The following is a 57671-nucleotide window of genomic DNA, read 5'->3' on the forward strand; positions in this document are numbered from 1 at the left end:
TTTGTCATTTGGCAGCCAAAGGGATTAAATATCGGCTGGTCCGCAAGTACCGGGGCGATTCTTGCATTAATTTTCGGCGTAGTGAGCTTCGCGGATGTCGGAACGGTAACCGGCATCGTGTGGAACGCAACCTTGGCGTTTGTAGCCATTATTTTAATCTCCCTGGTGCTCGATGAAATCGGTTTTTTTGAGTGGGCAGCCTTACATATGGCACGGCTGGCACGTGGTAACGGTCTACTCATGTTTGTATTTATCATCCTGCTTGGTTCTGCGGTCGCGGCCCTGTTTGCCAACGATGGAGCGGCCTTGATCATTACGCCGATTGTGCTCGCCATGGTTCGGGCGCTTAAATTTGATGACAAGATGATCCTGCCGTTTATTATGGCGAGTGGGTTTATCGCCGATACGGCTTCATTGCCGCTTGTCGTCAGCAACTTGGTCAACATCGTATCTGCCGATTATTTCAACATCGGTTTTGCGGAATACGCGAGCCGTATGATTGTGCCGAATTTCTTTTCCATCATTGCGAGCCTGATTGTGTTGTATTTGTATTTTCGGAAAAACATCCCGAACAGCTACGATCTCACTCAGTTAAAAAAGCCGAAGGAAGCCATTAAGGATATGAGGCTGTTTAAATTATCTTGGGTCATTTTAGGGGCTTTGCTCGTCGCCTATTTCGTTAGTGAATTTTTCACCATTCCCGTGTCCATTATTGCCGGTATAGCCGCAATAGCGTTTCTTTTCGCCGCGAGAAAAAGTCCTGCGATTCATACCTGGAAACTCGTAAAAGGCGCGCCCTGGGCAGTCGTGATTTTCTCCATCGGCATGTATGTGGTCGTTTATGGTTTGCGTAATGCCGGGCTTACGGATGCACTAGGCAGCGTGATTCAAGCAGTCGCAGACAAAGGACTGTTTGCTGCTACCCTAGGCATGGGCTTTATCGCAGCGATCCTGTCGTCCATTATGAATAACATGCCAACGGTCATGATTGATGCACTGGCCATTCAAGGTACACAAACCGAGGGATTCATTCGAGAGGCGCTCATCTATGCCAATGTGATTGGTTCGGATTTAGGTCCGAAAATTACGCCAATCGGGTCCCTTGCAACCCTGCTTTGGCTGCATGTGTTATCCACCAAAAATGTCAAAATCAGCTGGGGCTATTATTTTAAAGTCGGCATTCTGTTAACCATTCCCACGTTGTTCATTACCCTCACCGGTCTTTATGCATGGCTTTATGTTCTCCAAACGCTACAGGTGAATGTATGGCTATGTATCGCAGCGATTGTTGGTGTGCTTGTGGTGGTTGCGATGATTATTAAGACTTTTTTGGGAAGTAAACAAGCTAAACGAGGGCATCAAGGCGCTTAACTGTTTCACCATTCGAACTCATAAAGGAGATTGTTCACCATGGAGAAAAAACCTTTAGTTTACTTTTTGTGCACCGGAAATTCTTGCAGAAGTCAAATCGCGGAGGGCTTTTTAAAGGCTTTGGGAGGCGACAAATATGAAGTGAAAAGCGCAGGTCTTGAAGCGCATGGACTAAATCCGCGTGCGGTTCAAGTAATGAATGAAGCTGGCGTGGACATTAGCAAAAACACTTCCGATGTAATCGATCCGGATATTTTGAATCGTGCCGATTATGTCATTACCTTGTGCGGCCACGCCGACGAGCATTGCCCTGTGATTTCCAACAAGAACGTCACCAAATGGCATTGGGGGTTTGATGATCCGGCAAAGTCTACCGGAACGGAAGACGAAATCATGAATCAGTTCCGCACCGTTCGTGACTCGATTAAGAGCCGGATTGAGCAGTTCGTCAAAGAAGGGAAATGAGGTGGATTCCATGATCAAACGAATGCATGTCGCATTAAACTGTACGGATCTAAACAAGTCCCTTGACTTTTATCGTGCTTTTTTTGGAGCAGAGCCCAGTAAGATCAAAGATAATTACGCCAAATTTGAATTAGAAGATCCGGCGCTGCATTTTTCGCTCAATGTCCGGCCGTTCGAGCAAAAAGGCGTGCTGAATCACTTGGGATTCCAAGTGAATGACACCGAGGAAGTGCTGGCGATGGGGGAACGGCTTCGTCAAAGCGGGCTGCTGCTGATTGACGAGATGAATACTACATGCTGCTATGCGGTGCAGGATAAAGTTTGGGTGTATGACCCGGACGGCAACGCGTGGGAGATTTTCTACACCAAAGAAGATTCCGAATTTGAATCAGCCGGCGAAGCCAGGGATTTGTCATTGTGCTGCGCGCCGCCAGCGGCCCCGGTTCCGATTGAATTTGGATCATTTAAAAAAGGAGTGTAGTCCATGTCGTCTGAAAAAAACTACCATGCTTTGATCCCGGATAAAATTTTCATGGGCGCGGCAGCTGACGTTGAGTCGATGGTGAAAAATGAAGGCATCGACGTGATCGTGGATCTGCGCGGCGAAGCAACGGAATGCGCCTATCCAGCGGCTAATGCGAAATGGATTCAAATTCCGTTAGCGGATAATGCTGCTGTGCCGCAAGAAAAAGCCTTTGAGCAAGCGATCCGGGCCGTCACCGAAGCTTATCATCAAAACAAGAAGGTTGCGTTTCATTGTGGCGGAGGAAAGGGACGAACCGGTACGGTAGCAGCGGGTACCTTACTTGCTTTGGGATTAAGTTCTACGCTTGATGAAGCTGAGGCAAAAGCAAAGAGCATCCGGAACATCATTGATATTAAGCCATCACAGAAAGAATCTCTGAAAAAACTATATCCCGATAAATAAAAATATAAGGGGCTGTCCCATAAGCTTCTGGTTGGCCTATTTCCTTAGGTGCATTACGATGGCGGTAGCCGGGAGAACGTGGGCTTTTTTGGGGTTCGACCCCGTCAAAAAAACTGTTCTCCCACTGCCCCCAATGACCATGTTTGAGCTGGTTGAGGCTATGACCTCGCATCACAAGCGAAGCTATGGGTTTGGAACCATCGTGGGAGTGCCGGCGGACTATAATTCAGGAGGATGAAATGGAACCGGTTGTAGGTTTGGATGTATCGAAAGGGACAAGTATGATCCAAGCATTTCTTAAGCGTAATGAGGCCTATGGAAAATCGGAATCCATAAGGCACACAGAATTGGGATTTAGGCGACTTGGGGAAGTGCTGATCGAGCTCAGAGAACGTACGGAGAAGAACCGGTTGTCATTCTGGAGGCGACAGGCCATTATCACCGTGTCGTGGTGGCGTATTTGGCAACAAGCGGAATCAAACATATCATCGTCAATCCGCTTCTGTCCAAACGTGCGAAGAGCGCACAACTTCGAAAGGTGAAGACGGATGCGGCGGACGCTTGGCACTTGGCCGAGATGTATTACCGCGGCGATGTGCACCCGCATCGAAGCTGGAACGAGAATTATACGGAACTTCAGCATGTAACCCGACAGCACGAATTCGTCACCTCGCTTTATGTTCAGGCGAAGCTCAATATGCGGGCGCTGCTGGATCAGGTGTTTCCTGCCTATGAGGAAGTGTTCTACGATCTCTACTCAGTCACGGCTCTAAAGGCTTTGCAGGCTTGCTTGTCTGGTCAGACGCAAGAATTGGATGAACTCATCCGTCAGGTTGCCGGGAAGTCGCATTCCGAATCCTGGATAGGTACGAAAACAGAGCGGTTGGGTAAGATCCTGCAAGTGTGGTCAAGGGAGAAGAAGAGCGCCGCTCAAATTCAGATGCTGTCGAGTATGGTTTCGTTACTTCTCACCATGCGGGAACAGCTCCAAACGGTTGAAGAGCAGATGGATCGGCTAGCGGAATTACTGCCGGAAGTCGAACTCATAAAGAGTATTCCGGGGATAGGGAGATAAACTGGCAGCAGCCATAGTGTCGGAAATCGGAGACGCAAGCCAATTAGGAGATGCCAAGCAGCTTGTAGCATTTGCGGGGCTGGATCCTGGTGTATACAGCTCCGGACAATTTAGGGCCTCTAGCAACCGAATAATAAAGCGGGGCTCAAAACGCTTGCGTAGAGCCTTGTATATGGCAGCTCAATGCGGATTAAGGCGCGGCACGAACCCAAGGCTAAAGGCTTACTATGATAAGAAAAGACTAGAGGGCAAGCCCTACAAGATGACGGTGATTGCTTGCGCCAACAAGCTATTGCATCACATTTACGCCACCTTGAATAAGAACCAGCCCTACCACGCATAAACCATATTTAACCAAAAACCTCCACGCCAATGGAGGTTATTTGGCATGCTCAGAAAATTACATCAGCAATTCGATTCTAAGCCAAGATCTCAGAGCATGACAAACATTAGCTGGTTTTGCTGCTAGCTTGACAAATTTGTGAAATCAAGCGGTTTACGTTCCGATCTGCATTGAACCTTGGAGTGAGACGGTGTTGTGAACGGGGAGCATGGCAAATTATAGATTAAAGCAAAAGGCAACGATAATGATGCGGGTCTACTGATGTAATCATTAAGACTATTTTTCTTTGGTCTTGTTGTAGTCAAGGTTGAGATTATCCCGCATATCTTAGTCTTTTGGTTTACTGCTGGTTGAAGCATTCCAGCATAACTAAATAAATCATGGACACCGACTTGTAGGCATCCGATATTCTAACAAAATTAAGAATGGAAAGGTTTTTCACCGCACTTCAAACTCGCCTATATAGGAATAGTTGAATTCTTGCAACGCTTCCCTAATTGTTCTTAAGAGAGTCAGTTGCATTTACAAAAATTGTATATTTTCTTTAATACCATGCGCTTATGAACGATTATCAAAGTCTATGAACGTTCTGTGATTAATTTGTGTGAGACCGGTGAACAAAGAATGAATATGTTTTGACAAATGAATAAATAACTACTCAATATAGTTAAATTATTGTACCATCTTTTTTAAGCGGATCTAAGGTCATAATCCGTAAACTATGATTAGGAAGGTGGAATTCAGTAATTAAGAAAGGGATATGTTATGAACTCAAACTTCGCAGAGTGAATTCAACAAATAAGCCTTAATGTAATTGGGAAGGCCGGCGATCCATTGCTGAAGTTGAGTTTTGATTATTTTTTGGATTTCCTTGCTTGTCTTTTTTAGGGTATCTTCAAGAAGCTCGATTAATTGCTGTAAATCCAATTATCTAACTACAACCAAATCAAAGAAAGGGGAATCTGTATGAAAGTAAAATGGGCTTTATTTGTTTTCATTTTCACTATTATCACAGTGTTAACCGGTTGCGAAAAGCCGTTAACGGTCTTGGATCCTAAAGGGCCTCAAGCTCGAACGACAGCCGATGTCATTATGATATCGATTTGGACAATGGCGATTGTTGTCATTGTCGTTATCTTGCTTTACGTATTTATGATAATAAAATACCGTGCGTCTAAACAAAGAAAAGATTATGAACCTCCTCATATTGAAGGTAGTCTTAAACTTGAAATAATTTGGACGGCTATCCCGATTATAATCGTAGCTTTCCTATCAGTTGTTACGGTTAAATCGACATATGAAGTTGAGGCAATACCGAAAGGATACGAACAAAAACCATTAGTTATTTACGCTTCATCATCTAACTGGAAGTGGCATTTTAGTTATCCGGAAGAAAATATTGAAACTGTTAATTACCTGTTTATACCAACAAACCGACCAATTCAATTTAAACTTTATTCATATGGACCAATCTCCAGTTTCTGGATTCCTCAACTTGGAGGACAAAAATATGCGATGGCTGACATGGTTAACACGTTAAACTTGGCAGCTGATGTTCCAGGGGAATATATGGGTCGAAACGCAAACTTCACCGGTGAAGGTTTTGCTCAGCAAACGTTCAACGTTAAGGCAATGCCTCCAGAAGAATTCGATAAATGGGTAGATGAAATTAAAGCTACTGCTGAACCTCTTACTAAAGAAAAATTCTATGAATTATTAGAACCAGGTCACCTTGGACAGTCCACGTTCACTGGAACTCATTTAGGTTTCTCACCACCTCCAGAAGGTCATCATAACCAAGAATCATCTGACACTAAAGAAACTGACTCTGAGGAATCCGATGAATCTGACGAAGATTCACCCGAAAAAAATTCTGACCAAAGCAACATGAACAACATGAATCATTAAGATTTAACAATCGTTCGATAAAACAACTAGTTTTGCATTAAAGCAATATATTTCCTGAAAGGAGTCACAAAAGTATGGATTTCTTTGATCGATTTGCCGTACCTAATCCAGGTCCTACGATTTACGCATCGATGGTTGCCATTGCTCTTACTCTTATCGCGATAATCGTTGGATTAACCTATTTTAAAAAATGGGGCTATTTATGGCGTGAATGGTTAACGACAGTTGACCATAAACGTATCGGTATTATGTATCTGATATCTGCTTTGCTAATGCTATTCCGCGGCGGTGTAGATGCTATTATGATGCGTGCCCAAACTGCTGTGCCTGAAAACACGTTGCTAGGTGCACAGGAGTATAATGAAATTTTCACTACGCATGGGGTTGTTATGATTATATTTATGGCTATGGCATTCGTTATGGCCTTAATGAACTTCGTTGTTCCATTACAAATTGGAGCTCGTGACGTAGCGTTCCCACGTTTAAATGCACTAAGTTTTTGGTTTTACTTTTTCGGAGCGCTGTTGTTCAACATCTCTTTCGTAATTGGTGGATCTCCTGATGCAGGTTGGTCTTCTTATTTTCCACTTGCAGGTACTGAATTCAGTGAATCTGTAGGAACGAACTATTATATGTTTTCTCTTCAGATTTCAGGTCTTGGTACATTAATAACGGGTATTAACTTTATCACTACCATTCTTAAAATGAGAGCACCTGGTATGACATTAATGAAAATGCCAATGTTCACATGGTCTGCCTTAATCACTAACCTTATCATCGTTTTCGCTTTCCCTGTATTAACAGTGGCGCTTATAATGGGGACAATGGACCGACTATTTGCAACAAACTTCTTTACTTCGACTAATGGCGGGATGGACATGCTTTGGGCGAACTTGTTCTGGGTTTGGGGACATCCTGAAGTTTATATCTTAATCTTGCCGGCATTCGGTATTTATAGTGAAATTATCTCAACCTTTGCACGTCGTAACCTGTATGGCTATAAATCAATGGTAATCTCTATGGTGGCTATCTCTCTGCTTTCATTCTTAGTATGGGTTCACCATTTCTTTACAATGGGTCAGGGAGCACTAGTTAACAGTATCTTCTCGATTACAACTATGGCGATTGCTGTTCCGACCGGGATTAAGATCTTTAACTGGTTGTTCACGCTTAGAAAAGGTAAAATTGTTTTTACCGTTCCAATGCTTTATTCATTAGGTTTCATTCCGATTTTCACAATCGGTGGGGTGACCGGGGTTATGCTTGGAATGGCAAGCGCTGACTACCAATACCATAATACAATGTTCTTAGTAGCTCACTTCCACTTGGTAATTATTCCTGGTGTTGTATTCGCTATGCTTGCCGGTCTCACTTACTGGTGGCCAAAAATGTTCGGTTTCATGCTGAATGAAAGAATTGGGAAATGGGCGTTCTGGTTTATCTCAATCAGCGTTTGTGTAACATTCTTCCCAATGTTTATCTCTGGTTTAGATGGTCAAGCACGTCGTATGTACACGTACTCTGAATCAACTGGATTTGGTCTATGGAACATGATTTCTTTCATTGGAGCCATCGGGCTAGCGATCGGGTTTGCTCTAATTGTTTATAACGTTTACTACAGTATTCGTTACTCACCAAGAAATATTCATGCTGACCCATGGGATGCACGTTCTCTTGAATGGGCTACTCATAGTCCAGTACCAGAATACAATTTTGCAATTGTACCAACAGTTAATTCAACTGAAGCATTCTGGGATTCGAAGAAAAAGGGCTTTAAATTATTCAATGGTAAAATAGAGAAAATTCATATGCCAAATAACAGTGGCGTGCCGTTTATCATGGGTAGCATCTTCTTCGTATGGGGTTTTGCATTTGTATTCGGCATGTGGACTGTTGCAATCCTTACAACAATCGGTATCTTTGCTTGTATGGCCCACCGCTCATTTGAAAAAGATCACGGCCGTTACATCCCTGTTGAAGAAATTGAAGAGACAGAAAAAAAATTGCGAGGTGCTAACTAATGAAAATAGATCACTCGCTGCCACTTGAATATAGCACGGAACAAAATCGCTTAAATATCTTAGGATTCTGGATTTTTCTTGGAGCGGAAATTGCGCTTTTTGGAACGCTTTTCGCATCCTATTTCACATTAGTTGATCGGACTGGAAACGGTCCTACTGGAGCAGAGATTTTCGAAATTACCCCAGTACTAATTGAAACAATCTTGCTTTTAACAAGTAGTTTTACTATTGGTCTTGGTATTCACGCAATGCGTATCGGCAAGCAAAAAGCGATGATGACATTCTTTGCTATCACGCTACTTCTTGGTCTAGGATTCTTAGGAGTTGAAATTTATGATTTCGTTATGTATGTTCACGAAGGAGCAGGACTACAAACTAGTGCATTTACAGCTATCCTATTACTTACATTAGGAACGCATGGAGCGCACGTTACATTTGGTTTATTCTGGGGATTATTCATCATCCAACAAGTTAAAAAGCGCGGGTTGACTCCTGAAACAACCAATAAAGCATTCATCTTCTCTCTTTACTGGCATTTCCTGGACGTAGTTTGGATCTTCATCTTTAGTTTCGTCTACCTGAAAGGAATGATGTAAACATGAAAGAATTATTCCCGCGCAAACAAGTAGTGGGCTTTGTATTTTCACTGATCCTTACTGCAGTTGCTCTAACTGTTTACTTCTTTGACATGTCATTCACAGTAGGCTCGACGATTCTTCTTGTAACAGCATTCATACAGGCAGCCGTTCAGCTAGTTGTGTTTATGCACGCTGGTGAAACTAAGGATAAAAAATCAATCTATACGAGCATATATTATGGATTATTCATAGCTCTAGTTACCGTCTTCGGTACTTTACTAACATTGATCTGGGGATACTACTAATAATACGAATGTATCAAAGAGGGCGTCTATCCGGCGCTCTCTTTTTGTTCATGTAATGCGCAGCCACCATTTAATTTTATCTACTATTCCTCCTACACACATCTATATATGCAAATTACATATTCACTTTATTTTTTAATCTTTGTCACCATCTCTTCAGAAGCTACTAGAAACACCCCCATTAAAAAGATAAAAGCAGCGCCCATAACTGTACCGATACCAATGCCTGTTACTGAACTGTAATCGGTTACAAAAAAACCGTACAAGAAAATGACAATTCCAATTATTAGTACAGTACCACCTATATATTTCACAGCATTTAATATTTTTACATATGATTCCATTTCACTCATTCTCCTTTTTTGTATATTATTCATCAAGTTCACAAAATCGTCAAGTATTTCTGTCGTTTTTCTAAATTTTCCTGACATTCATATGAACATGAATGCGGAATGTGGATAACCTGAAGATAGCTATTTTAGTTCAGCACGAAATCGGCGAATTGTCTTGCTTGAGAAAATTAGACCGCTTTACAAAGATGGCGGTCGTCCTCCTATCGACCCAAGAGTCTGCTTTCGGATGCACTACCTTTACTTTACACGCCCGGAGATCTCCTCGTCTCGGGATCTGGTGATGCAACTAAAGGAGCCCAAAAACCAAGCATAGCGTAACTTTATCGGGGTCCCCAATATCAAAAAGGTGCCGGCTCACAGCTGCCTGAGCAACTTCCGAGCCAAAGTCAGTGCCGAATTGTTTTATGCCATTCTTTTCGATCTCATTGCCCAAGCGTTAAAACTGAAGGATTTTTTACTGCCGACGCTTACGGGCATCGATTCCAGGCCGATTTGGGCTAACGTCAACGGATACAAGCACAAACGCTGCTCTTGCCCGGATCAGAACAAGTGCGCTTGTGAGAAGACATACTCCGATCCGGATGCCACCTGCGGTGTGCAGCGAACGAAGGCGAACCAGAACAAGTTTTTCATTGGCTACCGGAAGCATTCTATCGTCTGTCCCAGCCCGAAAGGTCCAATTGTCTTGTTCTCTATCCTCCTCCCCAATGATACGGCGGACGTCAAAGTGATGCTGCCGCTCATTGAAATGATGAAGAAGATCGAAGGATTGAAGGTCGACTATCTGGTGGCGGATTTGGGTTATTTCGATGCCGACGATCAAAAGGAGGCGCTCCTGAAGCACGATGTGGCGGTCGTAACGGAAAACAAGAAAAACACCATCATTCCTGAACACTGCTCCCCCGAAGGAAAACCGGAATGCGAGCAAGGTCATGTCCTTATGTTCGACGGATTCGATAAAGATACATACACCGCCTGGTTTCGCGGAGACGATGAGAAATGCGCCGCCTGTCCGCTTCAAGGCCTTTGCGAGAAGCAGTTCGACTATTCCTTCACGGAACCCCCGGTTTTCCACGGCCCTGTACCACAGGGAAGCATGCTGCAAGAACACATGCTGAAATTCCGTAAGCAGGTGGAGTTGGCGTTTGCACAAGAGTCGAATCAGCTGACTTCCGTCATGAAGCATAAGAAGGTGCCGGTTCGTACAACCAAATGCGTCGAGAAATGGTTCATCCTGCGAGATGCGTTTCGGTTGATTGAGCGAATGATTGCGCATGTACGGGAGACGGTTCTACCACCGAATCATGTTGCAAACATGAAAAAGCTGCAAGAGATTCAAGTGGAGCAAATCTCGCTGCCGCTGGCAGGGTAAATCACCTCCAGAAGCAATTGAAAAAAAACTACGGCGGCATGAATAACTAACAGGATCTTCCTAACGGTTTGTCGAAGTAATTACGGTCAAAATTTCCAAAGGAGTTGACCCGCATTGCTTTCCAAAAACCGTCTGCGTCCACAACGGAGAATATACTTTAGACCTGAACATAAGAATTGTCCTCACTGCCAACAGAAATTACGTCGTTCACATACAGCATGGAATAAGAAAATCGCCACATTGAAAGAAGTCGTTCACGTTTGGAGCATGGCCTACCATTGCGAAAATCCAGATTGCCCGAAGCCAGGTGTATACTACAAATCGGCGGAAGCAGAAGCAATAAGCATGAAGCATTCTCCTTACGGCTTCGACGTTGTTTGCCTAGTTGGTGAACTTCGCTTCAAACGGCATATGACCCGCAAGGAGATTGCGGATGAATTGAACGCGAGAGGTGTTCAGACATCCGAACGGAGCGCACAAAATCTGTATGAACGGTATCAAACATTGCTTGCTGCTAGTCTTACTGAACATACGAAGAAAGTGCTGGCTGAAGTCACAGAACAAAACGGCGGTATTATCTTGTCTATGGATGGCGTCCAGCCAGAGAAAGGCAATGAGACACTTTATGTAATTCGTGAAGTATTCAGCGGTACTGTCTTAATAGCAAAAAACATGAAAAGTGGTTCATCTGCCGAGTTACAAACGCTCATCCAACCGATCATCGAGCAAGGCTATCCGATCGTCGGTATTGTTAGTGATGGACAGCAATCCATTCGTCTAGCGATGGAGACGCTTTTGCCCGATGTGCCTTATCAATATTGCCAGTACCATTATTTAAAAGACATCGCGAAACCGGTTGTTGATGTCGATCGAAAGTTAAAGACCGAGCTCAAGAAAAGCATGCGCGGCATTCGTGAAGTCGAGCGGAAAATCGAACAGTCGGATTCACAAGAAGCAAGCATCGCGAAGGGTTACGTTGCTGCCGTACGTGCATTGCTCTTGGAAGACGGAAATCCTCCATTAGATTTACCCGGTATGCGTATCTATGAACAGGCCCAAGCCATTCAAGCGTCCCTTCAAAAATGCTTGGATAAAAAAGGGGGCCACCCTACTTCAAAACGTTTTCAGAATATTTAGTAAAGTCGATTCCCTTCAGCAACAATACGAGAAAGTCGCTCGCTGGATGAAGCCAATCCGTCACATTGCAGAAATCCTTGAACCCAGCATGGATAAGACAAGCAAGACAGTTGAATGGGAAATGACAAAGCTGTTGGATTGGGTTCGGCTTTCCTATACCGAAGAGAATGATCTGGAAATGGTTAACAATCTCCTTAGTTACAGCAAGGGATTCTGGAAGGGACTCTTCACTTGCTACGATCATTATCATGTGCCAAGAACGAACAACGATCTGGAACGCTTCTTCCGAGCTACGAAGACACGACACCGTCGGATGACCGGGCTACGCAACTGGAACGAATACATCTTACGGAATGGTGAGATGGTTGTGCTCGTTGATGATGGACTTAAACAGGAAAACCTAATCGCCCGTTTAAGGATGGTCGACTACACAAGCTACAAGAAACAGAAAGAAAAATGGAATAACCGGTTGAGCGATAGTGTTATGCGCAAACGGTTTAAACGCGATCCACAAAATTATCTTAAAAATTTAGAAAACCAATGGCTCAAATAACATGTATGTTATTCATGCCGCCGTAGAAAAAAAAAGAAAATCACGGCACAAGGGATACGTCTGTCCAAAATTAAGGACTGAAATTGAATCGGTGCCGATGAAGATTAATCGATCCCATGGCACCCCTTTCATTTCCAATTTTGGAGTCTCTATTGGCTACTTATGCTGCTGTCTTCAAACTGAAATAGTGCTTTTTGAACAGCCTCTTAAGGGGAAATTTTATGGACAAATGGAAAAAACATCATTAAAGGAATATTGTGAAGATGATTTATACAAGTTTCAAGGTATTGTCATTAATATACTATCAAACGTAGTATTTAATAATGGATATATGTGTTATTTTTAGGTAGACGAAAATTATTCGTCAATCAAAGAAAGTCGGCACACGGAACGGATGACGAGGTGATCCATTCATACAACTGACATTATTAAACCTGAATTTCGAAAGCGCATAGGATCAATGCAAGCTACTGAAGCCATAGCGATTTGAGATGTAAAAATGTAGGAGTTTTCCGTGCCGGATGGAGCCAAGAACTCGTAGTGGATGGTCTTTCCCCCTCCCCATTGAAGAGGCCATCTCTATTTCCATGTGAAATTATGGAGAATCGTCATTCTAGCTGCGCCACTCGGGACTCGATTCGTTTCCAGGCATAGCGGCTGGCAAAGTCTTTCATGAGCTTCAGCACGACCGATCGGCCATGCCGGATGAGCGTCGCGGCGCAATGAAAAAATTCCAGGCGGAACCGGGCAATTGTGTAGCCTTGATGCACCGGCTCGCAGCAGTCGCGTTTGAAGCGTTCAAACAGATTGTAGGCGAACAGCTTGATCAGCAAGTCCAGTTCGTTGGCTTTAAAATCGCTTGTCGCGATGCGATCGATGGAAAAACCGTTCTTGGCTTCCTTGATGTAATTTTCCATGCAACAGCGCTGATTGTAGAAGCGCCAGAGGTCGTTCGCCTCCCATTCCAGGTTGGTCACGATCGCTTCGTACCGCCAGTCGGTATCGAACACGATCCGGCCTTGGTCTTGGTCAAACACTTGCGCCTTGCGGATAACCGCCACCCGACGTGCCTTGTTCCAGGAGGTCGCTTTGTAGATCATGGAAATCCCTTCGATGATCCAGTCTTCATCGACATAGCGTTTCCAATAGCGGCAGGTCTGAACTTCCTTGGCCAGCCGCTGCGTCCATTTCAGCTTGCCAACATAACCGATGTCTTTTTGCTCCCACAAGCTGTAGAAGTCTTCGCCGCCAAAGCCCTTGTCGAACCGGGCGTACTTCACCTTGTGTTCGCCGAGCAGTCCAAAGGTTTGCTGCAGGAAGTCGGTCGCATCGGTGGAAGAATGCGTATTGCCCGGTCGAAGCGCGGCGTTCAAGCTAAGCCGGGACTGGCCCTCAAAAGCGAGTAACGGATGGTAGCTTTTGCGTCCGGGTTTGTGCGGATTGGTGCCCTTGGCCGCGCCGGACTGATCGCCGTACACCGTCTCCACCGTGGAATCCAGATCGAGAATCAGGTCGTCTGGCAAGCAGGGCCCGATAACCGCAAGGTTCAGTGTCCGCAGCTCGTTCACCAGATCGGGGCAAGAATGACCGAGCCTGGTCAAATCCTTGTAGAGCAAGCTGTGATGCGGGCAGCGGCCACCGAAGAACCGTTTTAGCAGCGCATCGCCTTGCAAACGACGGAAATGGAAAATCCGTTCGCAGCCGAGCATCCAACCGACGATGAGATAGAGCAGGATACCGTGAACGGGAAAGAGCGAGTTGCGTGCTTTGCCGCCGGAGAAACTGCACATGGCGTCAGCCAGCTTGATTTTTTCAAGAAATGACAAAAAGATTTTGACGCCTCCGAAGCTGATGGCGTTTTGTAGTGAAAATTCGGTCTTGATTTTGCCGATGGCTGTGGTAGACTTCACCTAAAAGGTGCTCCTCTCTTTGGGTGATGTTGTTCCGACAAACACCATTCTACCAAAGATTAAGGGCCCTTTTTCATATTTTCAAAGTGCGGTACTTTCGAAATTCAGGTTAAAATGTGCTTATTTGCTAACTTCTATGGTATGAGGAGAATTCAATATGTTAACAATTGTTTGGATCCTGGTTTTGGTGGTCATGGGATCATTCTTTGGCTTGGCTTTTGTCCGCATTTTTCAGGGCAAAAAACTTCAAGCGAGCATTTGGGCTGTTTTGTTAATAATGAGTATGTTTTTGTTTTATTTTGCTATAGCCAAAGGATATCTGATGGTACCCCCACAATACATGGGGTGATTTAGAGATAACCTCATTGTTTAGTTTGAAAAGCCATTAGATTATTTATTGAATTGACTGCAAAAAAAGGTAGAAAGAGTCGAATTACAAAGCTGACTCTTTCTACCTTTTTTACTTATACCCATCCAAAAATTCTGGCGAGTTGTGTTGTGGCAAAAACTACGAAAATGGCTATAAAGGTAGGTATCAAGAATGCCAGGAATGTCCATTTTGGACTACGTGTTTCTTTAAAGATATTGATTAATGTTGTGCCGCAGGGATAGTGAAGGAGTGAAAATAACATCATGTTCAGAGCGGTCAACCACGTCCATCCCTGATCGAGAAAGATACTTTTGATATTCTCAAAACCATCTGCGTCCACCATTGCCCCTGAAGAAAGGTAACCCATAAGCAAAATCGGTAGCACGATTTCGTTTGCCGGAAGGCCGAGAATAAAGGCCATCAAAATAAAACCGTCGAGTCCAAGTAATTGGGCAAATGGATCAAAAAATGAGGCCATATGATTTAACACACTGGTACCGTCAATGAAAATATTTCCGAAAATCCAAGTGATAACTCCAGCAGGTGCAGCTATAATAATCGCACGTTTTAATACAGACCAAGATTTGTCTTTGGATGAGATCAAAATTGTTTTTAAAAATTGAGGCCGGCGATATGGAGGAAGTTCGAGCGTATAATGGGTGGGAACACCTTTCAGCGCTGTCTTGGAAAGCACCCAAGATATAGTCAATGTAACCACAATGCCGAACAATACCATTCCCATAACGACCAGTGCGGTGGTCAGAGAATGTAGTTGACCAGCTACACCAGCAGCCATAAAGAGGGAAGAGAGTAATATCAAAGTAGGCCATCTGCCATTGCATGGCACAAAATTATTGGTCAGAATAGCCAACATACGTTCACGCGGCGATTCAATAATTCTTGTTGACATAATGGCAGCTGCATTGCATCCGAATCCCATAGACATCGTAAGGGCCTGTTTGCCATGCCCGCCGGACTTCTTAAACAACCGGTCCATGTTGAAGGCAACACGGGGGAGATAGCCGAAATTCTCCAATAGGGCGAAAACGGGAAAGAAGATGGCCATCGGAGGGAGCATCACGCTAATAACCCATGAAGTGCCGCGGAACAGTCCTAAGACCAGCAAACCGGTCAGCCAAGCTGGAGCATTGATAGCTTCAAATCCTGTAACTAAATAGCCTTCAATCCATCCAAAGAAAGTAGCCAGCATGGATGAGGGAACATTTGCACCGGCAATGGTAAGCCAAAATACGATGCCGAGTATGGCGAGCATGATTGGGTATCCCCAAATCGGTGATGTCAAGATTTTATCCAAATGGTACGTACTCATTAACTTTTTACGATCTTTATAAATCAGGATATCCTGGCATAATTCTCTTGCATTGGCATAAATATCGCTGACCATCTGTTCACGGATGGTTTCGTCACCTGTAAGAAACTTTTGTCTTAATTGATTTACAGCTGAATTATGTGTGACAGCTTGAGTTTCCATAGGTGTTCAGCTCCCTTCCAACACCACTGCTTTCAAATCTCTCCATGGCGTCCAGAATGCTTTGATCACCTTCCAAAATACGGAGTGCCATCCATCTTGAAGGATAACTGTCGCCAAGCAAATTTCTAATTTCACTCTCTATAGCTCTAATTCGATTTTCTATTTCTTCTCTGTATAGAATTTGTCTGGGTTTAGGTACAATATTTCCTGATACGACATCATAGATCGATGATTTTAAGCTTTGGATTCCTTCTTTTTTGCGGGCCGATATCTTCACGACAGGAACTCCTAATTTTTCGGAAAGCTTTTTTCATCAATTTCAATTCCAAGTTTTAGAGCTTCATCCATCAAATTAATACAAAGGATCGTTTTGCTGGTCATTTCGAGAACCTGTAATGCGAGATTCAAATTTCTTTCCAAAGATGTAGCATCAAGGACCACCACGGTTACATCCGGTTTTTCTAAAATAATGTAGTCACGAGCTACTTCTTCATCCACGGAGTTAGTGAACAATGAATAAGTACCCGGGAGATCGATGACTTTGTAAGTTTGATTCTGATATTCATAACTCCCTTCGGCTCGAATAACGGTTTTTCCTGCCCAGTTACCTGTATGTTGACGCAATCCCGTTAATGTATTAAACAAGGTGCTTTTTCCCGTATTAGGATTTCCTGCTAAAGCAATCCGGAAGGTCACCATATTATTCTGCCTCCTTTAGTTCGCCAAAAATCAGATTTGCTTCTTCTCTTCGTAGTGCTATGGTTGTATTGCTTACACGATAAGCAACGGGGTCGCCTAACGGACTTTTTTGCAGCACTTTAACTATTGTGCCAGGTACAAATCCAAGGTCAAGCAGTCTTCTCCGCAGCACACCGGGCACTTCACACTTTACTAATTGAATACACTGTCCAGTTTTACATTCAGATAGAGGGATAAGATGGGGAGCATTCATGGATTCATCCTCCTCGTTAAATTGAGCAAACCGCCACAATGTTTGCCTAGGGCAACTTTTAGGTCGTAAAAAACCAATGAATAAATGTTCATGTGTATATTTTATGATATCACAAAAAAGTGTTACGAGTACAACAATTTTTTCCTAAGGCAAAAAATGAGGGTGTCAAAAACTGTACGCAAAGTGTTTGTCTGTATAGTGGAGAACAGGGTGAATAACAAGTTTTACAAGGAGGAATTTTCAAAAGGGAAGCGATGGTAAATAGGGCTTGCTGAACGGGTCACATTTTACGGTAGCAGGAGCAAGCGGACTGCGAGTCTCGACAACAGCCATTGCAAAACAGGCAAAAAGAGAACCCGGAGTCTCTTTTCGAGGTTCATCACCAGCAGTTGCAGCCCGATTATGGTCTCGCTCGTCGTCTGAAGGTGCGCTCGAATACGGCCAAGCCCGTAGCTGCGCTTGCCCTCGCCGAACTTTCCTTCCACCGCATTGCGCGCGGTTGTATCCGCCTTGGCGATTTTCTTCTGCTCTTGCTGATCGGCTGACGGACGACCCAATTGCGGTCCGCTCAATCGTATTCCCTTCTCCTTGCAGAAGCGCAAGTTGTCCCGCGTGCGGTAAATCTGATCGGCCAGCACCGCTTTCGGATAAGTGCCGAACCGAGCGCGGTAGCGTTCCACTGCAGCCTGCAACGTCTGGCCTTCGTTGTAGTTGTCCCAGGACAGGTGCTCCCGGAACGCATAACCGTTCACCACGCTGATCGCCAGCTTCGCCCCGAACTCGACGTTCGCGCGGGCTTTGCCGCGCACGATCGGCCTCACGTGCGGCTGCGCGATGCTGACGATCCGATCCGGTACGCTGTGCGTACGTTTGTCGTACATCGCTTGCTGCTGGCGAACCAGTTCCTGAATGACCAGAAGTTCCTTGTACATGCGGCGTGGCAGCCGCGTCAGGCCGCCCGTGGAGGCAAGTTCGGCGATGATGCGCAGATCACGGGACACGAACCGCAACTGCTTGCGGATTGCTTTGCGCATCGTGCGCGGCTTCACGCGCCTTTGCTTGGCAACCGCCAGATAGGCTTTGCGGGCACGCTCCCGGTATATTCTTGGCTTGCGAGTCTTTCCGCGTTCCGGTTCATGCAGGATGTCGATGATTTGCTCCAGCTTTTCTCTGGCCTGATTCAGAAGAGACAGATCCGTCGGGTAGGCGATGTCCGCCGGCGCGCAGGTCGCATCCAGCAGCAGTTCGCCCTCGTTCGTCAGTTCTATCTGCCGCGGCTGCGGTTCTGCCGATTCGTCGGATGTGTGCGCGGCAGCTCCGCCGCTTGGATCATCGTCGTCGTCCGATTGATCTGGAGATTCGCTGTTATTGCGCGATTCTTCGAGTGCGATCCACTCATTCACTTCATCGATGATCTCGCCGCCCAGCCGCTTGCGGAAATGCGTCATGAGCGAATGATGAAACGGACGTCGGTATTGGTATTCCGGAAGACCGAGGAAGTACTGCAAATACGGATTCTCCAGGATCTGCCGAAGCGTCTCCCGATCGTCGGTGCCCAGCCGCTCCTGGATGATGAGCGCGCCGAGCGCGACACGGATCGATACGGCTTTTTGACCCTTGAGGCTCTTTTTGAAGTTTTTCGCATACTTCTCCTCGATTTTCCACCAGGGAATCATCTGGGCCAGAAGCACCCAGCGGTTATCTTCTGCGAGCTTCCCGCCGAACGGCAGGAAGAAGTCGCCTGGCATGATCATTTGGCTCTCGGTTCGCTGATACAATTCGGACGCCTCCAAGTGCAAGGTTTTTCACGGTAAGCCTCTGTTTTCCTTGCACTTCATTTCGACAAAAGAGGCGCCAAACCCTTGCTACTATTGGCTTTTTCTTTCGTTCAGCAAGCCCTAAATAGCCTTGCTTCCCTTTCGATATTTGGTAGACACAGTATTCTGATTGCTTATTCGGAAGGTAGTAAATTTACCTAGACATGACGATATGGGTCACTAGTTCAAAAATGATTCTGGATTTATTGCCTTTTCATTAACCCGAACTTCAAAATGCAAATGAGGTCCAGTGGAACGGCCAGTAGAACCAACTTCACCAATGAGTTGGCCGCGTTTTACCAAATCCCCTTTTTTCACTTTTATGCCGTTCATCCTCATATGAGGATATAGGGTCCAAAGACCGTTTCCATGATCGATAACTACCGTATTTCCATAAGTGCTCCACCACTGAGCAACAATTACTGTCCCTGCTTCAGCTGCGAGGATGGATGTTCCTGAAGGGGCGCCGATATCGAGACCATTATGAGAAGCCCCCGATTTACCAGTTATAGGATCGATACGAGTTCCAAAATTCGATGTAATGGGGTACTTTTTAGGAAGAGGCCACTGAAGCTTGCTATTTGACGATTTTACACTAGTATTGCTTCTGGCTTTCAGCAGTGCAGCTTGCTTACTCGCTAAAGCCATCAATTTCTTTTCTTGTTCTTCCGATACTTCCTCCAGATATTCTTCTTTTTGATTTAGTGACAGGATAGCAACTTCTTTGTTTTTTTCTTTTAGAGCGAGCTCGGACTTTACACGTTCTGCTTCTTGTAATAATAGCTTTAATGATTCCTGCTGCTGCTTAATGGCTAAATTGGTTTGAGCAATCATTTCACGGTCTTTTTCCAAAGAATCTAATAGCCGCTTGTCCTGCTCCAGAATAGACTTGAGGGCTTCAAATCTTTCGATAAAATCCCCGAAACTAGTTGAGCTGAAAAGAACGTCGAAATATGAAATCATTCCATTCATATACATCACTTTCAACCGAGTTTCCATTGATTTTTTGCGTTCATCAACTCGTTCAATGGCTTCATTTAACCGGTTCACATTATCCTGAAGTTCTGAATCTTTTATTTTCAGCTTCTGCTGAAGATCAAAAAGTTTCTCTCCTGCAGCATCCATCTGACCCTGAATAGCTGTTATTTCCGATTTTATTTTGTTTTTTTTGTTGCTCAATTTGGTTAATTTCTTTCGTTATTGTTGATGATTTTGCTTTTTCTTCGGTGATAGACTTATTAATTTTATTTAGTTCTTGATTAATTTGACTTTGATTCATCTGAGCAATCCCGGTATTAGGGAGAATGGCAGACAGTATCAAAGTCGAAATAATGAAATAGTAGCTTTTTCTCATGTTTCCTCCTCTGCAGCAAAGATTCAAAAGAACTACCATAATAAAAACTACAATACATCGTTTTTAAAGTCAAATTTTGTCGGAATAAGCTATAGTTATACGGCTCCAGTGTCGTGGTGCTTTTCTTACTAATTAGTTACCCCTGAAAAAGTCGGGCTATTTTGACAAAATAAAAAGGAATTCGGCACCTCAAAATGGAAATTGTTATTGTCCAGATAACAATCCATCCATCCCCGAGGGAAGAATTCCTTTGTTTAAGGAGTTCAACGCAGAGCCTCGGGAATCCTTCCTTGAGGTGATGAAAATGTTGAAACTTCGTGACGAGCAAATAACGATGTGGGATGCGATTCTTCCGGAAGCTGTTAGAACGCTGCCGGCCGAACTTGCCATCATCGATCGCTTGCTGGACGACGAAAAATTTCTTCAACCATTCGCGAAGCTGCATCCGAAAGGCAAGAAGAGCGGTCGCCCTACGCTGGCGATCGAGAAGTACATCCGTCTTATGGTCTTGAAACACAAATATAATTTGGGCTACGAGTCGCTCGTGAAGGAAGTTGGCGACAGCATCACCTGGCGAATGTTCTGCCGTATTGCCATCGATGAGAAGATGCCGGATCCGTCCACGCTCATCTATGCCCGCAAACGCTACGGCGATAAAATCGCCCAGGACATCAACGCTGCGCTTATCAAACAGTGTGAAGAAAAAGCGATTCTGAAAACCCGTAAATTCCGTACAGACACGACTGTCGTGGAATCCGACATTCATCACCCGACAGATGCTACGCTATTGCAGGATGGTGTGAAGGTCATCACGCGAATGATTCAGAAAATCCGCAAGGTCGCTTCCCACGCCGTTCAAGGCTTTGAAGATCGTACGGCTGAAGTTAAAGAAAAGATTCTGTCCATCGCCAAAGTACTGCGGCGTCGCACACGGGAATCGTGGGAAGAAGTTGACAAGATTACGCAAAGCGTAATCGAAGTAACCGACAGCGTCGTAAAGGGTGCACAAAGCGTCGTAGAAAAACTGCAAGACAAGGGCAAAACGGCCGTTCAGCAAAGCAAAGCAAAACTGTCGGCGGCGGTCGAGCTTACCGGGAAACTGCTGGAACAAGCCAGACAGGTCGTCTCCGGCAATCGTATCATCGCCGATCGTATCGTCAGCTTCTTTGACCCCGAAGCCAGGCCGATCAAGAAGGGCAAGCTAGCCAAAGGCACGGAGTTCGGATACAAGGTGCGAATCGACGAGACGGAAAGCGGCTTCGTCACCGGTTACGCCGTCTACGAGGGAAATCCCTCTGATGACGAATTGCTTGTTCCCGCCATAGAAGCACATATCAAGCAGTTCGGCAAAGCACCGCAGGCCGTAGCCACCGACCGCGGCTTCTCAAGCAAGAAGAATGAAGCAGCCATTACTGAACTTGGTGTAAAGCGAGCCAGCTTGCCGCGAAAGGGCAAGAAAGGCATTGCCCGCACGGAGTACGAAAACGAAAAATGGTTTAAGGACTTGCAGCGTTACCGTGCAGCCGGAGAAGCGAAGATTAGTCTTCTCAAGCGCAAGTACGGTTTGAACCGCAGCAGGTACCGGGGCTTTGCTGGCTCAAAATGCTGGGTCGGCTTCGGAATCCTGACCCACAATCTGCAAAGAGCAGCAAAAATGCTTCAAAACTAAGGTAGAAATAGAAATCCGGGGGAACCGACATCCACAAAACCACTCGGCTCCCCGAGACCATTTTTAAAATTGGACTTTTTCAGGAGCAACTAATTATTCTGCGACGTTTGGAACTGCAGCAAATGCCGCTGTCTGAATTTTTAGCTTTGCAGTTTGTCTGGATTCCAATTTTGCAAATCATCCTTTTGTCGACCAGCACCCTTCTGCTGCGCAACAAACTTCAGCTCGTAGGCTTGGTGGTCGCGGTTTTGATCTGGCCATTTTCTACCGGCCATTCCACTTACCCGCGTTATGGGGGATACTTCGCTGTGGGCATGGATCTTGTCCACTTGCTTGCCGTCTCGGTTTGGATGGGGGGATTATGGACACCGATTCAATTGAAATTCACGCCGGAAAATGGACAGGTGCAAGTTGAAGCTGTCGAGGAACCACAAGACGTGCTGATTCGCGTGCAGGATTCGGGCAGCGGCATTGGGCAAGAGGATTTACCGTATATCTTTGAGCGATTTTACCGGGGGGACAAGTCGCGAAACCGGAAAACCGGCGGCAGCGGTTTGGGGTTAACTATCGTAAAGAAGCTAGTCACCGCTCATGGCGGGCAAGTGTGGGCAGAAAGCAAGCATGGAACAAGTTTACTATCCGACTGCCTAAAGAAAACCGTTCATTTTAAGCCAAACACCTGTACATCTACACAGGATCTTCACAAGTGCTGGTTATACTTATACTATCCAGCCAATCGTCTGACTTGGCGCGGAGATCAACACATAGAAAATCGGTTTAGGGGGATGTTTTCCTGAAAAAAATCTTCACACTCGCGATGGCAGTTGTCATAGCAGCAGCGGTCACAGCATGTTCCAAGAAAACGGCCGACGATGGGCATGGCTCCCACGATGCGGGGGGTACAGCATTTACGCACATTCATGGCCTTGGTTACTCCAGCGACGGCAAACGTCTTTTGATTCCGGCACTTAACGGGCTAAAAGTTTATGCCGATGGCAAGTGGAGTGACGCCCCAGGGGAGAAGCATGATTATATGGGTTTTTCGATGGCCGATAACGGTTTTTACAGCAGCGGTCATCCTGCAGTCGGTTCCACCTACAAAAATCCCATGGGCCTGATTAAAAGTACCGATGAAGGGAAATCCATTACCGTTCTGGCTTTGGAGGGTGAAGTGGAACTTCATGGCATGAGCGTGAGTTACCGAACGCATACCGTTTATGTCCTGAATTCCGAGCCAAAATCGAAAATGAAGCATGCTGGGTTGTTCTACAGTCGAGATGAGGGCAAGACGTGGGTGAACAGCCCAATGACTGGTCTTTCCGGGCAGATTACGGCGTTCGCAGTTCATCCGACACAGGACACGATCGTCACCATCGGCACAACCTCGGGTGCTTATCTTTCGAAGGATAACGGTCAAACGTTTGCCGCTGTTTATACCGACCAGCCGGTTTCTGCATAAGCTTTTACGGATCAAGGGGAGCTGCTGATCGGTACCAGAAAATCCGAACTGGTTAACGTTAATCTGGAAACGAAACAACCGGTCACCATTAAAACGCCGGTGCAAAACGGTGACGTGATTGCGTACCTATCGGGGAGCCCGACCAGTCCGAAAGAATGGGCCTCCGCCACCGAAAAAAAGACGTTTATGTTTCCACTGATAATGGTGTCGCTTGGCAGCAAATCGTTGATCAAGGACAAGCCAAAAAAAACCATGAATAGGAGGTTGTGAAATGAAAAAAAACATGGCCAAGATAATGAAAGTCGGAATCGTTTCTGTGGCTACGGCCTTGGCTTTGACGGGCTGTTTCAACAATAACGATTCGTCCTCGCAGCAAGAGGGACATAATACGGGTGTGGGGCAGCAGGAGAGTACCACCCAAAGTCAACCGGCGACAGCGGTTAAAAGTCCATGGTTGGCATCGAAAAACACGACGCGCATCAACACAAACGATCCGGCCGAGGCTGCCGCCGTTATATCGCAAACCCTCTGGATGGCCACAAGTGATGATAACCGGCCGGGCGGCGTGGTCCTTGCGAATCCACAGGATTGGCAAACGACGCTGGCTAGCGCGGATTTGATTCACCATCCGAATAACGGTCCTGTGTTATTCGTGAATAAGGAGGGGATTCCCGACGTCACCTTAAACGAACTCAAGCGGCTAAAGCCGAAAGGCGTGGAGATGAACAGCGGCGTTCAGGTCGTGCTCGTCGGCGATCTCGGTCAAAAAGTAGAGGATCAAGTCAAGGAGCTTGGACTGAAAACGGATAAAATCGCAGGCGGCAATCCAGCAGCGGTAGCCAAAGCAATTGATGCCTATTATACGAAAACCGCAGGTGAGAATCCGCCTTCGGTCATCGTTGGTTCGATGGACAGTCAGGAATATACGATCCCTGCGGTAAACTGGATCGCTCACATGCCGGAGCCATTGCTTTATGTCAAAAAGGATGAAGTTCCTGCGGAAACTATAGATGCCCTAAAAACGCGTGGAGGAAAAGCCAATATCTACATTCTTGGACCGGAATCTGTAGTATCCGCAAACGTGGAAAAGCAATTGGATGAATACGGGAAGGTTGTTCGGATTGCCGGGAACGATCCGTATGAAAATGCCGTTGCGTTTGCGAAATACAAAGACCCAGCAACCGGTTTTGGATGGGGCATTACCACGCCGGGACACAATTTTTCGTTTGTAAGTAAGGATACGCCAGCCTTGGCGCTGGCCGCTGCGCCGTTCTCCCATTTAGGTAAACATGCGCCGCTGCTTTGGACCAATAAAGCTAAGATGCCGGATTCCGTTATGTCGTATGTGATGTCTATTCAACCGAAGTATAAAGAATCTCCCACCGAAGGGCCTTACAATCATGCTTGGTTAACCGGCGGCGATGACGCACTTAGCGCCGCGGCACAGGGCGAGATCGATACGATGCTTGAGATCGTATCCGCATCTGGGGAAGGCCATGGAGGTCATGGTGGTGGCACAACGAACACAGGCACCACACAGCCAAATACTACCGGAGGATCAGCAGGACATGATATGTTTAGCATGCCGGGCATGAAACATTAATGAATGGTTTTACTCTCAAATGGGGTAACCATATAGAACAAACAAAAGGAGGCTACTACCCATGTCGCACGAACAATTTCAATCCTGCATTGAGGAATGTATCCGTTGTATGCAAGGGGGTGCAATCACTGTTATGACGCTTGTCTAAAAGAAGATCATGTCGCGATGATGAAAGAATGCATTCGTTTGGACCGGGAATGTGCCGATATTTGTGCCTTCACCGCGCAAGCAATGTCGATGAACAGTTCCTACGCGAAAGAGCTCTGCCGTATCTGTGCGGAGGTTTGTGAGGCTTGCGGGAATGAATGCAAAAAGCATGAACACGAGCACTATCAACGTTGTGCCGAAGCGTGCTTCTCCTGTGCGAAAGCTTGCAGGGCCATGGCCGCGTAACGGATTGATATCAGCTAAGTAATTTGCTCAATCCCCCTATGCAACTGAGGCCACTGAAAAAGTCCGCCATCTAGAAAAAGGTACAGTTCTTCAAGAAAATTGAAGAGGCTGTACCTTTTTTGCCGTATAATGGAGTCATCACGAAAAGCGGGTGAGAGCGGATGATTCGGCAACAACAAACCTTAGTTCTGAGTCCTTATGCGGCACTGTATGACATCGTCGTTCCAAAGGACAATATGCTCCGTCAAATCAACGAACTGGTGGATTTCACTTTCATTTATGAAGAACTAGAAGCGAAATACTGTCTGGACAATGGACGTAACGCCATTGATCCCATTCGCATGTTTAAATACTTGCTGCTGAAAGCCATCTTTGAACTGTCTGACGTAGACATTGTCGAACGCTCGAAGTACGACATGTCGTTTAAATACTTCCTCGGCATGGCACCGGAGGATTCTGTTATCGACCCGAGCTCCCTGACAAAATTCCGCAAACTGCGGTTAAGAGATATGAATTTGTTGGACATGCTCATTGGTAAGACGGTGGTTCTTGCTATTGAGCAGAATATTCTGAAGAGTAACTCCATTATCGTGGACGCTACGCATACGAAAGCACGTTACAACCAGAAGTCACCGCAAGAAATCCTGCAAGATCGTGCGCGGAAATTGCGTAAAGCGGTGTATACCATGGATGAGTCGGCTAAATCGAAAATGCCAGCAAAGAACACTACCCATGTACTTGAAGACGAAATCGAGTATTGTCAGAAGCTCGTCGCCTTCATCGAAACCGAATCCGGGATCGCACAAGTGCCGAAAATTCTAGAGCCTCTTAACCTGCTGAAGGAAACCGTAGCGGATGACGTTGAACACCTTCGTCTGGCGGCGGATCCGGATGCGCGGGTCGGACATAAGAGTACAGACTCTGCCTTCTTTGGATACAAAACACATCTGGCGATCACCGAGGAACGCATCATTACAGCGGCTGTTATTACAACGGGCGAAAAGAATGACGGTAAACAATTGCAGACACTCATCGAAAAAAGCAAGGCAACCGGCATGCAGATCAAAACCGTCATAGGCGATACAGCTTACTCCGAGAAAGATAACATTGTATACACGAAGAATAATAAGATTGAACTGGTAGCCAAGCTTAATCCACTCATTACGCAAGGCAACCGTAAGAAAGAGGACGAATTTCTTTTCAACAAAGATGCCGGCATGTACGTATGCCCGGCTGGCCACATGGCCATCCGTAAAGCTCGACAAGGCAAGAAAGGCGTCGGTAAAAACCAGGTGGACACCTATTATTTTGATGTAGAGCGATGCAAGCGTTGTCCGCTCAAAGAAGGCTGTTACAAGGAAGGCGCCAAAAGCAAGAGCTATTCCGTAAGTATTAAATCTGAAGAACACTCGGAGCAAATAGCTTTCCAAGAGACGGAGTATTTTAAAGAAAAGTCCAAGGAGCGCTACAAAATTGAAGCGAAAAACAGTGAGCTCAAACACAGGCACGGGTATGATGTAGCCACATCCTCGGGTCTATTTGGCATGGAGCTTCAAGGCGCTATGGCCATATTTGCCATAAATCTCAAGCGAATATTGAAGTTAGCTGATTAAAACTTCTAGCTCGAATGACCGGATATGATCTAAAAAAGAAGACATCCGTCCCAATATTGAGGACAGATGTCTTTTTTGTGGTTGTTCAGGCTATTGAGACAAAAAAACGATAGTTCTTCAGTGGCCTCATGCAACTAGGGGGATTTTTAAATGAATCCACTACATAGAAGCAGGGAGGGCAGATGAAACGATGAATGGTTCCATGATGAACGGTTCTATGATGTTTATGATGTGCATGATGAACTGATTCAGCCTTTGGGAGTATTAAAAAAGCACTCCGCTTGGGAGTGCAGAATATTATTGAATTCCTAACATTAATGCAGTATAAGCGGTACAGACAAATAAAATCCCAAAAACCGTTGCCAATCCGCTGTTTATTCGCTTTTGGAATAATATCAGCATTGAGAGCAAAAAGAGTACTGCAATAAATGCTAACAAAATGCTGGTTTCGTTTGGCACCAAATGTATTGAAGTTGAAGGCTCGATTGTTTCCTGATAAAAAGTTTGGAACAATGCAGATGGCTTCTCAAATTGGATGACAGCCGCGAGATTCTCTGTTGGAGATTGCTGTCCCATTACCGCCATTGCAGAGAAAACCAGTAAAGCAAAAATGCTTTCTGCCTTGACCCACGGTATCGGATTAAATTGTGGATTAGAGTATAGTTTTCTTTTTACCAAAACACCATTTATAAAGGCAAATGTCAGCAAAGGTATAATAAATAAGTGTTTAAATAGTAAAGCTTGACCATAAGGAACGATCCACGAATTCACGTAATCGGGTACTAAAAGCGTCATTAAAAAGAAGCCAGCACTTATTGTTGCGACTAAGCAAATTAAAGCAACTGGACTAAACCATTTTAAAAAAGCTAGCCAATTATCACTGTTCTTGGAAAACCAGGAGACGACTAATAAAGTACCTATCCAAATGCATACGGCCAGAAAATGAATTCCGTGTGGAATAAAGCCCTTTAACTGATAACTGGCTGTGCAATGGCTGGCCCAGCCAAATGCCAATATTAAAGCAAATGTAAATATTGATGTTATATATTCAAGTTTTGGTTCATTTGTATTTTTCTTAATGTAGCGTACACTTATCAATACAGCGGCTAATACTAATGTTATCAGCCAAGCGTGTCCTATATTAAAATCAAACAGTATTCCTTTAAAAATAACTCCAAACTCAGCTTCAAATTCTCCTGAAAGCATAGTCGTAATCCTCAGAAGTGGGAAAAAGGATAAAACAGCTATTCCGACTATAGATACGTTCACTAACCAATCAGGAACTATAATTTCAGGACGCTTATGTTCAGGTACAAATGTTAATATTTGATGTCCGACTAAGATACAAAAGCAACAATATAAAAGGAATTCAGTAATATATACCATTTCTTCTCCTTAAAATAGTCATGATGAAGGCCCCGAAAACAAACACGGCCCTTTCACAAAACCAAATCAAAACTGTAACGCTATTGTAAAATGGATATCTCGAACTTATTATACAAGAAAAAAAAGGCAGTTAGTTAAATAAATGAAGCGATATTTTGAACATTCTCAATAGAACTTCCTCTAATCTTTTGGTGCTATACTAAGAGTCTCTAAAAGTTTCATGAGATTGTCATTAATATACTACATCGCATAGTATTTAATCAATAATCGATGTGGTACTTTATATATAATGATATGATCATTTATTAATTTAGTAGGCCTGCATACGGATAAACATTACGAGGTGATCTATGTTTACAACGGATATTACAATTTGGGTAGCATTAGGAGCGGGAATTCTTTCTTTCGTGTCACCATGCTGTTTACCGCTGTATCCAAGCTTCATTTCGTATATTACCGGTGTTTCTGTCAAGGATATTGAAGAGAGAAATCATTTGCAGAAAAAGAGGGTGCTCTTACATACGCTCTTCTTTATAATGGGATTTTCAATCATTTATATCGCTTTAGGTATGTCGGCAAGTTTGATAGGACAATTGTTTACGTCAAATCAAAATTTACTACGACAGTTGGGCGGAATTTTGATTGTGGTTATGGGGCTAACAATGGTAGGGATTTTCAAGCCAACATGGATGTTGAAGGAAAAGAGGGTTCAGTTGAATTCAAGACCGGTAGGGTATGTAGGTTCATTCCTTGTTGGCATTACCTATGCAGCAGGTTGGACTCCGTGCATTGGACCGATCTTGACGACAATTATGACACTCGGGGTTACAAATCCGGAGCAATCGGTGTACTACTTAACGGCCTATATGATCGGATTTGCCGTACCATTTTTCATTATGAGCTTTTTTATTAGTCAGATTAAAATATTCCTGAAATATTCGGCCTTGATGATGAAAATTGGGGGAGGGATGATGGTAGTCGTCGGCATACTTCTATATACAGATCAGATGACGAAAATTACCATTTTCTTTATTCGTTTATATGGAGGATTTACGGGATTCTGATGTTAACAGAATGGCCTATTATATAAGAACCGAAAACCGGGTGGTGCGCATGGAGGTAATTTCAAAGCTTATAGGAGCCGTGGCACCGGGGGTGTGCCTGCTTGCTTATTTTATTTAAAAGACCAGTTAAAACCAGAGCCTTTTAAACTGGTAATCAAAGTGTTTATCATTGGCGGATTAGTCGTGTTTCCGTTAATCGTTGTGCAGAGTATACTTGCTCCTTATAATGGGGGCATATGGATCGAGTCCTTCCTGCTGTCGGGATTGTTTGAGGAGTTCATCAAATGGTTTCTGCTGTACTTTTTAATATACAACCATACTGAGTTTGATGAATTTTTTGATGGAATTGTGTACGCCGTAGCGATAGCGGCTGGTTTTGCAACGGTTGAAAACCTTTTTATGTTATTCTAGGGAACGGAAACGAGTTTTCTGTAATCTGGACGCGTGCACTGCTTCCTGTTTCCGGACACGTTTTGTTTGGGATTACTATGGGATACTATTTTGCTAAAATGAAAAACAATCCGAAAATACGGTACTATATTCTTTCCATCCTCCTCCCAGCTTGTTTTCATGGTGTATTTAACCTTATGAATCATTTGGAAATGCCATTTGGCCGTGGATTACTTATTACATTTATGAGCTTCCTTTGGTGGTTTAATATTCGAAAAATGAATCTCAGTATTGGCAAGGGTGCGGTGGGTCTTGCAGAAAAATAGGAGCCATTCCTGTAATGAATGAATTCGAGGTTTGAATGAAAAAAGTACCTTCTGTATACTGGGGAACGTTCCGACCAAAGAACAAATCCCAGCGCAGGAGGCACTCTACAATGAAGTATAAACACGCCAGGAAACAGAATCAACGAATTCAACAAATTACCGAATCAACTCTTGTTGTCGGAGCCGACATTGCCAAGAAAACACATGTCGCCAGAGCCGTCGATTTCCGCGGAATCGAGCTCGGTAAAGACTGCGTGTTCGGCAATGATCATCAAGGCTTAACGAAACATGTAACGTGGATGAAGGAGCTTCAGCGGCGACATCACAAGACGGAAATCGTCTTGGGGATCGAGCCCACCGGACACTACTGGTTTCCACTGGCTGAATATCTGCAGCGTGAAGGCGTAAGAGTCGTCGTTGTTAACCCGCATCACGTAAACAAGAGCAAAGAGCTTGAGGACAACTCACCGACCAAGAACGATTACAAAGACGCCAAGGTTATCGCCGATCTGGTGCGCAATGGGAAATACAGCGAGCCTAAATTGCCGATGAACGTCTACGCAGATCTTCGGATCCTGATGAATCTTCGGGAGAAGGTCATGGTTAACTTCGGCCAAGTCCAGCGCCGCATTCAGAATTGGTTAGACCGCTTCTTTCCGGAGTATGGCCAGGTGTTTAAGGACTGGGAGGGCAAGGCTTCGCTGATTACGCTGAGTGAATTCCCGACTCCGAGCGAGATTGCGGCGCTAGGTGTGGGCGCAATCGTGCGTCGTTGGAAAGAAGACGTAAAGCGCGCCGTCGGTCCCAAACGAGCGTCGCAGTTGCTTGAAACGGCGAGAACCTCCATCGGCCTTAAACAAGGACTGGCAGCAGCGAAAATCGAGCTGAAGACTCTTCTGGAGCAATACGAGATGTTCGCCAAGCAGCTTGAGGACATCATGATGGAAGTGGAGCGTTTGTTAGCTCAAATTCCGGGAACGAAAGAAATGCTGACCATCCCTGGTGTTGCCATCGTGACGCTCGCCGGCTTCCTGGCTGAAGTCGGGGACCTTAGTGGTTACGACCACGGCCAGCAGATTATTCGGCTCGCTGGCTTAAATCTAAAAGAAAACAGCTCTGGCAAGAAGAAAGGCAAATCGACGATTACAAAGCGTGGCAGATCCAGGCTTCGGGCTTTGTTGTTCCGAGCGATGATGCCGATGGTGGCGAAGAACGCCGAGTTTAAGGCGTTGCACCAGTACTTCACGAAGCGAAGTCACAACCCGCTGAAAAAGAAGCAATCCATTGTGGCGCTCTGTGGTAAATTAATCCGAGTATTGTACACGCTAGGCACCAAACGCATTCCGTACCAGCCATCCGATGTTCTGGGGCCGGTACGTCAGGCCCAGTTACAGATGGCAGCTTAATTCAAACCATTTTCACGTTTCTCACACAGAACTTGAAATAAACCAACGACAATTGAAGCACGGAGCAGCCGTAGGATCTATTTCCATAAGGGCAACGACCCAGTAAAGGAGCAAGGAAACGGCGTCCACACCTCGAGAGGCAGAACGAAGGAATGTAAGGGCTAAGACCCAGCGTGACATGGGAGGAGGGTAAGCCGTCGGGGGAATAGAGTGGATATCCAGAGTGCGGTCATACGACTCATCCATAGATTGGGAACAGCGTCCCAACCTCTATTCCCGCCTCCGCCTCCTCCAGATAATTATGTCATAGCTACATGACTTCTCCATCTTTCAGGATGGTCGATGGTTGAAAATCTAAGAACGAGTGAGAAAACGCGAGAAAACATTAAATAATAGTGGGAGGAAACAAACAATGGAAAATCCCAATGGTCGTTTTTTGCTTAAATGGGCCAGCACGCGGAAGTTGGGTAGGCAAAGATATGTCTTTCGAAATGGTTTCATTGGCTTTGGAATAACACTGACTGTTTTGTTTACGCTTGTGGAATTCGTGACAAGAGGGTCGCTCGAAATGAGTTACTTAATCTCGAGAGTAGTGCTGCTCCCAACCCTCGGTATTATTATTTTTAGCAATCGATGGGATTCACAAGAGAAAAAATACAACAGGCTTCAAGTCTAGCGTGTAGGTGGATATTTGTATTCAGTTTGTATTTATTTTTCAGAGGAGCGTGTGGTACGTTGCGCAGACGGTGGATTCAAATGGGGATCTTAATGTGTGTAATAGCGGCCGGGGCGTTTGCATTTTGGAGTTCTGCCGCGAAGGACTCGGAAGAAGTGAAGAAAGGGGCAAAAGCTCCTGATTTTAAATTGGCGTCTTTGGATGGGAAAACATATGAGTTATCGGATTTTAAAGGGAGTGGTTTGGTCCTGAACTTCTGGGGGACGTTCTGCCCGCCTTGTGTAAGAGAAATGCCGGCCTTGGAGAAGCAGAGCAAGGTTTGGAAAGATAAGCAGGTACAGATTGTTGGTATTAATCTGAATGAAAGTCCGATAACAGTACGTTCGTTTCTACAGCAGTATAATATAAGCTTCCCTATTCTTATGGACCGAGATGAAATAAGGAAGAAATACAAAGTCTCTTCTTATCCGACAACGTTTTACATTGATGCAAATGGAATCATACAAGACATATTTGTCGGAGAAATGACGGAACGTGATATTCAAACCCGTATTGAAAAAATAGTAAAGGCAGATAAAAATTAATAAAGCTCTAATCAAAAGACGAACCGTCCAATGGAACAGTTCGTCTTTACTCTTGCTCCTCAGACCTTACATTCAGCGTGTTGTAAATTTGATTTCTCCACTTGGATCGTCGTGTGTTGGATTTTAAACGTTTGTTCAATTGCTTGAACAGCGCTTTGTAATACTTCTTGGCTGTCTTTGGAATCTTCAATTAAGATATGGCAGCTTAATGAGTCCAGGCCTGAAGTAATTGTCCATACGTGAAGGTCGTGAACATTAATTACGCCATCGATTTTTTCTAACGTATGTTTCACTAGATTTAAATCAATCGTTATCGGTGTACCTTCCATGAGGATGTGAACAGCATTGCGTATGACCCCCCATGCGCTTTTCAGAATAAGTACCGCAACGAGGACGCTAATTATAGGATCAGCGATATACCAATCAAAGAAAAGCATTAGCAATCCGGCTAGGATGGCGCCGACAGAACCTAAAGCATCTCCGATGACATGCAGATAAGCACTGCGTACATTAATGTTATCTTTGACATCACTTTGCTTGAGCAGCACCCATACGCTCGAAAGATTGGCCAGCAATCCAAACAAAGCGATTAAAATCATCGATCCGCTGGAAACGGTTGGCGGATCGAAAAATCGTCCATACGCTTCTTTGATGATGAAAGCTGCAATGACAAACAGCGTCACTCCGTTAAATAACGCGGCTAATATTTCAAATCGATAGAACCCATACGATTTCCGAGGAGAGGCAGGCTTTACAGCAAACCACATAGCAATCAAACTTAGAGCTAAAGAAGCGGCGTCACTGAGCATATGGCCAGCATCCGAAAGGAGGGCCAAACTGTTAGTGATCAAACCTCCAAAAAATTCTAATAACATGATTCCGCTCGTTATAATAAGAGCAATTGTTAATCCTTTTTTATTATTGGGTGCATGCGAATGTCCATGCCCGTGAGCATGTCCGTGGTTATGTCCATGCCGATGAGCATGGTTGTGATCGTGGTGGTCATGATCATGATGCGAATGAATATTGTTTGACATCGTACATTCCTCCATAATAACATATGAACAACTATTCATATGTTATTATATTCCACATTGTCGTGAAAGGCAATATTTAATGTTAACATACCTTCTTATTCTTATTGCCTTTGGATAAGCCGTTTGTTCTTAAGTATGGTAGCCATATTCTTTCTCGTACTTTTATTTTTATGTTTCCCCTGCCGTTGACGTCCCATCCTTGGAAATGGTTTATCTTTTGTTATTCCCGGATATTCATGTCTAATGCTGGCGGTAAAATAAAATGATTTCTGTTATAATAAACTAATCGTAAGTTTTATCGTCAAAAGGTGGGAAACACAATGGAGAATATCATTCAGGAGCAATGTGAAGATACATGTGGGGGAACATCGAATATCCATGTGCTGCAAGAGCAATTAATATCGGAACAAACAGCGTCAAGTTTAGCTGAAATTTTCAAGGCTCTAGGGGATCCTACACGCCTTAAGATCATCCATACCCTTCTCAAACACGAGCTTTGCGTTCATGATATCGTTCAAGTATTAGAGATGGGGCAATCCGCAGTTTCTCATCAGCTCAGGTATTTGCGAAATCTTCGTATCGTCAAGCGGCGAAAAGTAGGAAAAACCGTTTTTTATTCACTTGACGACGAACATATCGAACAAATTTTTGTACAGATGCTTCAGCACGTTAAACATAGCTGAGGAAGGGAGCGAATGAAGATGAAACAAGTTGGATATCGTATGCAAGAGGAAGGGGTAAACCGATTTCTGGGCTCTTTAGAATCACGCATCATGGAATTAATGTGGGAATCTGAGGACTGGATGAATGTTCATCAACTTCGGGAGGGTTTAAAGGAAGAATACGACTATTCGGTTAATACGATTATGACGGTTTTAAATAGACTAGCCGATAAAGGTATTATTAAGAAACAAGCTGGGGGAAGAGGCCGAAGTAAACTTGCTCAGTTTAAGGTTGTAGTATCCAGGGAAGCCTTTATTAAAGAGCAAACAAGAAATGTAACAGAAGGTTTAGTCAAAGATTTCGGAGAAGTGATTGTAGCTCATATGATTGATGTTCTGGAAGAGGTGGACCCTCAGCTGCTGCAAAAAGTCGAGCTGAAATTACAAGAAGCGAAACAGAGGAATCAGCATGAAAAAAATTCAAAATCCAGCTGAGTTCGCTTTTGGTGTCTTCGTGGCCGTTGCTTGTATTATATGGATTCAGCTCGCTTGGTCCTTCTTTCATCAGTTTAATGACCTCAATTGGATACCTGATTTTATGCGGCTTTCCCGCTTTGTTTGGCAGGATTTCTGGTTTGCCCATTCCTTTGGGGAAGCGGTTTTAACTTTTATTTCAATCATCACAATTAGTGCCCTGGTGTTTAACGGATTCAAGGATGTTTTCGATCATTTGCGCTGGAATCGGTTCGTCCGACAGCATAAGGATGAAAGGTTATCTGAACATTGGAATCGGAAATTTGCTTTCCTGGGAATGCCGATCCTCGTTATTAAGGAACAACAGTTTTTGGCATTGACATCGGGTATAAGTAATCCAAAAATAATACTTTCTACAGGACTAATTCAAGGTTTAGATGAAAAAGAAATGGAAGCCGTTCTCCTTCATGAAGCTTACCACGTTACTTATCGCCATCCCATTAAAAAATGGTTACTGAAACGATTAGCGCGAGTAATGTTTTATATCCCTGTTCTTAAAGGTTTATCGAATTATTACGCCATCTGGATTGAGCTTTTGGCCGACCGATTTGCGATTGAGAGAATGGAGGATTCAACACCAATTGCTTCCGCACTTGTTAAAATGATTAATTTGGGCTCTATACATTTCGTTCCAATTTGTGCTGATTTTTCAAAAACGGCGATCAATTATCGGTTAAAGCAAATTTTAGATTTGGAAGAACGACAAGGTGTGGAGTTGTTCTCTAACAAAACTTTAGTATCATCCGTTGGAATAGGAATGCTTGTAACAACTATCGTAATATTCAGTTGTTTATAACTAAAGCGAGGACAAACCTCGCTTTTTTATTTGTCCAAAAAAAGAACATATTCCCAAATGTTCATATGACGTATTGACACTCTCCTTGGAATTGAAATAACATTAAAACGATGCGTTGTAGTTATTTCGAATGGTAGAGGATGATTAATTTGAGCAAGTCTTTAACTTTCTTGGATTGGTGGAACCCCTATGCTTGGCTTGTGGTGATTTGCTTACTGATCGGTTATTTACTAATTACCGGACCTCTCCACAAAGAATTTAAAGGAGGAGAACCGGTACCGACGATCCAAAGGTTTTATTTTGTCTTAGGCCTGATCGTCGCAGGAGGAGCGCTGGGAAGCCCATTAAGCACTCTCGGACATCATTATTTGTTTAGCGCCCATATGCTCCAGCAGTCTCTGCTTTATTTCGTCGTCCCTCCTTTATTATGGGCAGGAATCCCAACTTGGTTGTTTCGAAGCATACTTCCACAGGCTTTTAGACAAAAAATATTGCCTAAGATTACAAATGCAATTTTAGCAGTTTTTTTATTTAATGGTTTATTATCTTTTTACCATTTTCCAGCGATTTACGATTGGATAATGTCAGGAGAACAGCCGTTAGCTGCTGTGTTTGCTCATACTCTTTTATTCCTGACTGCTATGCAAATGTGGTTTGTCGTAACATGTCCTGATCCGGATCTCAACCAACTAAGTCATTTGAAGAAGATAGGTTACGTTGTGTTAAACGGTTTTTATTATACCCAGCATGTGCACTTATTATTTTTGCTGATAATCTCATTTACAAACCCTTTCATGCTGTACAGCCATGGTTTCCTTTTTTAACGCCTCTTGGAGACCAGCAATTGGGTGGAGTCATCATGAAAATTATGCAGGAGGGCGTATTCGGTATAGCTCTAGGTATTCTTTTTTCTAGATGGTACCGAAAAGAACGTTCTGACGAGCAGGAAGAATAAGGAATATTTAAGCAATTCATAAAATCTTAGCTGGAGGAAACTGAGATGTCAAAAAATAAACACATGAATTACTCGTCGAAGCCAACCGGAAACTCTACCAAACCTCTTGTTATCATAACGTTAACAGTTATTGTTTTACTTATAGCTCTATTTATATTCTCAAACATGGCGTCAAATAAAAATCAACCATCTACAGTATTTCAAGAGCCACCTTCACTTGTAAATCAGCCAGTTCTCGGAAACGATGATGCTCCTGTAACCCTTATTGAATTTGGAGACTATAAATGTCCGTCCTGCAAAGCTTGGAGTAATGTTGTTTACCCACAGTTGCAAAAAGAGTACATTGATACCGGTAAACTGAAATTTGCGTATATCAATGTATTATTTCACGAGCAGGAGTCCGTACTGGCCGCTCTCGCCGGGGAAGCCGTTTTTGCGCAAGACCTACAAGCGTTTTGGATGTTCCATAAAGCGTTGTATGAAGCTCAACCCCAAGCAAATCATGACGGACTATGGATAACGGAAGAGAAAATTTTGGAAGTTGTCAAAACGGCAGCTCCAACGATTGACCTGACAAAACTGAAAGAAGATTTGAAAAATCAAGAAGTAGCCTCAAGGGTTAAAATAGACAATGAATTGGTGCAGAAATTTGGGGTTAAACAAACGCCTACAGTCATGATCAACGGTACGGTCTTGGAAAATCCGTTTGATATAAATATGATCAAAGAACTGATAGATAAAGAAATAGGGGATAAACAATGATGGAAACAGGTAAACCATCTTTTATTCAAAATTATTTAATATATTTTGCTTGGATCGTATCGGTAGTTGCAACGTCAGGAAGTCTTTATTTTAGTGAAGTATTAGGTTTTATCCCCTGCGATTTGTGTTGGTATCAACGAATTTTTATGTACCCTCTAAGCGTGATCCTTGGTATTGCTGCTTATTACAATGAAAAATCATTGAAAAAGTATGTGTTGCCGTTGTCCATCATCGGTGGCTCCATTTCTTTATACCATTATATGCTTCAGAAAATACCGGGATTTGTAGAGATTAAACCGTGTACGCAAGGAGTTCCTTGCAACGTTGATTACATCGATTGGTTAGGTTTTATTACGATTCCTTTCTTAGCGTTGACTGCCTTCTTGCTTATAATCATGTGCATGCTTTTATTGAAGCCATCAAATTCGCAAAATAATGAAAATTAGACATAAGCACGATTGACATTCAACTTCAAAGAACATATGATAAAATTAATAAATGAATAAGTGTTCATATGTAATGATTAAGGAGTTGGAGAGTATGAGCGACAAAGCGTGTGACGCCCGGATCTCATCAGAAAACGAAACATGTTTGTCGGAAAAAGAATCTTGTGGCTGCGGTCATGATCATAACCATAACCAAGTTACAGCAGTTGAGCAACGTACGACTCATCAGCATGAAGCTTGCTGCGGTTCTCACCATCATGAACACTCAGATCACTCGGAACATGCCAAACATTCGATTCACTCGACGCTAGTCCTTCAAGGGATGCACTGCGGGGACTGTGCCGCGAAGCTCGAAATAGCTGTCTCACGGCTTGCAGGAGTCGATAAGGCCTCTGTGAATTTCGCCACGGCAAAGATGAAAGTGGAGTATCAGGATGAGGGAGTTATTGACGTAATCAAGAAACAGGTAAGCCAGCTTGGCTACAGCGTGGATTATCATAATGATGATCACACGGTGAAAACTATTTTCCGAATTGATGGTATGGATTGTGCCGACTGCGCTCAAAAATTGCAAAAGCGGGTAGGCGCACTTCCAGCTGTAAAGGATGTATCAGTTAATTACGGTGCCGCCAAAATGACGGTAGTTCACGATGGTTCAGCTATCACGGATATAAGCGAGGCTGTTCGAAAATCTGGGTATTCAGCAACAGTTGAGAGCGGCACGTCTTCGCGATCTGTTGAAGAAGCAAGTTTCTGGAGTCGAAACCAAAAGGCGGTTCCGACGCTTATATCGGGTACATTATTTATTCTCGGATGGCTTCTCTCATTCTTTGAACTCATTCCGGAATCTACATCGAATGTGTTCTACGCAGCTGCCATGATCTCCGGAGGTTACCGGATTGCCAAGACAGGATTGTATGGCTTGAAGTCCCGTACCATCGGTATGGATCTTCTAATGACGATTGCTGCACTTGGAGCGGCGTTAATCGGGGAGTGGGAAGAAGGGGCCGCCGTCGTATTTCTGTTCTCGCTCGGTGAAACGTTAGAAGCTTATACCATGGACCGAACAAGACGATCGATCCGCGGTTTGATGGATCTTTCTCCAAAAGAAGCTTTAATTCGTAGGGGAAGCCACGAGATGATGCTTCACGTCGATCAGATTGAGATTAACGATATCATGATCGTGAAACCGGGCTCAAAAATCGCAATGGACGGGGTTGTTGTCAAAGGGGCTTCAGCGGTCAACCAAGCACCAATAACCGGTGAGTCCATTCCGGTAGAAAAGCAAACGGGGGATGATGTGTTTGCGGGTACCATCAATGAACACGGTTCCTTGGAAGTAAGGGTGACACGCCGGTCCCAAGACAACACGCTTTCGAGAATCATTCATCTTGTGGAAGAAGCGCAAGCCCAGAAAGCACCGTCTCAACGATTTGTTGATGTTTTTGCTAAATACTACACTCCGATTGTTCTAGTTGTAGCATTAGGAATTGCCATCATTCCTACCGTATTCTTAAATCAACCGTTCGACGTTTGGTTTTATCGTGCGCTTATGATGCTTGTTGTATCTTGCCCCTGCGCTTTAGTGATTTCTACTCCCGTGTCCATCGTTTCGGCCATCGGCAATGCAGCCCGAAACGGGGTACTAATTAAGGGCGGCACTCATCTAGAAAGATTAGGCGCTGTAAACGTTATTGCATTTGATAAAACCGGTACGTTAACGCGGGGCATACCTAAATTAAACCAGATTGTGGCTTTTGGACAATACAAAGATGACGACGTGCTTTCCGTTGCGGCGGCGGTTGAGAAGCAGTCGGAGCATCCTGTGGCTAAAGCGATAGTAAAACATGCTCAAGAACGAAATATTGAAATCCTGGAGAGCTCGCATTTTACTTCGTTTCCCGGAAAAGGAGCCAAGGCAACCATTCAAGGAACAACGTATTATATCGGTAATCCACGGTGGTTTATACATGAGTTGAATGTTTCTTTGGAAACAGCAAAAACTACGATTCAAAATATGGAACAACAGGGTCAAACCGTTATGATCCTTGGTACAGATGTTGAAGCTATCGCGGTATTTGCTGTATCGGATGAAATACGTCCAGAGAGCCGGAAGACACTGCAGGTTTTGAAACAAGAAGGAATAGAAAGAATGGTCATGCTCACAGGGGATAATCGAGGCACGGCACAAGCCGTAGCGGCGGAATTGGGGGAGATTGATGTCCAATCAGAGCTGCTACCCCAAGCAAAGTTAACTGCCGTCCGTGAGCTTATGGAGCGGCACGGGTCCTTAGCCATGGTAGGTGACGGTGTGAACGATGCTCCTGCACTGGCGACTGCAACGGTCGGCATTGCCATGGGGGCTGCAGGCACAGACACGGCCTTGGAGACGGCTGACATTGCATTAATGTCGGATGACCTAAGCAAACTACCTTTTGCGATCCGATTGAGCCGCCAAGCACTAAATATCATCAAACAAAACATTGCATTTTCACTGTTGGTTAAAGCGATCTTTTTAATCCTTATTTTTACCGGAAGTTCAACGCTTTGGATGGCGGTGCTGGCTGATACGGGAAGTTCACTTATTGTTATTGCTAACGGGATGAGACTTTTAAAGAGCAAGCCTTAATAGATCGTTCCATGCAAAACGAACTCCTGTCTATGGACAGGAGTTCGTCCATAACTACAAGGAGAGAGACAATTCATGCATTTTCATATTTCCGGAGTGTTGGACTTTAAGCAAGTAAGAAACAGTGCAATCCAGATCATTATTGTATTGCTGATAGCATTTGCGGTAGACAAATTTATCGGACTTCCTGAAAGCATAAGATTGTTTGTGTATCTGGCACCGTTTGTATTACATTTATTATTGTCCTTCTTCATGAAGAAGAAAGAGTCTTGGTTACTCGGAGGTATTTTGGGTACGTTGGTTTCAATGGCAGTTATCGTTGTTGTGCTGCTTGCTTCATAAACTTGTCAAATAAAACTATAAAACATCGTTTTTATTCCAATGGCCATGTGATATGTTAAGAATAAGGTGAAAGAACAACATTGTTTACGTACTGGAGGTTGTTGTGAAATTATCTGTCGATCTTTTCAACTACCATCGTCGAAAGTGGATTTTCACGCTAATTGCACTTATTCTCGGAGCTGTTGGAATTGTTGCCTATGTTAATGCAAGCGCGATTGATAGATATCGTGTGTATCTTGATCAAACCTATATTGGTTCTGTAAGCAATCAAGAAATAGTACAAGAATGGATCAAAAAGAAAGAACAAGCTTTATCCGCGCAATTCCCGCATGCCAGCATGAAGCTGCAAGGCGGGCAAGTCCGGTTTGAATTGGAGAGAACGATCCGAAAGGATTATGATAATAACCTTGTCATTACCGAACTGGAAAAACGTTTGACGCCAGCTGCAGTAGGTGTTGAAATACGTATAGGCGGCAAAGCCATCGGGGTTGTCAAGGATTATGATACAGCCCAGGCTTTACTTGAAGGGATTAAACGTAAATATCACCCAGATACATTAAATGCGAATGAAGTGCGTTCGCTTTCCGCGGCGGATAATGACGATAAGACAGGCAAACCTGTTTTAGAATCGCTTCAGTTTGTACAAGAAGTGAGTTTGCAAAAAACGGTAACATCACCGGATAAAATCAGTGCGGTTGATCAAATTCGCAGCACATTGGAAACAGGCGGGGTAGAACCGGTGAAGTATACGGTACAAGAAGGAGACTGTGTCTCTTGTATTGCGAAAAAGTTTAATATACCTTTGGCCCTTCTTTATAAAAACAATCCTTGGATTCAAGATGATTTTATTAATATCGGGGATGTATTGGATTTGACGGTATCCAAACCAATTCTCTCGGTGCAATCGTTGGAAAAGCGTACGGATACATTAACCATTCCCCGTGGTACACAAGTTCAGAACGATCCGTCTATGAGAGTCGGCGTTTCCCAGGTAGTCCAGGAAGGAAAAGACGGTATCAAGCAAATTACATACCGTCTGACAAAAATCAATGGTGAGCTGGTGGAGGAAGTACCTGAGAATGAGGTTGTGCTTGAAGAACCAGTCGATAAAATCGTGCGACAGGGCACGAAAGTGATTCCTGGTAACGGGACAGGCAAGTTTGTTTGGCCTATAGTTTCGCCGAAACTGACAAGCGAGTTTGGAAAACGTTGGGGTAAGCTGCATGCCGGAGCCGATGCAGTTTCGTCCAATCGTTCTATTCTAGCTTCTGATCGTGGTAAAGTCGCTTTTGCAGGGGAAAAATCCGGGTACGGAAACTGCATCATTATAGATCACCAAAACGGATATCAAACCTTATACGCCCATTTAAGTAAGATTGAGGTGAAAAGCGGACAAACGGTTGAAAAGGGCGAAAAGATCGGCGTCATGGGAAGCACAGGGAATTCAACCGGCATCCATCTTCACTTTGAAATTCGAAAAAACGGTACGCAGCAAAACCCTTTGAAATATTTGAATCGATAAACGGAGGAATAAGCAATGGCTATGTTACTTAAAAGTCGACAATTCAAACAAACATTTTGGTTAACCCTGCTCTCTTTGTTTCTTTCCTTGATTCTTTCGGTTAGCGTTACGGCTCACACAGGACTTGAAGCTTCTAATCCAAAAGATGGAGAAGAGATTACTACCGAATTAAAGGAAATTTCGTTGACCTTTGCCGGTAAGGTGGAAAACTTGAGCACGTTTAAGCTCTTGGACAGCAGCAATCAAAATGTAGACGTAACGGATATACAAATAAAAGAAAAAACGATGTCGGGGAAATTGGCCCAACCTTTAGCGAATGGAAGCTATCAGGTTCAATGGACGATTGTCGGAGAAGACGGTCATCCGATTAAGGGGCAGTTTTCTTTCAATGTAAATGTACCGGAAAGCAAACAGCCCGTGGCAGAACCGGCAAAACAACCTAAAACGCCGCCTCAAACACCAACGGAACCAGAGCAAAAACAACCGGATACGACGACTGCCCCGGCGACGCCACAGTCCAGCGGGGGCAATACCGGACAGATAGATCACCCTGAAGATACAGCACCGTCTTCTAACACAGTCGTGTACTTGCTTGGAGCCCTTGCGATCTTGGTTGCCATCTCACTGGTTGTCTTAACCAGGAGGAAGAAATAATTGATTTATGTTCTTTCTGAAGCCTTGCTCTATGTCTGTTTCGCTTTGTTAACAGGAGCATGTGTGCTTGCGATCGTTCCGGAACGGAAGAAGCCTATCATTCAGATGTCCGATACGATATTAACGTGGGCAGTACTCGGAATCGTCGTGTTATCATCGGTGCAGGTTATCAAGCTTATAATATTTTTTCGAGTTAACTTGGGGTATGAGATCGGATATATTACGTTCACAGTCCTTAGCGACTATAAAATCGGCAATGCATGGTTTGTTACAATATTTGCGGCGATGGGAATCTTGTATTTTCTGGGCTTAAAGCCCGATTCCAAAATGTTGAGCTATAAATGGATAGGTATCTCCGTCTTTAATTTTTTCTTGGTTTTGGCCATGGGGTGGGCGAGTCATTCAGCAACTGTCCATGAATGGATTGGTTTTGCCGCACATACATTACATTTTTTAGCTGCAATTGTATGGATCGGGGTCATGCTGGTCATCGGTTGGTTCGTTAAGGAGGTTGTTCACTGGAAAGCCTTCCTGCGTTGGTTTACGCCGTTAGCCATTGGGTGTGTCTTGGTTACAATAGCTGCCGGCCTGTTGCTGATGAGCAAAGTAACCCCCAATTATTTAAACTCTTGGATATCATCTTATGGCCAGGCCATGTTGATAAAACATTTGCTGATTGTTCCTATATTAGGATTGGCGTTACTAAATACGTTCCTGTTCCGCAAAGTTGCCTCCAATCCTTTACCTTGGTTGAAAACGGAAGGCATATTCGTTGTTGTTCTCTTTGCGGTTACGGCCTTTATGGGCCAGCAATCTCCTGTGCATGAAGATCTTGAGGAATTTATAAAAGAGGTGGGGCCGTCGCCTCTGTTCTTGTCTGTGGCGGGAAATGATTTGAAGCAAGTCATTCCGCTTTCATTTTCTCCTGATGCTTTAAGTATAACTCTCTTTCTTATAGCGGTTCTTGGATTATACATCGGTTTATATATGGCTTGGAAAAAACAAAGAACCCTTTGGTCGTTGGCAGCTTCAGCGTTCTTTGTAGTATGCGGATACCTCTCATTGATGTTCGCCGTAGCATAGAACACCACCATGTATTAATTTATAAACAATCTCGCATGAGATTGTTTTTTTGTTGACAACCAGCAAAAATTTAACAATAATTATACATGAATAAATTCTCATATAATAAAATAATCTATTTGAAGGTGATGGAATTGCAACGTGAATATGATGTGGTTGTAATTGGTGCCGGTCAGGCTGGACTCGCGGCGGGTTATTATTTGAAGAAAAATAATTACAGTTTTGTTGTTCTAGATAAAGGGACTTGCGTCGGGGATAGTTGGAGAAATCGTTATGATTCATTGGTTTTGTTTACTCCCCGCTGGTACAGTTCTTTGCCAGGGTTAAACTTAAAAGGCGATCCCAATGGGTATGCAGGTAAAGATGAAATTGCAGATTATCTAGAATACTACGCAGAATATTTTTCAATACCGGTTCAAATGAATACGGAAATTATCCTCTTGGAACAAACATCTACTGGATTTAGAGTAATGACAAATCAGGGCCAATATACAGCCAAGCATATTATTGTCGCAACAGGTCCTTTCCAGAAACCGATTATTCCCAAGATGGCTGAATATCTAAGTAATGATATTTTCCAAGTCCACAGTTCTTCCTACATAAATCCTTCTCAATTAAATGAAGGAGAAGTTCTTGTGATTGGAGCTGGAAATTCAGGCGCACAAATCGCAGTCGAGCTTGCGAAAGAACGAGAAGTAATACTATCTGTCGGTCACAAAATGAAATTCCTTCCCCTTGAGTTTTTTGGTAAAAGTATTTTTGAGTGGTTCAAAAAGCTGGGAATTCTAAGTGCAAGTATCGATTCTAAGCTTGGAAGATGGATCAGTAAGCAGTATGATCCGATTTTTGGATATGAGCTAAAAAAATGTATTGAGAATGGCGAAGTCGTTCTAAAACCGAGAACGTACAAGATGACAGAGGATGTCGCTTTATTTGAAGATAAAAGCTCGGTTCAAGTGAAGAATATAATCTGGGCCACTGGATTTACTTCTGACTATAACTGGATCGATATAAATAAGGCATTCGATGATAAAGGAAAACCGATTCATCAGAGAGGTAAAAGCTCCATTCGTGGACTTTTTTTCCTTGGGTTACCTTGGCAATACCGTAGAGGTTCAGCTTTGATAGGTGGAGTTGCTGAAGATGCTCGGTATGTAGTGGATGCGGTTAAACTCCCTTAGTCTGGACACTGCACCTCTTATTCATTTCATCCCATAATGCTCCGAATTGCTCGTTATTACCCGGTATTTATTAGACCTTAACCTCAATCGGCTTTACGGAACCTGCTTTCAAAGCTGCTCTGTACTCATAGGGCGACAGATCATAAATGCTGCCATGTATGCGATTTTGGTTGTATTCTTGAATGAATTCACTCACAATTTCATAGGCCTGCGGATACGTTTCAAATTCATTGCGCTGGTAGCACTCTTGTTTAAGGATTGCATGAAACGCTTCAATATGTGCATTTTTGTTCGGTGTCTTTGGAGGAATGCGCTCATGTGTCATTTTGAACTCCGCACAAGCCTCTTCGAAGCGGTGGCTTATAAACTGTGGGCCGTTATCTGAGCGAGTGATCGGCTTGGCCTCTTGACTGAAGAGCTGTCGCTTCATGAGCGCTTCCTGTGTGATCTGCACGAGATCTTTTGCTTCACAGGTCAAGCCAATGTGGTAGGAAATGATCGTCCGGTCAAACACGTCAATAATGCACATCAGGAAGAAGAAGCGTTGTTCGCCGGCAATCCAGCCATACTTAATGTCCGTCTCTCACAGCTCATTGGACGTGGTTAAGACGCGGTTATTCGCGAATCGTCTCGGATGCTTCAACTTTAACTGCCGCTGTGGACGAAGCACCTCGAGATGCTTACACAGCCGGTAAACCTTCTTTTTGTTTATTACCAGCTCATGTCTGCGTCTAAGCAGTACTGTTAGCTTTCGATAGCCGTAGACCGATCCTTCTCCGGACAGGAACTCCATAATCCATTCCTGAATCTGTTCGTCACTTACTGGTTTCCCAACTTGTGTATACGATAAACCAGGTACGGGACGGCCTTTTCTGTGGATTGCGCCTTGCTGGTGGCTCGACTTTGGAAGATGTGCATAATACGTCGATCGTTCCACTTCCAGCACACGCAGCACCTGACATACCGAGTGTCCTTCACCGATGTATTTCTGAGCAATCTCTATTTTATCCTTAAGTGAGGGTTCGTTTTTTTTAGTAGGTCTTTGAGAATCTCACGCTCCAGTGCTTACTCGGCATAGAGTTTCTTCATGCGCTCGAGTTCTTTCTCAAGCTGGGCGTAATCTTCTGCTGTTGGTACGTACTTTGGTTGTTTTTTACCATCACCATCTAATTGATCTATGTCCTTGCGTTTCAACTCTCTGGCCCAACGCAACACCATCTTGGGATCCAGCTCATGCTGCCGGGCCACCGCTGTCATGTTCCCGTTCTCAAGCCCTTTACTCACTATGCTTTTCTTGAAGTTTAGATCGTACTGATTTCTCATCATCCTGTTCCCCTCCGGCTACTTTTATTGTATCGGAATAAGGGGTTGACTGTCCAAGTTCAAAAAGGGGCTAAAGAGGATGAATTGATGAAGGAAGATATATGGGAGTGATCCAAGAATTGAATGTAATACCAGTTTTTCTTGATGGAGCCACATCGAGAAGACATTGGTGAGTTATGATGAACGTGAAACAGCTCCGTATTTGCTGAGAATCGTAGGTTAAAATGGAAAGTAAGGAAACCAACCATTTCAGAGCTACTAAGCAAAAGGAGCTGTTAGTATGCAGTCTACCACAAAATTCATTGGTTTAGATGTCTCAAAGGAAAAAATTGCTGTTGCTGTTGCTGAAGCAGGTCGAGAAGAGCCCAGATGGTACGGTACGATTCCACATACCGCTTAGGCGCTTCGAAAATTGATTAAACAACTGGGAGATAAAGAAACGCTGGCCTTTTGTTATGAAGCCGGACCAACCGGCTATGAAGCCTATCGGTGGATTACGTCGATGGGGGCACAATGTTGTGTAATCGCACCTACACTGATTCCCAAGCGTGCAGGGGATCGCATTAAAACGGATCGCCGTGATGCGCTGCAGTTGGCGCGGCTATTTCGTGCCGGGGAGCTGACATCTATTTACGTCCCAACTCGTGAGGATGAAGCACTGCGCGATCTGATTCGAGCACGATCTGATGCAAGGGAGGACTTACATCGTGCCAGACAGCGATTAATCAAGTTTTTGTTGCGTCACCAAATCCATCCTCCCGTCACGATCAAACGACGCTGGACGCAGAAGTACCGGAATTGGCTGGACACGCTCAAGTTTGAAACGCAACCCGCCCATCAAGCCATGTGGAAAGAATACAAATATGCTGTCCATGAGGCTGAACAACGGCAGAAACGACTGGAGTCTGCCATCATGGAAGAAGCGTCGAAAGGAGCAAAAGCGTCGGTCATTCATGTCTTGCAATCGTTACGTGGAATTGCCCTGTTAACCGCCGTTACGATTGCGGCAGAAATTGGAAGTTTCGAGCGATTCCGATCTCCTGCGCAACTGATGGCGTATCTGGGATTGGTGCCCCGGGAGCACTCCTCGGGTCAAACTGTACGGCGGGGATCAATGACAAAAGCAGGGAATTCCCACTTACGCAGAGCCATCGTTGAAGCTTCCTGGAGTTACCGTTATAGCCCAGCCGTCAAAGGAGAATTAGCAGAACGACTGGATGGACAGTCCGCCGAAGTTCAAGCAATATCGTGGAAAGCGCAAGAACGCCTACATGGCAAGTATAAGCGGTTGGTTTATGGGAAAGGAAGGCCTGCGAATGTAGCAATCGGCGCTGTAGCACGGGAACTGACAGGATTCATCTGGGCCGTTGCGCGCACATTAGAGGATGCTTGAATGTTAGAGGAAGCGAAGCCCCCTTCCGTCCCCCGCTGGGGGATACGCAGGAGGCGTTGCCCCCTGCACTCCCACACTCGCCGTGTGGCGTCTCACCCGCAAAACGGGGTGAGGGAATTGAAAGTGTCGGTAAAATTAATCCACTTGTCAAGGAGTTCGCTTGACAAGCTCCCGTTAGAGCATTGAACCCGAAGGCAAAGGACAGGTATAAGGGAGAACCCGCGGTTTGACGCTGCATCAGGATGAAATCTTTCCTGAAATGCGAAGTGAGTTAGCGGCAGCCCCTTTGACGTAGGCTTACCATGTGGTACCCAACCCACGGATAGCAGTGTGCCAACCGTCGCTCACATTTTGCCTTCGTGCTCAGTGCTCTAGCAGATCAAATACGGGGACTTGACAAGTCACGTTCATAGCAGCGTCAAATAGCCCCCACCTAGCAGTCAGATGGGAGCGAATGTATGATGGATAAAGATTAGGTGAGGCGACAAGAGTCCGGAAGCGACGGGGACCACGGCATAAAGGGCTCCAGTGCCTGAGGATCCAACGGATTGGCAAGCTGCGGCAGTTGCTCGAACAGGTACATGAGTTACCGGAACGGATGCAGCCCGTTTTCTTTCGCCGTCTCGATCACGCTGTAGATCGCTGCGCTGGCCGCAGCACCTCTGGGCGTGTTGGCGAACAGCCAATTTTTACGCCCGATCACAAACGGCTTGATTGAACGCTCGCTGCGGTTGTTATCGATCCCCAGCCGCCCGTCCTTCAGGAATGCCGTAAGCTTTTCCCATTGGTTCAAGCTGTAAGCAATCGCCTGGCCGATCAGGCTTTTTGGCATCGTCCGGGATTTTTGTTGGCGCAGCCACGCATAGTAAGCATCCAGCACCGGACGGCTTCGCTCTGCGCGTGCCTGGTGACGTTCTTCCGGCGCTGCTTTCAGCGCTTCATCATATTTGCGCCGCGCATGCGCCCAGCACCCCACCAGCGTGACGCCCGTCACCTTGTGGTAACCCGGATAACCATCGACATGCAGATAGCCGTTGAAGCCCGAGAGGAAGTTCCGCGGATGCTCCCCGCCTCGCGTCCGCTGGTAGTCATAGACCACGGCGGGCTGTGCGTCACGCCCTGTCCGATACAACCACAAATACGAGGCGGATTCTGCCGACTTCCCCGGCTCTCGCAGCACCTGCAACGTCGTCTCGTCCGCATGCAGCATATCTTGCTTCAGCAAGTACGCCTTCATTACCGCCACTACCGGTATCAGCCACTGCTCCGCGCCGTAGATCATCCAGTTTGCCATCGTTTGCCTCGACAGGATGTACCCTAAGCGGGCAAACTGCTGCTCTTGCCGATGCAGCGGCAGGCTGTCCACGTATTTCTGGCACATCACATACGCCAAAATGGACGGCGAGGCCAGACTGCCCGGATACACCGGTTTGGGCATCGGCGCGGTGATGATTGGCGTCTGCAGTTCGTTACGTTCACAGTGGCGACAGGCGTACACCTGCCGCACATGCCGAATGACCTTCACTTGCGGAGGCACGATGCCGATTTCGCTGCGCGTTTCCGTACTCATTTCATGTAGTGATCCGCCGCAGCACTGGCAGATTTGCTCTCCTTCTTTCAGCGTGTACGTCACCGTTTCAACCTGCAGTTTGGACAGATCCGCCTCGCGCTTGCCGTTTGTTTTGCGGCGTTCGTAGGTGACCTTCTCCATTTCAGGTTCTTGCCCCTGGGGCGTGGCCAGCACTTCGGCCTCATTAAACAGGTTCAGTTCCAGTTGATCCGGATGTGTCTTCTCGCTGGAAGCGCCGAAGCGCTTCTGCTGCGCCAGACGAAACTGCTCCTCGTACCATTTGAGTTTGGCCGACAGTTCGGCATTTTGTTGTTCCAGCCTGGCATTTTGCTGCTGGAGTTGTTCCAGAGTAAGGGATTCCGCTTCTGTTTTCATAGCTGTACATTTCGACAGCCAGTTGCCCATATCCTGCTACGGTTTACCCCATGTTTCAGATCACCGCTTCTGGCGATACGACAGGATGGGCGTGCCGCTGCTTGAGCGACAGGCCATCAAGAAGCCAGCGTAGTTCCCGCTGCGTCAGGCAGAGCGGAGCAGATCCGTCCGAGGGCCACTGAAACGTTCCCCGTTCCAGACGGTGGTAGTAAAGCCAGAAGCCGGCATGATCCCATTGCAGGATTTTGAGTTTGTCGCGTTTCCGATTGCAAAACACAAATAGCGCCGTGGAGAAAGGATTCAGCGCAAACTGTTCTTGGACGACCGCCGCCAGGCCATCGATCGATTTGCGCAAGTCGGTATAGCCGCAGGCAAAATAAACCTGCGAAGCAGCAGCCGGATTCAGCATTCAGGCACCAGCGCGGCTACCACATCGCGGAGCAGATGCGGATCGAAGCCCGGGCGCACGGCAATGCGAGCGGAACCGACCTGTATCCATAAACGGTCGTTTTCCGGCTCCGGGGCTGTGACGGCCACGGCACGGAAGGTCGCAGAAGATGCCGCCCGGGAATGCGGTCTCTGGGCTTTGTACAGCCAATATTTTAACTGATGCACCGTCAGGTTCTGCCCCGCACATCAGGTCTTCATCGTTTGCCCGCTTTCCTGATAGGCCGCAATGCGCTTCGTCCATATTTCCTGCAACGTCTCTTCCATCATAAGTCCATCCTCTCCAGGTATGATGGATTCATTGTGACAGGCTTTGTTTCCTATGAACAGGTGTGCTGGGTTTGACGCTTACAGACATTGAGTAATTTGGATAGCGGTAATCTCCCATAAGGGTACAAGACAAAGTGTTGGCCGCTTTAGAAAAAGCTTTAGACAAAAATATTTTTAAAAATAATCCCACCCACATTGGGTGGGAAAATCAGATTTAAGTTTTAGGTCTGTAAAAAATCATGTAACCTTAACCGGGAAAAATGCATACTTTTTATTATAGACAACCCTATGGAGCTACAAAATGCGTCTTGTTCATTCAACACATTTACGTGAATATTATCGTCGTGTAGTTGGAGGCTCTATTTCATGCTTATACGAGAACATACGTTTATTACATCCTAAGGGGAAGTATTAACCTGGTATAATTTGAGGTGCCTAATCTTTTATACTATGAAGGCTTCCCGCGGCAGCTGTTTTTTTGCTACTCCACTCCACGAACAAAGTAGGTTACTTATCCGCCTATTTCAAGTTAGGTTTGAAATTCCAACTTTCAAGATGGCAATTAGACAATTTTTCTGGAAACCCCTAAAAACCCTAAGATCGCCTGATTGTCGATAATGTTTAATCAATATCGTTTTTGCCTTCGCATCTTCATACCCAAGTATTTCAAGTTCCCTTAAGATATCCCTAATATCATCTCTGATAGTCTCCTCTTTTGATTAACTGACTGGCTCCAAAGCTAATTCCCACTTTATTCATCACACTTTTATATGATAACATCTATATAAAGACAAAATTCGTCAGTATTCAAAGAGGTGATCTCGTTGTTTGATATTCTTTTGATGAAATATAAGCAAATTAATAGAGAAAGAAAAAATTTGGAGATCTATTGAAGTGTGAATTTCATATACATACACCAGCATCTTATGATTATAAATTAGTACCAGGGAAAGAATATAAAAACCTGACAAGTATTGATGTGGTTCATATAGCTAATCAATTAGGATATTTTGATGAAGAACAGACGAGCCATTTTGTACAAGAAATATCGGCCGGTTATTATGATACTGACGAATACAAAGTGTTATTAAAAAATACACCTTATCAATCGATTAAAGAATATATCACCTATAAGCTGATTGCACATAAACTGTATTTATCAGGTGTAGAGATTGCGGTTATCTCAGATCACAATACGATTAATGGATATTTCAAATTGAAACACTCACTTGAAGAGTATTTTAAGGAACGTATAAAAGGTAAAGATGAAAATAGGAAAATCATAAATTTGTTACTTGGTATTGAGATTTCTTGTTCTGAACAGTTACATTTAGTCGGTATATTTGACGAAAAATATTTATCAAAAGTACAAAAGTTAGTGGACAATAATATAATTTCTGAAGAAAAAGGCACCTATGAAACAAGTCTTTCTATGATGGGTAAAATCCATGAAATCGGTGGAATAGGGTATATTGCACATATTAACTCTGCTGAGATAAATACTTCAGGATTGTATAAACATACGCTTTTTAACTTGCCTTATATGAATGTTATTGGAGTTACTAATAAACGGTGTATAAACAGAGAATTAGAACGTTTAAAATCATTTGACATAGTGGATCCAGAAGAAAAATATTGTTTTATTTTTGAAGGTGATGCTCATACAATCAATCAACTAGGATTAAATAACACTTGGATTAAAATGAGTGATGTGAGTTTTAATTCTTTGAGAAAGGCCTTTCTGAATCATAAGTTTTGTGTATTCATCGATAAACCATCTATCACAAATAAATTTATCAAAGGAATCTTAATTGAACCTGGTTCGGATGGATATCTTCGTGGTAAAAATGACAGTTCATTTTTAGCGGATTTTTCAAGCGATTTGAATTGCATAATAGGAGGTAGGGGTACCGGGAAAAGCACTCTTCTTAGTATCTTGGAAATTATTTTTACATTAGAAACTGACTCTGATAAAAAGCTGCGCTTTATTTGTAAAAATAAGATGATCTATGTTCTCTTTGTATATGATGATAAAGAATATATGCTTCGATTTATTCCGCAAGTTGAAGAGGCTGCCCGTTATTCAAGCGGGAGACAGTTTTATTCATCTAAGGCATTTGTTCAGTATTATCCGAATCAGGGTTTAATTAAGTTAGAACATCATTGGGTAAATCTTTACGAAGTAATTAATCAGACGGATGTGATTTCATTTAATGAAATCAGTCAAGAAGAAAAGTTGTTAATAATGAGTGGTTTTTACAGAAAGAGCTATTCTATAAATAATATTATTAACCAAATAAACTCTGATGATATTGGAACATTCATTCGAGAGGTTGTCTTTAATGGATTGCCATTCCCTGAGAAAGATCGGGTTTTAAAATCGATTGCTAGTATTAATAGAATGCACCTCAAAAAGTTTCTTGCCACTGAACTACCTAGTTTAAAATCCAGTATGTTAACGAGGGAATCTTTTATTGATGAAAAGATAGGCTTGTTCAATACTAACTATAGTAATCAGCTTCAAATTATCTATTCCCCAAAAGAGAAAAATCACGCGTATTACCTTGATGATTTAACAGCTCATTTTATAAGTAACTCTTATCTTCCTAAAATAAATATTACTTGGGGTGATATTGAACGTTTTATTCAAACTCAAGTGGAACAAGTGGGGCTTATAGATTTTTTAATCTTAATAATGAGTGACCAATTCAGGAAACTAGAACAAGTTGTTTCTATTTTAAAATTTTCCTCAAGTGAAGAAAGAAATTTTGATGACGTCGATGAGGAAATAAGGCAACTGACATCGAGTGATATTCCGTTTGTTTATAAACGTATTAAGGACAAGCTTGTCGAGAACAAATTAAATCTAGAACTTTGCTTAGGTAAATACTTTGAAATTATTGATGATTTTACACTCCAATTCAACGTTAATTCGAGAGAATCAGTAAACTCAATTGGAGTAAATATGAAGGACATCAGCTTATTATCCCTAGGTCAGAAAGTGGTCGCAATTCTAACTTTTCTTTTTGAATATGGTAAATTTACTGCCGATAACACACCTTTAATCATTGACCAACCAGAGGATAATCTTGATAACCAGTATATTTATAAAAATCTTGTTAACAGCTTACGACAAATAAAAAACAACAGACAAATAATTGTTGTTACACACAGTTCGACAATAGTAACCAATGCGGATGCAGAACAGGTAATAGTGTTAGAATCCAATAATGCACACGGATAAACCCCCGTATTATGGACAACGCACCTCTTATTCGATTTCACTCTTAGCATTGCTCTGAATTGCATCGGTTTACGCTGAATTAGACCTTTATCTGCTTTGGCGTAACAGTTCTTTGCTTAACGGCCTCCATGTATTCGTACGGAGATAAGTCGTAGATGCTGCCGTGGATTCGAATGCGATTATAATCCTGGATAAACTGACTGACGATTTCATAGGCCTGTGGATATGTCTCAAATTCATGGCGGCGATAACACTCTGCTTCCAGAATGGAGTGAAACGATTCAATGTGCGCGTTCTTGTTCGGCGTCTTTGGCGGTATACGCTCGTGGATCAGTTTGAACGCTGCGCACGCCTCTTCAAACCGATGGCTAATGAACTGTGGGCCGTTGTCTGAGCGGATGACAGGCATGCTCGCTTGGTCAAAGCATTGACGCTTCATCAGAGCTTCCTGTGTGATCTGGACGAGATGCCGTGCCTCGCAGGTTAATCCGATATGATAGGTGATAATGGCCCGATCAAACACATCGATGATGCTCATCAAGAAGAAAAATCGCTGCTCGCCATGAAGCCAACCATACTTAATATCTGTTTCCCAAAGCTGATTGGAGCCTGTAATAACGCGATTGTTAGCCAGTCGTTTGGGATACTTGATCTTGAGCTGTCGCTGTGGACGAAGCACATCCATTCGCTTGCAAAGGCGGTAAACCTTCTTCTTATTGATCCTTAGTCCATGGCGTCTTCTGAGCAACACGGTCAGCTTACGGTAGCCGTAAGACGAGCCTTCGCCAGCCAGAAGTTCCATTAACCATTCGCAGATTTGCTCGTCGCTAACCGGCTCGCCATCTTGTGTATACGATAGGCCAGGCACCGGACGACCGCCGCTGTGGGTAGATGCTGGCAGCGCTTGTAGCCTTCGATTCACATAAGCGTAGTAAGTGGATCGCTCCACTTCAAGCACACGAAGGACAAAACTAATGCTGTGCCCAAGCGCAATATACTTCTGGGCAATCTCTATTTTATCCGCAAGTGCGGGTTCGTTTTTTTTAGTAGGTCTTTGAGAATATCCCTCTCTAGGGCTTGCTCCGCATAGAGCTTCTTGAGCTTTTCATTCTCTTTTTCCAGTTGTGCATAATCCTCAGCTGTTGGAACGAACTTTGATTGCTTGACGCTTGTCCCATCCAACTCATCGAGATCCTTACGATTCAGTTCTCTGGCCCATCGGAGCACCATCTTCGGATCCAGATCGTGTTGCCTTGCTACGGCGGTCATATTGCCAATCTCTTTCCCTTTGGCTACCACCATCTTCTTGAAATTCAGATCATACTGCTTCTTCTTCATTTCGTTCCCCTCCGCCTTAATATTATTGTATCGGAGTAAGGGGTGTACTGTCCAAATTCATTTGGGGGCTAAAAAGCACATGGATGGATTGAAAAAAGTGGTTATCCTAGTAATAAGACTATAATGAAACATATTATCAATTACTTAGAAGGTGGAGAACCTTCATTTAAACACAAAATGAATATGTACAAAACAATTATTCATAAATTGGATGCCTAAAAAGACAAGGATCGTTGAATATTACAACGATCCTTGTCTTTTATATAGCTCTAAAGCCCCGAAATTACCTTTGAGTCTTTTCTCTTAATCCACTAGAATGTGAATGAAGTAAAGTGGAGGGATGAAAGATGCAGAGAAAAAGTTACAGCATAGAATTTAAACAGCAGCTCATCCAAGAGGCGCTTGAAGTGGGAAATGCCAGTCAGGTCGCAAGACGCCATGGAATTGACGGTAAAATGTAATGCTCCCCGTTGTCAAGACACAATTTCGGAAAAAATAAGTTATGTCCTCCTTCGATTGTAGTGGGGGAGCGGACGCGATCAAGCGGTCCGCGCATACACTTCATCCGGCTTGGCATAACCCAACGACTGGTGCGGACGCTGGGTATGGTAAAAGCGTAGATAGGCCGTAATGGCTTTACGAAGCGCCCGAGGGTCTTCGTACTCGTTCAAATAGATCTCCTCGTATTTGAGCGAACGAAAGAAGCGTTCCGTACGGCTGTTGTCTCGCGCTCGGCCCTTACCATCCATAGACACTTTTACCTGGTGCTTCACCAATAAATCCAAGTAATCCGGATTCGTAAAATGACTGCCCTGATCGCTGTTTATGATCTCGGGCTGACAGCGCCCCAGCGCCCGTTTCAGGCACGTCAGGACGAAAGCCTTCTCCAATGTGCTGGAGAGCTCGTAATCGATGATTTTGCGGCTGTACCAGTCGATAATCGCAAAGAGATACATAAAGCCTTTGCCCATCCGCAAATACGTAATATCAATTCCCCAGACCTGGTTCGGACGATCAATGGCCAAGCCGCGCAGAAGGTAGGGCCGAATATACTGGGCATGATATCGTTTGCTTAAGTTCGGTCCCGGATAGATCACTTCAATTCCCATCAGGCGCATCAGCCGCTGGATGCGTTTGCGGTTCACGGCCCATCCCTGTTCCCGCAATTTGCTTGTCATCCGCCGATAGCCGAAATACGGATGCTTCGTGTACAACTTGTCGATCTCATGCATCAGTTGTACGTTCTCCGGCGCTTCCTGCCGCACATCCCGCCGCCGATACACGTTCGTACGATGGATCCCCAGCAACTCTGCTTGGCGCTTGATGCTGATCTCCCGGTTATCCCGTTCCACCATGGCTTGCCGATCTCTTGTCGATGTCTTAGAGACCAGATTTTTTTTTGAGCCAATTGACTTCTAGCGTCAGTTGGCCGACCAGTTTCTCCAGTTGCTCTTGCTTGTCCTCATAGTTCCTTTTGATCTTCTCGGCTTCCTTTGTTTCCCGGCCGAACACCATGGAGGCTCGCTCCAGAAACTCTGCCTTCCACCGGCTCAACATGACTGGGCTGAGTTCGTACTTCCCTGCGATCTCATTCACCGTCTGCTCTTCTCTCAGCACTTCCAGGACGACCTTCGTCTTAAACTCTGCGGTATATCGGTTTCGTTTCTCCATGGCTTCAGTATAACTTATTTATCGCCTCCCTGTGTCTCACCCTATGGGTTCATTGTAGACGTCCATTCCCAGGGTTTTCCTTTAACCAACAACAACGCCCTATCAGTGACGAGCAAATCAAAGAATGGCTAATGGAGCTTATTGCTGGGGAAGAGTCAACGTACGGTTATCGAAAATTAACCGTATGCCTCAAACGGCAGTATGGATTGATCATTAACATGGAACATGAACGGATTCCGCCGAAAACACCGAATAAAAATGCTCACATTGAGGCTTTTCACGCCATCTTGGAACAAGACTGTCTCTCCAGGCATGAGTTTGAGAGTTACCAAGATGCATACCATGTCGTTTCCAATTACCTCTTGTTTTACAATCAGCGACGAATACATGGCAGTTTATATGATCTATCCCCAGAGGAATTTTTTCAAGCTGTTCTTCAACAAACCGTAAAGCCGCTCGTGATTAAGGTGTAGCTGTAGATAAGTTTACGAATCTCTGGGGGATACTTGAAAAAGGTAGAGAGTTCGTCACAATTATTGCGCCAGGAGCGGATAATAAGGGGGT

Annotated in this window: 56 protein-coding genes and 7 pseudogenes (2 of these 63 only partly in view); 42 read left to right on the forward strand and 21 right to left on the reverse strand. The window is 44.4% G+C overall.

Annotated features, from left to right (window positions below):
• The 5 genes and pseudogenes from EXW96_RS18400 to EXW96_RS28795 all read left to right on the forward strand — a co-directional run.
• Positions 1 to 1371, forward strand: the 3' portion of a protein-coding gene (locus EXW96_RS18400) for an arsenic transporter (RefSeq protein WP_141336091.1). It extends 42 nt beyond the left edge of the window; 1371 of the gene's 1413 nt are visible here — the last part of the coding sequence; the start codon falls outside the window, past its left edge; its stop codon occupies positions 1369 to 1371.
• Between the two features lie 39 nt (positions 1372 to 1410).
• Positions 1411 to 1836, forward strand: a complete 426-nt coding sequence (gene arsC / locus EXW96_RS18405) for an arsenate reductase (thioredoxin) (protein WP_141336090.1) — start codon at positions 1411 to 1413, stop codon at positions 1834 to 1836.
• A 13-nt stretch (positions 1837 to 1849) separates the two neighbouring features.
• On the forward strand, positions 1850 to 2317 hold the full coding sequence (locus EXW96_RS18410) for an ArsI/CadI family heavy metal resistance metalloenzyme (protein WP_372814071.1): 468 nt from the start codon (positions 1850 to 1852) through the stop codon (positions 2315 to 2317).
• Positions 2318 to 2320: 3 nt separating this feature from the next.
• On the forward strand, positions 2321 to 2764 hold the full coding sequence (locus EXW96_RS18415) for a protein-tyrosine phosphatase family protein (protein ID WP_141336088.1): 444 nt from the start codon (positions 2321 to 2323) through the stop codon (positions 2762 to 2764).
• Between the two features lie 239 nt (positions 2765 to 3003).
• Positions 3004 to 4182: pseudogene (locus EXW96_RS28795) on the forward strand (IS110 family RNA-guided transposase).
• Positions 4183 to 4953: 771 nt separating this feature from the next.
• On the opposite strand, the pseudogene EXW96_RS28320 reads toward EXW96_RS28795, so the two are convergent.
• A pseudogene (locus EXW96_RS28320) lies at positions 4954 to 5103 on the reverse strand (IS4 family transposase); the annotation flags it as partial.
• A gap of 45 nt (positions 5104 to 5148) precedes the next feature.
• Here EXW96_RS28320 and qoxA point away from each other — a divergent pair.
• The 4 genes from qoxA to qoxD all read left to right on the forward strand — a co-directional run bounded on the left by qoxA (position 5149) and on the right by qoxD (position 8994).
• Positions 5149 to 6090: a cytochrome aa3 quinol oxidase subunit II gene (gene qoxA, locus EXW96_RS18425; RefSeq protein WP_141336087.1), complete on the forward strand. Its 942-nt coding sequence runs from the start codon at positions 5149 to 5151 to the stop codon at positions 6088 to 6090.
• A 74-nt stretch (positions 6091 to 6164) separates the two neighbouring features.
• Positions 6165 to 8111, forward strand: coding sequence for a cytochrome aa3 quinol oxidase subunit I (gene qoxB, locus EXW96_RS18430; RefSeq protein ID WP_141336086.1), 1947 nt, complete (start codon positions 6165 to 6167; stop codon positions 8109 to 8111).
• Positions 8111 to 8707, forward strand: coding sequence for a cytochrome aa3 quinol oxidase subunit III (gene qoxC / locus EXW96_RS18435; RefSeq protein ID WP_141336085.1), 597 nt, complete (start codon positions 8111 to 8113; stop codon positions 8705 to 8707). Before qoxB ends, qoxC begins: the two co-directional genes overlap by 1 nt.
• 2 nt (positions 8708 to 8709) lie before the next feature.
• Complete coding sequence (gene qoxD, locus EXW96_RS18440; RefSeq protein WP_141336084.1) at positions 8710 to 8994, forward strand: cytochrome aa3 quinol oxidase subunit IV; 285 nt, start codon at positions 8710 to 8712, stop codon at positions 8992 to 8994.
• 128 nt (positions 8995 to 9122) lie between these two features.
• On the opposite strand, the gene EXW96_RS18445 is transcribed toward qoxD, so the two are convergent.
• The gene (locus EXW96_RS18445; protein ID WP_309225147.1) at positions 9123 to 9347 is read right to left on the reverse strand and encodes a hypothetical protein; all 225 of its coding nucleotides are present in this window, start codon (positions 9345 to 9347) and stop codon (positions 9123 to 9125) included.
• 154 nt (positions 9348 to 9501) lie between these two features.
• On the opposite strand from EXW96_RS18445, the gene EXW96_RS28800 reads away from it, so the two are divergent.
• The 4 genes from EXW96_RS28800 (at position 9502) to EXW96_RS18460 (ending at position 12409) form a co-directional block, all read left to right on the forward strand.
• Entirely contained in the window at positions 9502 to 9660 is a 159-nt protein-coding gene (locus EXW96_RS28800; RefSeq protein ID WP_474323896.1) for a transposase, read from the forward strand.
• A 33-nt stretch (positions 9661 to 9693) separates the two neighbouring features.
• Positions 9694 to 10719, forward strand: a complete 1026-nt coding sequence (locus EXW96_RS18450; RefSeq protein WP_155615860.1) for a transposase — start codon at positions 9694 to 9696, stop codon at positions 10717 to 10719.
• 267 nt (positions 10720 to 10986) lie between these two features.
• Complete coding sequence (locus tag EXW96_RS18455; protein ID WP_254611176.1) at positions 10987 to 11856, forward strand: transposase; 870 nt, start codon at positions 10987 to 10989, stop codon at positions 11854 to 11856.
• Positions 11857 to 11902: 46 nt separating this feature from the next.
• Positions 11903 to 12409 carry a hypothetical protein gene (locus tag EXW96_RS18460; RefSeq protein WP_054820364.1) on the forward strand — a complete coding sequence of 169 codons (507 nt, stop codon included), beginning with the start codon at positions 11903 to 11905 and terminating at the stop codon, positions 12407 to 12409.
• Positions 12410 to 13017: 608 nt separating this feature from the next.
• Here the strand turns inward: EXW96_RS18460 and EXW96_RS18465 are convergent.
• Positions 13018 to 14319, reverse strand: coding sequence for an IS1380 family transposase (locus EXW96_RS18465; RefSeq protein ID WP_174351128.1), 1302 nt, complete (start codon positions 14317 to 14319; stop codon positions 13018 to 13020).
• Between the two features lie 157 nt (positions 14320 to 14476).
• Between EXW96_RS18465 and EXW96_RS18470 the strand changes: the two genes are divergently transcribed.
• Entirely contained in the window at positions 14477 to 14668 is a 192-nt protein-coding gene (locus EXW96_RS18470; RefSeq protein ID WP_155615432.1) for a hypothetical protein, read from the forward strand.
• A gap of 115 nt (positions 14669 to 14783) precedes the next feature.
• On the opposite strand, the gene EXW96_RS18475 is transcribed toward EXW96_RS18470, so the two are convergent.
• The 6 genes and pseudogenes from EXW96_RS18475 to EXW96_RS18500 form a co-directional block, all read right to left on the reverse strand.
• Positions 14784 to 16181: a nucleoside recognition domain-containing protein gene (locus EXW96_RS18475; protein WP_141336080.1), complete on the reverse strand. Its 1398-nt coding sequence runs from the start codon at positions 16179 to 16181 to the stop codon at positions 14784 to 14786.
• Positions 16156 to 16880: pseudogene (locus EXW96_RS18480) on the reverse strand (FeoB small GTPase domain-containing protein). Before EXW96_RS18480 ends, EXW96_RS18475 begins: the two are co-directional and overlap by 26 nt.
• 1 nt (position 16881) lies before the next feature.
• The gene (locus EXW96_RS18485; RefSeq protein WP_141336078.1) at positions 16882 to 17133 is read right to left on the reverse strand and encodes a FeoA family protein; all 252 of its coding nucleotides are present in this window, start codon (positions 17131 to 17133) and stop codon (positions 16882 to 16884) included.
• A gap of 287 nt (positions 17134 to 17420) precedes the next feature.
• Positions 17421 to 18911: an IS5 family transposase gene (locus tag EXW96_RS18490; protein ID WP_141336077.1), complete on the reverse strand. Its 1491-nt coding sequence runs from the start codon at positions 18909 to 18911 to the stop codon at positions 17421 to 17423.
• A gap of 219 nt (positions 18912 to 19130) precedes the next feature.
• The gene (locus EXW96_RS18495; protein WP_174351129.1) at positions 19131 to 20129 is read right to left on the reverse strand and encodes a murein hydrolase activator EnvC family protein; all 999 of its coding nucleotides are present in this window, start codon (positions 20127 to 20129) and stop codon (positions 19131 to 19133) included.
• Positions 20047 to 20304, reverse strand: coding sequence for a hypothetical protein (locus EXW96_RS18500; RefSeq protein WP_174351130.1), 258 nt, complete (start codon positions 20302 to 20304; stop codon positions 20047 to 20049). Before EXW96_RS18500 ends, EXW96_RS18495 begins: the two co-directional genes overlap by 83 nt.
• Before the next feature lie 304 nt (positions 20305 to 20608).
• On the opposite strand from EXW96_RS18500, the gene EXW96_RS18505 reads away from it, so the two are divergent.
• From EXW96_RS18505 to EXW96_RS18530, 6 genes and pseudogenes are all read left to right on the forward strand, one after another.
• A complete protein-coding gene (locus EXW96_RS18505; protein ID WP_074730150.1) occupies positions 20609 to 21973 on the forward strand; it encodes an ISNCY family transposase in 1365 nt (454 codons plus the stop codon).
• A 122-nt stretch (positions 21974 to 22095) separates the two neighbouring features.
• Positions 22096 to 22770, forward strand: a complete 675-nt coding sequence (locus EXW96_RS28630) for a sensor histidine kinase (RefSeq protein WP_141336113.1) — start codon at positions 22096 to 22098, stop codon at positions 22768 to 22770.
• Between the two features lie 20 nt (positions 22771 to 22790).
• Positions 22791 to 23432, forward strand: coding sequence for a F510_1955 family glycosylhydrolase (locus EXW96_RS18515; protein WP_141336075.1), 642 nt, complete (start codon positions 22791 to 22793; stop codon positions 23430 to 23432).
• A 283-nt stretch (positions 23433 to 23715) separates the two neighbouring features.
• Positions 23716 to 25035, forward strand: coding sequence for a cell wall-binding repeat-containing protein (locus tag EXW96_RS18520; RefSeq protein WP_141336112.1), 1320 nt, complete (start codon positions 23716 to 23718; stop codon positions 25033 to 25035).
• A gap of 61 nt (positions 25036 to 25096) precedes the next feature.
• Positions 25097 to 25428: pseudogene (locus tag EXW96_RS18525) on the forward strand (four-helix bundle copper-binding protein).
• Positions 25429 to 25589: 161 nt separating this feature from the next.
• Entirely contained in the window at positions 25590 to 27041 is a 1452-nt protein-coding gene (locus tag EXW96_RS18530; RefSeq protein ID WP_174351131.1) for an IS1182 family transposase, read from the forward strand.
• Between the two features lie 297 nt (positions 27042 to 27338).
• On the opposite strand, the gene EXW96_RS18535 is transcribed toward EXW96_RS18530, so the two are convergent.
• Entirely contained in the window at positions 27339 to 28427 is a 1089-nt protein-coding gene (locus tag EXW96_RS18535) for a copper resistance D family protein (RefSeq protein ID WP_141336074.1), read from the reverse strand.
• Between the two features lie 350 nt (positions 28428 to 28777).
• Here EXW96_RS18535 and EXW96_RS18540 point away from each other — a divergent pair, with 350 nt between their 5' ends.
• From EXW96_RS18540 to resA, 5 genes are all read left to right on the forward strand, one after another.
• Positions 28778 to 29491, forward strand: coding sequence for a cytochrome c biogenesis CcdA family protein (locus EXW96_RS18540; protein ID WP_141336073.1), 714 nt, complete (start codon positions 28778 to 28780; stop codon positions 29489 to 29491).
• A gap of 93 nt (positions 29492 to 29584) precedes the next feature.
• On the forward strand, positions 29585 to 29902 hold the full coding sequence (locus tag EXW96_RS28635) for a PrsW family glutamic-type intramembrane protease (RefSeq protein WP_174351132.1): 318 nt from the start codon (positions 29585 to 29587) through the stop codon (positions 29900 to 29902).
• A gap of 23 nt (positions 29903 to 29925) precedes the next feature.
• Complete coding sequence (locus tag EXW96_RS28640; RefSeq protein WP_375256466.1) at positions 29926 to 30207, forward strand: PrsW family glutamic-type intramembrane protease; 282 nt, start codon at positions 29926 to 29928, stop codon at positions 30205 to 30207.
• 110 nt (positions 30208 to 30317) lie between these two features.
• Positions 30318 to 31613: an IS110 family RNA-guided transposase gene (locus EXW96_RS18555; RefSeq protein ID WP_141336071.1), complete on the forward strand. Its 1296-nt coding sequence runs from the start codon at positions 30318 to 30320 to the stop codon at positions 31611 to 31613.
• A 735-nt stretch (positions 31614 to 32348) separates the two neighbouring features.
• Positions 32349 to 32873: a thiol-disulfide oxidoreductase ResA gene (gene resA / locus EXW96_RS18560; protein ID WP_174351133.1), complete on the forward strand. Its 525-nt coding sequence runs from the start codon at positions 32349 to 32351 to the stop codon at positions 32871 to 32873.
• A 59-nt stretch (positions 32874 to 32932) separates the two neighbouring features.
• Here resA and EXW96_RS18565 read toward each other — a convergent pair whose 3' ends face one another.
• The gene (locus tag EXW96_RS18565; protein ID WP_141336069.1) at positions 32933 to 33910 is read right to left on the reverse strand and encodes a cation diffusion facilitator family transporter; all 978 of its coding nucleotides are present in this window, start codon (positions 33908 to 33910) and stop codon (positions 32933 to 32935) included.
• A 320-nt stretch (positions 33911 to 34230) separates the two neighbouring features.
• Between EXW96_RS18565 and EXW96_RS18570 the strand changes: the two genes are divergently transcribed.
• The 13 genes from EXW96_RS18570 (at position 34231) to EXW96_RS18630 (ending at position 45476) form a co-directional block, all read left to right on the forward strand.
• Positions 34231 to 34593 carry an ArsR/SmtB family transcription factor gene (locus tag EXW96_RS18570; protein WP_141336068.1) on the forward strand — a complete coding sequence of 121 codons (363 nt, stop codon included), beginning with the start codon at positions 34231 to 34233 and terminating at the stop codon, positions 34591 to 34593.
• A gap of 18 nt (positions 34594 to 34611) precedes the next feature.
• Positions 34612 to 35067: a BlaI/MecI/CopY family transcriptional regulator gene (locus EXW96_RS18575; protein WP_174351134.1), complete on the forward strand. Its 456-nt coding sequence runs from the start codon at positions 34612 to 34614 to the stop codon at positions 35065 to 35067.
• Positions 35042 to 35902 (forward strand): M56 family metallopeptidase, encoded by an 861-nt coding sequence (locus EXW96_RS18580; protein ID WP_155615430.1) that lies wholly within the window; start codon positions 35042 to 35044, stop codon positions 35900 to 35902. Before EXW96_RS18575 ends, EXW96_RS18580 begins: the two co-directional genes overlap by 26 nt.
• Positions 35903 to 36051: 149 nt before the next feature.
• A complete protein-coding gene (locus EXW96_RS18585; RefSeq protein WP_174351135.1) occupies positions 36052 to 36726 on the forward strand; it encodes a cytochrome c oxidase assembly protein in 675 nt (224 codons plus the stop codon).
• Entirely contained in the window at positions 36681 to 36857 is a 177-nt protein-coding gene (locus EXW96_RS28645) for a cytochrome c oxidase assembly protein (RefSeq protein ID WP_375256467.1), read from the forward strand. Before EXW96_RS18585 ends, EXW96_RS28645 begins: the two co-directional genes overlap by 46 nt.
• A 45-nt stretch (positions 36858 to 36902) precedes the next feature.
• The gene (locus EXW96_RS18595; protein WP_230876291.1) at positions 36903 to 37619 is read left to right on the forward strand and encodes a DsbA family protein; all 717 of its coding nucleotides are present in this window, start codon (positions 36903 to 36905) and stop codon (positions 37617 to 37619) included.
• Positions 37616 to 38065, forward strand: a complete 450-nt coding sequence (locus EXW96_RS18600) for a disulfide oxidoreductase (protein WP_141336064.1) — start codon at positions 37616 to 37618, stop codon at positions 38063 to 38065. Before EXW96_RS18595 ends, EXW96_RS18600 begins: the two co-directional genes overlap by 4 nt.
• A gap of 94 nt (positions 38066 to 38159) precedes the next feature.
• A complete protein-coding gene (locus tag EXW96_RS18605; protein ID WP_230876290.1) occupies positions 38160 to 40694 on the forward strand; it encodes a heavy metal translocating P-type ATPase in 2535 nt (844 codons plus the stop codon).
• Positions 40695 to 40769: 75 nt separating this feature from the next.
• Positions 40770 to 41036: a hypothetical protein gene (locus tag EXW96_RS18610; RefSeq protein WP_141336063.1), complete on the forward strand. Its 267-nt coding sequence runs from the start codon at positions 40770 to 40772 to the stop codon at positions 41034 to 41036.
• 103 nt (positions 41037 to 41139) lie between these two features.
• On the forward strand, positions 41140 to 42558 hold the full coding sequence (locus tag EXW96_RS18615) for a peptidoglycan DD-metalloendopeptidase family protein (protein WP_141336062.1): 1419 nt from the start codon (positions 41140 to 41142) through the stop codon (positions 42556 to 42558).
• A 15-nt stretch (positions 42559 to 42573) separates the two neighbouring features.
• Positions 42574 to 43212, forward strand: a complete 639-nt coding sequence (locus tag EXW96_RS18620; RefSeq protein WP_141336061.1) for a copper resistance CopC family protein — start codon at positions 42574 to 42576, stop codon at positions 43210 to 43212.
• Entirely contained in the window at positions 43213 to 44295 is a 1083-nt protein-coding gene (locus EXW96_RS18625) for a copper resistance D family protein (protein ID WP_155615429.1), read from the forward strand. It abuts the gene before it with no gap.
• A gap of 134 nt (positions 44296 to 44429) precedes the next feature.
• Entirely contained in the window at positions 44430 to 45476 is a 1047-nt protein-coding gene (locus EXW96_RS18630; RefSeq protein WP_141336109.1) for a flavin-containing monooxygenase, read from the forward strand.
• Between the two features lie 70 nt (positions 45477 to 45546).
• On the opposite strand, the gene EXW96_RS18635 is transcribed toward EXW96_RS18630, so the two are convergent.
• The 3 genes from EXW96_RS18635 to EXW96_RS18645 all read right to left on the reverse strand — a co-directional run bounded on the left by EXW96_RS18635 (position 45547) and on the right by EXW96_RS18645 (position 46802).
• Positions 45547 to 46050, reverse strand: a complete 504-nt coding sequence (locus tag EXW96_RS18635; protein WP_141336059.1) for an integrase core domain-containing protein — start codon at positions 46048 to 46050, stop codon at positions 45547 to 45549.
• Positions 46051 to 46059: 9 nt separating this feature from the next.
• The gene (locus EXW96_RS18640; RefSeq protein WP_217437416.1) at positions 46060 to 46422 is read right to left on the reverse strand and encodes an IS3 family transposase; all 363 of its coding nucleotides are present in this window, start codon (positions 46420 to 46422) and stop codon (positions 46060 to 46062) included.
• Between the two features lie 119 nt (positions 46423 to 46541).
• Complete coding sequence (locus EXW96_RS18645) at positions 46542 to 46802, reverse strand: transposase (RefSeq protein WP_174351137.1); 261 nt, start codon at positions 46800 to 46802, stop codon at positions 46542 to 46544.
• Positions 46803 to 47211: 409 nt separating this feature from the next.
• On the opposite strand from EXW96_RS18645, the gene EXW96_RS18650 reads away from it, so the two are divergent.
• A complete protein-coding gene (locus tag EXW96_RS18650) occupies positions 47212 to 48192 on the forward strand; it encodes an IS110 family RNA-guided transposase (protein ID WP_230876288.1) in 981 nt (326 codons plus the stop codon).
• Between the two features lie 472 nt (positions 48193 to 48664).
• Here the strand turns inward: EXW96_RS18650 and tnpC are convergent.
• The 3 genes and pseudogenes from tnpC to EXW96_RS18665 all read right to left on the reverse strand — a co-directional run bounded on the left by tnpC (position 48665) and on the right by EXW96_RS18665 (position 50752).
• Positions 48665 to 50137: pseudogene (gene tnpC, locus EXW96_RS18655) on the reverse strand (IS66 family transposase).
• A 55-nt stretch (positions 50138 to 50192) separates the two neighbouring features.
• On the reverse strand, positions 50193 to 50546 hold the full coding sequence (gene tnpB / locus EXW96_RS18660) for an IS66 family insertion sequence element accessory protein TnpB (RefSeq protein WP_174351138.1): 354 nt from the start codon (positions 50544 to 50546) through the stop codon (positions 50193 to 50195).
• A complete protein-coding gene (locus EXW96_RS18665; RefSeq protein WP_174351139.1) occupies positions 50540 to 50752 on the reverse strand; it encodes a hypothetical protein in 213 nt (70 codons plus the stop codon). The genes tnpB and EXW96_RS18665 overlap by 7 nt, the downstream gene beginning before the upstream one ends.
• A gap of 982 nt (positions 50753 to 51734) precedes the next feature.
• Here EXW96_RS18665 and EXW96_RS18670 point away from each other — a divergent pair.
• A pseudogene (locus tag EXW96_RS18670) lies at positions 51735 to 54098 on the forward strand (Spaf_1101 family AAA-like ATPase); the annotation flags it as partial.
• Between the two features lie 79 nt (positions 54099 to 54177).
• Here EXW96_RS18670 and EXW96_RS18675 read toward each other — a convergent pair.
• Positions 54178 to 55113: an IS3 family transposase gene (locus EXW96_RS18675; RefSeq protein ID WP_309225157.1), complete on the reverse strand. Its 936-nt coding sequence runs from the start codon at positions 55111 to 55113 to the stop codon at positions 54178 to 54180.
• Positions 55110 to 55436, reverse strand: coding sequence for a transposase (locus EXW96_RS18680; RefSeq protein WP_155615424.1), 327 nt, complete (start codon positions 55434 to 55436; stop codon positions 55110 to 55112). Before EXW96_RS18680 ends, EXW96_RS18675 begins: the two co-directional genes overlap by 4 nt.
• 347 nt (positions 55437 to 55783) lie before the next feature.
• On the opposite strand from EXW96_RS18680, the gene EXW96_RS18685 reads away from it, so the two are divergent.
• Positions 55784 to 55897 (forward strand): transposase, encoded by a 114-nt coding sequence (locus EXW96_RS18685; protein ID WP_141336769.1) that lies wholly within the window; start codon positions 55784 to 55786, stop codon positions 55895 to 55897.
• A gap of 78 nt (positions 55898 to 55975) precedes the next feature.
• Here the strand turns inward: EXW96_RS18685 and EXW96_RS18690 are convergent.
• Positions 55976 to 57107 (reverse strand): IS3 family transposase gene (locus EXW96_RS18690; RefSeq protein WP_181410291.1). Its coding sequence is split into 2 segments (ribosomal slippage): positions 55976 to 56837 and positions 56836 to 57107, totalling 1134 coding nucleotides; the frame shifts between segments, so codons are not numbered across the junction.
• A 218-nt stretch (positions 57108 to 57325) separates the two neighbouring features.
• On the opposite strand from EXW96_RS18690, the gene EXW96_RS28650 reads away from it, so the two are divergent.
• Positions 57326 to 57580 (forward strand): integrase core domain-containing protein, encoded by a 255-nt coding sequence (locus EXW96_RS28650; protein WP_181410290.1) that lies wholly within the window; start codon positions 57326 to 57328, stop codon positions 57578 to 57580.
• Here EXW96_RS28650 and EXW96_RS18700 read toward each other — a convergent pair.
• A pseudogene (locus tag EXW96_RS18700) lies at positions 57562 to 57671 on the reverse strand (IS256 family transposase) (its annotated part continues 918 nt past the right edge of the window); the annotation flags it as partial. The gene EXW96_RS28650 and the pseudogene EXW96_RS18700 overlap by 19 nt on opposite strands.

The sequence above is a fragment of the Paenibacillus sp. JMULE4 genome (assembly GCF_013337105.1).
Classification (GTDB): Bacteria; Bacillota; Bacilli; order Paenibacillales; family NBRC-103111; genus Paenibacillus_G; species Paenibacillus_G naphthalenovorans.

Excerpts from the sequence above, each read along its gene's own strand:
- EXW96_RS18505 (WP_074730150.1), top strand. The coding sequence starts at position 20,609 with ATGTTGAAACTTCGTGACGAGCAAATAACGATGTGGGATGCGATTCTT.
- EXW96_RS18570 (WP_141336068.1), top strand. The coding sequence starts at position 34,231 with ATGGAGAATATCATTCAGGAGCAATGTGAAGATACATGTGGGGGAACA.
- EXW96_RS18680 (WP_155615424.1), bottom strand. The coding sequence starts at position 55,436 with ATGAAGAAGAAGCAGTATGATCTGAATTTCAAGAAGATGGTGGTAGCC.
- qoxA (WP_141336087.1), top strand. The coding sequence starts at position 5,149 with ATGAAAGTAAAATGGGCTTTATTTGTTTTCATTTTCACTATTATCACA.
- EXW96_RS18685 (WP_141336769.1), top strand. The coding sequence starts at position 55,784 with ATGCAGAGAAAAAGTTACAGCATAGAATTTAAACAGCAGCTCATCCAA.
- EXW96_RS18530 (WP_174351131.1), top strand. The coding sequence starts at position 25,590 with ATGATTCGGCAACAACAAACCTTAGTTCTGAGTCCTTATGCGGCACTG.
- EXW96_RS18535 (WP_141336074.1), bottom strand. The coding sequence starts at position 28,427 with ATGGTATATATTACTGAATTCCTTTTATATTGTTGCTTTTGTATCTTA.
- EXW96_RS18600 (WP_141336064.1), top strand. The coding sequence starts at position 37,616 with ATGATGGAAACAGGTAAACCATCTTTTATTCAAAATTATTTAATATAT.
- EXW96_RS28630 (WP_141336113.1), top strand. The coding sequence starts at position 22,096 with ATGCCGCTGTCTGAATTTTTAGCTTTGCAGTTTGTCTGGATTCCAATT.
- qoxB (WP_141336086.1), top strand. The coding sequence starts at position 6,165 with ATGGATTTCTTTGATCGATTTGCCGTACCTAATCCAGGTCCTACGATT.
- EXW96_RS18515 (WP_141336075.1), top strand. The coding sequence starts at position 22,791 with ATGGCAGTTGTCATAGCAGCAGCGGTCACAGCATGTTCCAAGAAAACG.
- EXW96_RS18460 (WP_054820364.1), top strand. The coding sequence starts at position 11,903 with ATGAAGCCAATCCGTCACATTGCAGAAATCCTTGAACCCAGCATGGAT.
- EXW96_RS18540 (WP_141336073.1), top strand. The coding sequence starts at position 28,778 with ATGTTTACAACGGATATTACAATTTGGGTAGCATTAGGAGCGGGAATT.
- EXW96_RS18610 (WP_141336063.1), top strand. The coding sequence starts at position 40,770 with ATGCATTTTCATATTTCCGGAGTGTTGGACTTTAAGCAAGTAAGAAAC.
- EXW96_RS18565 (WP_141336069.1), bottom strand. The coding sequence starts at position 33,910 with ATGTCAAACAATATTCATTCGCATCATGATCATGACCACCACGATCAC.
- EXW96_RS18415 (WP_141336088.1), top strand. The coding sequence starts at position 2,321 with ATGTCGTCTGAAAAAAACTACCATGCTTTGATCCCGGATAAAATTTTC.
- EXW96_RS18475 (WP_141336080.1), bottom strand. The coding sequence starts at position 16,181 with ATGGAAACTCAAGCTGTCACACATAATTCAGCTGTAAATCAATTAAGA.
- EXW96_RS18595 (WP_230876291.1), top strand. The coding sequence starts at position 36,903 with ATGTCAAAAAATAAACACATGAATTACTCGTCGAAGCCAACCGGAAAC.
- arsC (WP_141336090.1), top strand. The coding sequence starts at position 1,411 with ATGGAGAAAAAACCTTTAGTTTACTTTTTGTGCACCGGAAATTCTTGC.
- EXW96_RS18645 (WP_174351137.1), bottom strand. The coding sequence starts at position 46,802 with ATGATGAGAAATCAGTACGATCTAAACTTCAAGAAAAGCATAGTGAGT.
- EXW96_RS28650 (WP_181410290.1), top strand. The coding sequence starts at position 57,326 with ATGGAACATGAACGGATTCCGCCGAAAACACCGAATAAAAATGCTCAC.
- tnpB (WP_174351138.1), bottom strand. The coding sequence starts at position 50,546 with ATGCTGAATCCGGCTGCTGCTTCGCAGGTTTATTTTGCCTGCGGCTAT.
- EXW96_RS18500 (WP_174351130.1), bottom strand. The coding sequence starts at position 20,304 with ATGAGAAAAAGCTACTATTTCATTATTTCGACTTTGATACTGTCTGCC.
- EXW96_RS18520 (WP_141336112.1), top strand. The coding sequence starts at position 23,716 with ATGGCCAAGATAATGAAAGTCGGAATCGTTTCTGTGGCTACGGCCTTG.
- qoxC (WP_141336085.1), top strand. The coding sequence starts at position 8,111 with ATGAAAATAGATCACTCGCTGCCACTTGAATATAGCACGGAACAAAAT.
- EXW96_RS18485 (WP_141336078.1), bottom strand. The coding sequence starts at position 17,133 with ATGAATGCTCCCCATCTTATCCCTCTATCTGAATGTAAAACTGGACAG.
- EXW96_RS18575 (WP_174351134.1), top strand. The coding sequence starts at position 34,612 with ATGAAACAAGTTGGATATCGTATGCAAGAGGAAGGGGTAAACCGATTT.
- EXW96_RS18555 (WP_141336071.1), top strand. The coding sequence starts at position 30,318 with ATGAAGTATAAACACGCCAGGAAACAGAATCAACGAATTCAACAAATT.
- EXW96_RS18470 (WP_155615432.1), top strand. The coding sequence starts at position 14,477 with ATGTTAACAATTGTTTGGATCCTGGTTTTGGTGGTCATGGGATCATTC.
- EXW96_RS18445 (WP_309225147.1), bottom strand. The coding sequence starts at position 9,347 with ATGAGTGAAATGGAATCATATGTAAAAATATTAAATGCTGTGAAATAT.
- qoxD (WP_141336084.1), top strand. The coding sequence starts at position 8,710 with ATGAAAGAATTATTCCCGCGCAAACAAGTAGTGGGCTTTGTATTTTCA.
- EXW96_RS18620 (WP_141336061.1), top strand. The coding sequence starts at position 42,574 with ATGGCTATGTTACTTAAAAGTCGACAATTCAAACAAACATTTTGGTTA.
- EXW96_RS18455 (WP_254611176.1), top strand. The coding sequence starts at position 10,987 with ATGGCCTACCATTGCGAAAATCCAGATTGCCCGAAGCCAGGTGTATAC.
- EXW96_RS18580 (WP_155615430.1), top strand. The coding sequence starts at position 35,042 with ATGAAAAAAATTCAAAATCCAGCTGAGTTCGCTTTTGGTGTCTTCGTG.
- EXW96_RS18605 (WP_230876290.1), top strand. The coding sequence starts at position 38,160 with ATGAGCGACAAAGCGTGTGACGCCCGGATCTCATCAGAAAACGAAACA.